Genomic DNA, 57,277 nt, shown 5'->3' on the forward strand with positions numbered 1-57,277 from the left:
ATGGACACCCAGGACGCGCCGGACGCGACGTTGACCATGGCGTTGAGCAGCGGCCAGTCGGCGATCGCGTCGGAGCCGTCGAGCATCGCCTCGGTCTCGCGGTACGGCGAGGCGACCGAGCCGCAGTCGAGGTGGTCGCGGCCGATGACGATGGGGGCCTTGAGGGTGCCGTCGGCGACCATCTCGTTGAACCGCTCGCCCGCGCGGTCCCGTTCGCCGTAGCCGAGCCAGCAGATGCGGGCCGGCAGGCCCTGGAAGTGGACGCGCTCGCCGGCCAGCCTGATCCAGCGGGCGAGCGACTCGTTCTCCGGGAACAGGTCGAGGATCGCCCGGTCGGTCGCCGCGATGTCGGCGGGGTCGCCGGACAGCGCCGCCCAGCGGAACGGCCCCCTGCCCTCGCAGAACAGCGGGCGGATGTACGCGGGCACGAAGCCGGGGAAGGCGAACGCCCGGTCGTAGCCGGCCAGTCGCGCCTCGCCGCGGATCGAGTTGCCGTAGTCGAAGACCTCGGCGCCGGCGTCCTGGAAGCCGACCATCGCCTCGACGTGGCGGGCCATCGACTCCCGGGCCCGCTGGGTGAACTCCGCGGGCTTCTCCGCCGCGTAGGCGGCCATGTCGGCGAAGTCGACGCCGGTCGGCAGATACGCCAGCGGGTCGTGGGCGGAGGTCTGGTCGGTGACGATGTCGATGGGCGCGCCCATCGACAGCAGCTGCGGGACGAGGTCGGCGGCGTTGCCGAGCACGCCGATGGACAGCGGGCGGCGGGCGTCCCTGGCCTCGGTGGCGAGGTGCAGCGCGTGGTCGAGGGAGTCGGCCTTCACGTCGAGGTAGCGGTGCTCGATGCGCCGGTCGATGGCGCGCGGGTCGCAGTCGACGCAGAGCACGACGCCGCCGTTCATGGTGACCGCGAGCGGCTGCGCGCCGCCCATGCCGCCGAGTCCCGCGGTGAGCGTGACGGTGCCGGCCAGGGTGCCGCCGAAGTGCTTCTCGGCGACGGCGGCGAAGGTCTCGTAGGTGCCCTGGAGGATGCCCTGGGTGCCGATGTAGATCCACGAGCCCGCGGTCATCTGCCCGTACATGGTCAGGCCGAGGGCCTCCAGGCGGCGGAACTCCTCCCAGGTGGCCCAGTCGCCCACCAGGTTGGAGTTCGCGATCAGCACGCGCGGCGCCCACTCGTGGGTCTGCATCACGCCGACCGGGCGGCCGGACTGGACGAGCATCGTCTCGTCCTGCTTGAGGCCGCGCAGGGTGCGCACCATCGCGTCGAAGGAGTTCCAGTCCCGGGCGGCCTTGCCGGTGCCGCCGTAGACGACGAGCTTGTCGGGGTGCTCGGCCACCTCGGGGTCGAGGTTGTTCTGCAGCATCCGCAGCGCGGCCTCCTGCTGCCAGCCCTGAGCGCTCAGTTCCGTCCCGCGCGGTGCGCGTACCGGCCTCGGTCCCGTCATCGGTCCGGCCTCCTCGTGGCGTCAACCCGGATGGTGCTATCCATTCACATCCTGGCTAGCTGAATAGCTCTAGTCAACAAGGCGGCCTCCCACCGCCCGCGCGCCCGCCCCGCCACGGCCCCGCGGCTGCCGCCGCCCCGGCCATGCCGCCGCGCGATCATTGCCGCCGCACCGCCCCGGGGACCGGTGCGCCGGGCGCCGGCGTTCCACCGGCCGGACCTGGGTGGCGAGCCCGGGAGGCGAGGTGATGGGATGGCTGCCATGACGGATGAGCTGGGGATACGACGGGGTCACGCGCTGCGCGCGGCCGTGGAACGAGGCCTGGTGGACGAGCACGCACCCGTCGTGGGGCTGCTCGACATCACCGGCATCCAGCAGACGGCCACCGCGCTGCACGCCGCCTTCGCGACCCCCGGCGTCGAGGTCACCCACACCTTCGCGGTCAAGGCCGCCTCCCTCGTGCCGGTGCTCGCCCTGCTCGGCGAGTGCGGACTCGGCGCCGAGGTCGCCAGCCCCGGCGAACTCGCGCTGGCCCGCGCAGCCGGCATCCCCGCCGAGCGCACCGTGCTCGACTCCCCCGCCAAGACCACCGCCGAACTGCGCGAAGCGCTCACCCTGGGCATCGCCGTCAACGCCGACAACCCGCAGGAACTCGCCAGGATCGACGCGCTGATCGCCGGCGCGCCCTCCACCTCCCCGGTCGGCCTGCGCGTCAACCCGCAGATCGGCGCCGGCAGCATCGGCGCGATGAGCACCGCCACCGCCACCTCCAAGTTCGGCGTGGCGCTGCGCGACCCGGGCGCCGAGGAGTGGGTGCTGCGCGCCTACGCTCAGCGGCCGTGGCTCAACCGCCTGCACACCCACACAGGCTCGCAGGGCGTGCCGCTGCAACTGATGGCGGCCGGCGTACGGGCCGCCTACGACCTCGCCGAGCGGATCAACGCGGCTGCCGGCCGCCGGCAGATCACCGTGCTCGACATCGGCGGCGGCCTCCCCGTCGACTTCGCGTCCGACGACGTCCACCCCACCTTCGCCGACTACGCCGACCTGCTGCGGGCCGAGATCCCCGGCCTCTTCGACGGCCGCTACGGCCTGGTCACCGAGTTCGGCCGCTCACTGCTCGCCAAGAACGGCGCCGTCCTCGCCCGCGTCGAGTACGCCAAGTCGGCCGGCGGCCGGCCCATCGCCGTCACCCACGCCGGCGCGCAGGTCGCCACCCGCACCGTCTTCGTCCCCGAGGCCTGGCCGATCCGGGTGCTGGCGCTCGACGCCAAGGGACGCGAGAAGGACGGCGAACCCGTCGCCCAGGACGTCGCAGGACCCTGCTGCTTCGCCGGCGACCTGGTCGCCCGCGACCGCGCCCTGCCGCTCCTCGCCGCCGGCGACCACGTCGCCCTCCTCGACACCGGCGCCTACTACTTCTCCAACCACTTCGCGTACAACTCGCTGCCCCGCCCAGCCGTCCACGGCTACACCGCGCACCCCGACGGCTCCGTCGACTTCGCCCCGGTGCGGGCCGCCCAGACCGAGGCCGAGATCGTCGCCGAGAGCGGCGGCGGCCTGCCGCCGCTGCGCCGCGGCTGAAGCGGGCCGCTCCGCCGCCGCCGCGCCACGCTCAGCGGCGGCGGCGCGGGCCCCCGCCCGGCGCCGCGTCGCCCGCGGCGATCCCGGTCAGCAGGTACGCGGCCGGATCGCCGTCCGGCCGCACCCACAGCAGCGACTCACGCGAGCGCTCCAGCCGCGCCACCCGCCGCGAACTCGCCCACAGGCCCGCGCCGACCCCCGCCACCAGCATCCCGCCGGCACACGGCAGCGCCGCGGAGGAACCCAGGGCCGGCACGAAGAGCGCCAGCAGCCACCACCGGCGCCGCCGCAGCCACAGCCGCGCGGTCGCCTTCCGGTCCTGCAGCACCACCGACTTCGCCGCCCGCGCCGCCGTCCCCGCCCGCTTCCCGTACCGGCCGCCGCGCACCAGGAAGGCCACCGCCGCGGCCACGACGAACAACGCCGCGCCCGCCATCACACCGATCCTGCGGCCGGTCGGACTGAACGTCACCGCCGTCCCCGGCGCCGCCGCCACCACCCCCAGCCAGAACAGCCAGCACGCCGCCGCGCGCACCGTCACTGCCACCCGCGCCACTGTGTAGGCCCCGCGCACCACGTCGCGCTCCCTCCTCGTCGTCGTCCAAGTGCTCGGGAGGGTACTTCGTGATTCTCAGATTTTCGTTAATGCGCCGGGGACGCAGGGGGGACGCACCGGGGAGGGGGCCCGCCCCCTCCCCCGCCGCCTCTCTCAGTCCACGAAGACGCCGCGCGTCGCCGCGTGGGCGTCGAACTCCTCCAGCCGGGCCTGGGCGTCCGGCAGGTCGTCGCACATCGACTCCAGCAGCACCCGGCCCAGCAGCATGGGCGCGCAGGCCGTGTCGAAGGCCAGTCCGGTGCCGACCGCGGCGGGGAGCAGCAGGTCGCTGTGCGCGGCGACCGGGGCGAACGCGCTGTCCGCCACGGTCACCACCGTGAGCCCCGCCTCCTGTGCGTGCCGGAGGGCGTCGACGACCTCGCGCGGGTGGCGGGGCAGCGCGAAGCACAGCAGCGCGCTCGCTCCGGCGCGGACCGCGGCGTCGATGCGGTCGGCGAGCACGGTGCCGCCCTCGTCGAGCAGGCGCACATCGGGGTGCACCTTGGCGGCGAAGTAGGCGAAGCCGCGGGCCTGGGCGCCGGCCGCGCGCAGGCCGAGCACGGGCAGCGGCCGGGATGCGGCGAGCAGCGCGCCGGCCCGGGTGACCGGTTCGGGGTCGGCGAGCAGCGCCGCGAGGTGCCGCAGGTTGTCGATCTCGGCGTGTACGGCCTGCTGGTACTCGTTGTAGGTGGCGGCGTCCGCGGGCGCGGCCGCCGGCGCCACCTCTCTGAGGTGCCGGCGCAGGGCCGGGTAGCCGTCGAAGCCCAGGGCGACGGCGAACCGGGTGACCGACGGCTGGCTGACGCCGGCGAGTTCCGCGACCTCCACGCTGGACAGGAACGGCGCCTCCGCGGCCTTGCGGACGAGGCAGTGCGCGATCCTGCGCTGGGTGGGGGTGAGCCGGTGCGCCTCGAAGAGCTTCAGCAGCCGCGCCGAGGGGTCGCCGCCCCCGGCGGGGTGGCTGTCCGCGCCGCTGTCCGTACCGCTGCTCATCGCCTGTCCGTCCCCTGCTTTCCCCTGCCGCGGGCGTGTGCCGTCGGCCCCGCCCACCGGCCGTTATTCACCGTGACAAGACTCTGCATGAAGATATGCAGGCAGGCAAGGGCACGGCCGCCGACCCGGCCTTGCGCCCAGCGCTCGACCCGGCCTCCCGCCCGGCGTCAGCCCAGCAGGGCGCTCGCGCCCGCGCAGCTCCAGTACGCCTCGCCGGCCTCGGCGTGCACCCCGTAGACCGCCGTCGCCTCGAAGAGCAGGGGCAGGGCGCCCGCCACGCATATGCAGACCGCGAGCGTCCCCTGCCAGGACTCGGTACCGCGCCGTCCCTCGCGTCGCGCCGCACGCAGGAGCAGGGCGCACAGGGCGCTCGCCGCCGCCCCGCACAGCAGCGACGCCCACGCCAGCGCGAACAGCGTCCACGGCACCGGCAGATGGTGGCACAGCGCCGACGCCCGCTTGCCGTGGCGGTCGTCCAGCAGTGCGGTGGCGACCACCAGCACCGCACCGAGCAGCGCGAGCCCCGGCGCGAGCAGCACGCGCCGCCGCCATGCGGCCGTCGGCGGCAGCGGCCGTTCCGGTTCGGCGGCCGCGCTCGCCGATCCGCCGGAAGCCCCTGGCGTCCCGCTCTCCGCGAGACCTGTCACGTCCCCCATCACCGCCCCCGTACCCGCACGGTCCGGCGCGCTCCCGACGAGCGCCCGCGAGCCGTACGTCCCGTTTCGTCCCCGTTGATCACTGACTGCTCCGCCAGCGTAGCCGAAGGGCCGGACAGGTGATCGACACCTGTCCGGCCCCTGTGGACAACTCCGGCCAGCCGGTCAAACGGCCATCCGTGCGGTCCCGTTCACGCCCCGTCCGCGGTCGCGACGGCCGCCTCCACGACGGTCCGCGTCCGCCTCGCGGCTGCCGCTACCGCTGCCGCGTCTCGTCCAGTTCGCGGCCGCGCGGGCCGCCCTCGGCCGCCGGCTGCGGCTGCGCCGCGCGGTCCGCGTGTCCGGGCCACCAGGCGGCGTGCCCGATCAGCGCGGTGAGGCTCGGCGTGAAGAACATCGCCATCACGAACGCGGCGACCAGGATGCCGAAGGCGACGGCGAAGCCCATCTCGGTGAGGAAGTCGTTGCCGGAGAGCATCAGCGTCCCGAAGGTCGCGGCCAGGATGAAGCCGGCCGCGCCGATCGTCGGACCCGCGTGCTTGAGGGCCTCGGCGGCGGCCTCGCGCGGCTGCCGGCCCTCTCTGGCCTCTTCCCTGAGCCGGGCGATCATCAGGATGTTGTAGTCCGTGCCGATCGCCACCACGAACAGGTACATGATGATCGGCAGCAGGAAGATCAGCCCGTCGCCGCGACCGAAGATCCACACCGTGGCGCCGAGCGTCGCGCCGAAGCCGAGGCCCACGGACGCGATGAGGTACCAGGGCGCCACCACGCTGCGCAGCAGCAGTCCGAGGATCACCATGATCAGGATCGCGGCGACCGGGAAGACCGTGCGGTAGTCGTGGTTCACGGCCGCGTTGATGTCCTTGAAGATCGACGACGAGCCGCCGACCAGGGCCTCCGTGCCGGGCGGCGCGTTGTCGTGGGCGACGGTGCGGATGTCGCCGACCGCGGCGATGGCCTGGTCGGTGGCCGCCTCGTACTTGAGGGTGACGGTGAAGTTCGCGGTGGTGCCGGCCTTGTTGACGTCGGTGGCCTGGTCGAAGGCGACGCTGTCCACGCCGTCCGCGCCGCGCAGCTTCTGCGCGTAGCCGCCGAAGTCGACGCCGAGCGGCTTGCCGTCGGTGCTGGTGAGGTAGACGTTGGTCGGCTCCGCGGCGCCGGCCGAGTACGCCTTGGTCAGGGTGTCCTGGACGACCATCGACTCCTTGGACTTCGGGATGGAGCCCGACGCCAGGTCGTAGGACGCCTTGTAGCCGAAGGTGCCGAGCGCCAGGACCAGCATGACCGCGCCGGAGACGACCGCCACCAGGGCGGGCTTGTTGCCGACGAGGCGGCCGATGGACGCGTAGCGGGTGCCGGACGGCTCGTCGCGCCACTTCTTGCCGGGCCAGAACAGCGCCCGCGGCGGGATCAGCGAGCAGATGGCCGGGAACAGCGTCAGGCCGGCGACCAGGGTGACGGCGACCAGGATCGCCAGGGCCGGGCCGAGCTGGGTGAGGAAGCCGAGCGTGGACAGGGCCAGTGCGCAGAAGGCGATGATGACGGCGCCGGCGGCGGAGGCGATGGCCTCGCCGACCCTGGCGACGCTGTTGATCATCGCCTCCTTGGGTTCGTCGCCGGCCCGCAGCCGCTCCCGGTAGCGGAACATCAGGAACAGGAAGTAGTCGGTGCCGACGCCGAGCACCACCACGATCAGCAGCGCCGAGATCGAGCTGTTCGCCTGGAGTCCGAAGATCTTCGTGGCGTCGGCGATCAGCGCGTTGGCGACCGTGAAGACCACGCCGACCAGCAGCACCAGCGGCATCACCGCCACCAGCGGAGAGCGGAAGATGATCGACAGGGTGGCGATGATGATCAGCAGCGAACCGATCAGCGCGACCGCGTCCGAGGTCTTGCCCGCGTCCTGCTGGTCGAGGTTCTGCGCCGCCTGGCCGCCGACCTGCACCTTCAGACGGGTGCCGGCGGCGAGCGCGGTGGAGTCGGTGCGCAGCGCCTTGGCGGCGTCGGCCTGCTTGGGCTGACCCGCCGACTTCTTGTCCATCTGCACCAGGGCGGTGTCGTACTTGCCGTCCTTGGACGGCTTGCCCGCGACGATCGACTGGACCTGGTCGATCTTCTTGGCGCCCAGCTCCTTGGTGATCTTCGCGACGTCCGTCTTGTCCGCCGCGGTCATGGGGGCGCCGTCGGTGCGCTCGAAGAGGACGATCGCGGCGGGCGTGAAGGCCTGGGGAAAGGCCTTCTCCTGCACGTTCATCGCCTTGATCGACTCGTAGCTGCTCGGCAGGAAGCTGCTCTCGTCACTGTTGGACGGCAGGCTCGGCGCGGTGGCGATGATCGCGACGGCGGCGATCACCCACGCGACGATCGTCCATACGGGATGGCGGACGACGGTGCGTCCGATGCGGTGGAACATGCGGTGCTGCCTCCATGGCAGGACGTATCACCGCCACCCTTTGGAGCGGTTCCCGGGTATCGGCGACCCGGACGGCCACAGGGGACGTCCGGTGGGGGGTGGACTTGCGAACCCAGAGCTTACTTGCCGCCCGGCAAGCGGAAGCCCCCGGGTCCGCCAGGACCCCCTACGCCTATCCCGTCACGCCGGGGGGAGCAACCGTTTTTGTGGCTTGCCCATGGCGTTGCGCGGCAGTTCGGCCAGGAATCGGACGCGGCGCGGACGCTTGTGCACCGACAGCAGCGAGGCGACGAAATCCGTCAGCTCCTCGCCGGTGACCCCGTCGGCCACCACATAGGCGACGATCTCCTGTCCGAGGTCGGCGTGCGCTGCCCCGACCACCGCCGCCTCGCGTACCGCCGGATGGGCGAGCAGCGCGTTCTCCACCTCGCCCGCCCCGATCCGGTAGCCGCCGGACTTGATCAGGTCGGTGGAGGCCCGGCCCACGATCCGGTGGGTGCCGTCCGCGTCGACCGAGGCGATGTCGCCGGTGCGGAACCAGCCGTCCGCGGTGTAGGAGGCCGCCGTGGCGTCCGGCCGGCCCAGGTACCCCTCGAACAGCGTCGGGCTGCGCAGCTGCAGCTCGCCGATGCCGTCCGCGGACTGCTCGATGCGGGTCGTGACGCCCGGCAGCGGCGTGCCGACGGCCCCCGGCAGCCGCGGGCCGTCCGCGCGGGCGCTCAGCGTGATCAGGGTCTCGGTCATGCCGTAGCGCTCGACCGGCTGCTGCCCGGTCAGCTCCTGCATGCCGTGGAAGACCGGCGCGGGCAGCGGCGCGCTGCCCGACACCAGCAGCCGCGCCCCGGACAGCGCCCGCGCCGCGGCCTCGTCGCGTACCACCCGGTGCCACACGGTCGGCACCCCGAAGTAGAGGCTGCCGCCGGCGGCGGCGTAGGCGCCGGGCGTCGGGCGGCCGGTGTGCACCAGGCGGCTGCCGTGGCGCAGCGCGCCGAGCACGCCCAGCACGAGTCCGTGCACGTGGAACAGCGGCAGGCCGTGCACCAGGGTGTCCTGCGCGGTCCACTGCCAGGCGTCGGCGAGCGCGTCGAGGTCCGCGGCGACGGCGGCCCGGCTGAGCACCACGCCCTTGGGCGGCCCGGTGGTGCCGGAGGTGTAGAGGACCAGCGCGGCGTCCCCGGCGGGCGCGCCGGGGAAGTCGGCGCGCTCCGCGAAGTCCACCGGCAGCGCCTCCGCGCCCGAGTCGCGCAGGATGTGCTCGCGCTCCGCGGGGCCGGAGTCGGGCGCCAGCGGTACGGCGGGCACGCCCGCGAGCAGGCCGCCGACGACCGCCGCGACGGTCTCCAGGCTCGCCGTGGCCTCCACCACGAACGCCTTGGTGCCGGCCGCCCGCCGCGCCACCGCTCCGGCCGCGCCGAGCAGCTCCTCGTACGAGCAGGAACGGCCGTCGACGGTCACCGCGTCCGGCCGGTCCGCGCCGTCGCCGGCCGCGCCGCCGTGCAGGGCGGTGAGCACGGGCGCGTCGGGCATGGCGATCCTCCTGGGGGACGGCAGGCCCCCGGGGAAGTCGGGGGCTATCCCCAGTGTCGCCCACGCCCCGCTCCTCCTACGGTGAGCCCATGGACGCCCGCGACCCGGAACTCAACAAGGATCTCTCCGCCACCCTGCAGGCCCGCAAGGACCTCGGAGCGGAGTACGAGTCGGAACTGGTCGACTCGTTCATGGAAAAGGTGAACGAGCGCGTCGACAGCCGCGTCGAGCAGCGGGTGCGCCGCGAACTCGCCCAGCAGCAGACGTCGTTCGCCCGCGCCGACCGCCGCCCCATCGGCCCGCCGTCGCCGAGCCCGCGCTTCGCCCGCTACGGGTTCGCCGGCGTCACCCTGGTGCTCGCGATCCCGCTGTCGGCCATCGCCGCGGTCAACGCCGGCACCGGCGGACTCTTCATCACCTGGGCGGGCATCGTCGGCGTCAACGTGGCCCAGAGCCTCACCGGCTTCCTCGCCCCCAAGGAGAAGCCCGACCGGGACGACTGGTCCTGACCCGGGCCGCGGCCCGGCGCCGCACGGCCCTGAAGGGCAACGGACGCCAGCCGGGCGCGCCGGTGAGGGCGCCGAAGGGCCTCCGGTGCCGAAAGGGCCGGAGGCGGGAGAACGCGAAGGACGCGCGAGAGACACAGAAGGTGTTTGCGCGGGAACCGCCGCACCCCCGAGCAGACTCGGAGGGCGGGACGACGGCGGTTCCCGCGAGGACGCGGGCCGGGTCAGGGCCGGGCCGGCGCGTCCGAGGCGACCATGGAGTCCGGGAGCCGCTCCGGAAGCCCTGGTGCCGTTTCGGTGTGCCGCTCCGGCCGGCGGTTCGAGTCCCTCCGCCCGGTGCGACATCACCAAATGTGCCGGACGCTTGTTAAGCGCGTGCTGCGCGGACGTGTCGCGGGTGTACCAGTTCCGCGAATCCTGCCGCCCGCACCATCCGCACCGCCCGAGGCGGCCGGCCGGGGCCGGTGAGCCGCCTCAGGCCCCGCCGTGACCTGCGAGGAAGGACAGCAGGTCCTGCCGGCTGACCACGCCGGTGGGCTTGCCCTCCACCAGCACGATGGCGGCGTCGGCGCGCTCCAGCACGGCCATCAGACCGCTGACCGGCTCGCCGGAGCCGACCTGCGGCAGCGGCGGCGACAGGTGCTTGTCGAGCGGGTCGTCGAGGGTGGCGCGCTTGCTGAACAGCGCGTCCAGCAGGTCGCGCTCGACGACGGAGCCGGTGACCTCCGCGGCCATCACGTCGGGGTGGCCCGCGCCGGGCTTGACCACGGGCATCTGCGAGACGCCGTACTCGCGCAGCACCTCGATGGCCTGGCCGACCGTCTCGTCGGGGTGCATGTGCACCAGGTTCGGGATGGCGCCCTGCTTGTCGGCGAGGACGTCGGCCACGCGGGCCTCGGCGCCGCCCTCGTCGAGGAAGCCGTGCGAGCTCATCCACTCGTCGCTGAAGATCTTCGACAGGTAGCCGCGGCCGCTGTCCGGCAGCAGCACGACGACCACGTCGTCGGGTCCGAGCGGCTCGGCGACCTTCAGCGCGGCGGCGACGGCCATCCCGCAGGAGCCGCCGACGAGCAGGCCCTCCTCGCGGGCCAGCCTGCGGGTCATCTGGAAGGAGTCCTTGTCGGAGACGGCGACGATCTCGTCGGCCACGTCCCGGTCGTACGCGGTGGGCCAGAAGTCCTCGCCGACGCCCTCGACGAGGTAGGGGCGGCCGGAGCCGCCGCTGTAGACGGAGCCCTCGGGGTCGGCGCCGATCACCTGGACGCGGCCCTCGCTGGCCTCCTTGAGGTAGCGGCCGGTGCCGGAGATGGTGCCGCCGGTGCCGACGCCCGCCACGAAGTGGGTGATCCGGCCCTCGGTCTGCTGCCACAGCTCCGGCCCGGTGGACTCGTAGTGGGACAGCGGGTTGTTCGGGTTGCTGTACTGGTCGGGCTTCCAGGCGTTGGGGGTCTCGCGGACCAGCCGGTCGGACACGTTGTAGTACGAGTCGGGGTGCTCGGGGTCGACGGCGGTCGGGCAGACGACGACGTCGGCGCCGTAGGCGCGCAGCACGTTGATCTTGTCCATGGACACCTTGTCCGGGCAGACGAAGATGCAGTGGTACCCCTTGCGCTGGGCGACAAGGGCCAGGCCGACGCCGGTGTTGCCCGAGGTGGGCTCGACGATGGTGCCGCCGGGCTTGAGTTCGCCGCTGCGTTCCGCGGCCTCGATCATGCGCAGCGCGATCCGGTCCTTCACCGAACCGCCCGGGTTGAAGTACTCGACCTTGGCCAGGACGGTCGCCTGGATTCCCTCGGTCACGCTGTGGAGCCGCACCAGCGGGGTGTTGCCGACGAGGCTGATCATCGAGTCGTGAAACTGCACCGTGTGTCTCCGGGTTCTCCGAGATGGTGCGACCAGCCTATTGGTGCCTTCGGCGGGCCGCACGAAACGTCGGCGGCGCGGTGGCCGTTGACGTTGCTGGAAGCGTCTCGCGGGGCAACACCTTGGTGTACGTACCAGCGGGTGCGGCTCACGGGGCGAAGCAAGTGCAGTGGAGGTGGCCGGCTCGATGTCGAGGGTGAGAGTGGCACGGCGGATCGCGACCGCGGCGGCGTTCGGCGGCGGCGGTATCAGCCTGCTGGGCGGCGCCGCGGTCGGACTGCTGCTGACCGAGGTGCGGATGGCCAAGCGGGTGGTGGGCGGCTCCGAGGGCACGCCGCCGCGGGCGGACGGCCGGTACGGCTCCGCGTTCGCGCACCGCACGGACGAGCCCGCGCTGCGGCTGGGCTTCCTGGGCGACTCCACGGCCGCGGGCCAGGGCGTGCACCGGGCGCGGGAGACGCCGGGGGCGCTGCTGGCGTCGGGGCTCGCGGCGGTGGCCGAGCGCCCGGTGAAGCTGGTGAACGTGGCGCAGCCCGGCGCGCAGTCGGACGACCTGGCCCGGCAGGTCGCGCTGCTGCTGGACTCCTCGGTGCCGGCGCCGGACGTCGTGGTGGTGATGATCGGGGCCAACGACGTGACGCACCGGATGCCGCTGGCGGCCTCGGTGCGGCTGCTGTCGGACGCGGTGCGGCGGCTGCGGGACGCCGGTGTGGAGGTCGTGGTGGGCACCTGCCCCGACCTCGGCTCGGTGGAGCCGGTGTACCAGCCGCTGCGCTGGCTGGCCCGGCGGGCGAGCCGGCAGCTGGCGGCCGCGCAGACCATCGCCGTGGTGGGGCTGGGCGCCCGCACGGTGTCGCTGGGCGACCTGCTCGGCCCGGAGTTCGAGGCGCGGCCGCGGGAGCTGTTCGGCCCGGACAACTTCCACCCGTCGGCGGAGGGGTACGCGACGGCCGCGATGGCGGTGCTGCCCACGCTGTGCGCCGCGCTGGGGCTGTGGCCCGAGGCGGACGAGCGGCCGGACGCGCGGCGCGGCGAGGGCTTCCTGCCGGTCGACCAGGCGGCCGTGGCGGCGGCGTCCGAGGGCGGCACGGAGGTGGCGGCCGCGCATGCGGGCGGCGGCCCCCGCGGGCGCTGGGCGCTGCTGAAGCGGCGCCGGCGGCGTCCGCTGGAGGAGGAGCCGGAGCCTGAGCAGACCCAGGTCGGCGGCTCGACCGCGCTCAGCTGAGGGAGCGTCGCCGCTGGTGAGCGGCCCGCGAGGGGTGGACGAGGCGTCCGTATCGCGGGCCGCGGAAAAAGTTTGTGAAGCTCTTCACATGAAGTTCCCGGCGGCGGACCCGACTTTCCCAGGCGCGGCACGCCAATTGCCCTTCATTCCCTGGCGGGTCGGTGGCCCCGGCGCCCCGCACAGGCGGTCGAACGGAGCCCGCGGCGGCCGATCGACGCTGCTCAGGGCCGTGTATAAGAACAGGAGGCGCACGGAGCGCCGCACCGGCCCCCCGGCCCCGGCTCGTGGGGTCGCGCAGTGTAGCAGACGGTGTCCAGTACCTTGTGAAGGGGCTCACGAGGGACCCCCCTGACCGTGCTCCATAATCGAGGCATGAGCACCACGGAGCGTCCACGGATCCTCGTAGTAGGCGGCGGTTACGTCGGCCTGTACGCGGCGCGCCGCATCATGAAGAAGATGCGGTACGGCGAGGCGACCGTCACGGTCGTCGACCCGCGCTCGTACATGACGTACCAGCCCTTCCTCCCCGAAACCGCAGCTGGCAGCATCTCCCCGCGGCATGTCGTCGTCCCGCTGCGACGCGTGCTCCCCGGGGCGGAGGTGCTCACCGGGCGGGTCACCACCATCGACCAGGACCGCAAGGTCGCCTCGGTCGAGCCGCTCGTCGGCGAGTCCTACGAGCTGCCCTTCGACTACCTGGTGATCGCGCTCGGCGCGGTCTCCCGCACCTTCCCGATCCCCGGCCTGGCCGAGAACGGCATCGGGATGAAGGGCGTCGAGGAGGCCATCGGCCTGCGCAACCACGTCCTGGAGCAGCTCGACAAGGCCGACTCCACGACCGACGAGGAGATCCGCCGCAAGGCGCTCACCTTCGTCTTCGTCGGCGGCGGCTTCGCCGGTGCGGAGACCATAGGCGAGGTCGAGGACATGGCCCGCGACGCCGCGACGTACTACCCGAACGTCAAGCGCGAGGACATGCGCTTCATCCTCGTGGACGCCGCGGACAAGATCCTCCCCGAGGTCGGCCCGCAGCTCGGCAAGTGGGGCCTGGAGCACCTGCAGGAGCGGGGCATCGAGGTCTACCTCAGCACGTCGATGGCGTCGTGCGTCGACAAGCACGTGGTGCTCGCCAACGGGCTCGAGGTCGACGCCTCCACCATCGTGTGGACGGCCGGCGTGAAGCCCAACCCGGCGCTGGCCCGCTTCGGCCTGCCGCTGGGCCCGCGCGGCCACGTGGACACCGCGGCGACCCTGCAGGTGCAGGGCACCGACTACATCTGGGCCGCCGGCGACAACGCCCAGATCCCCGACCTCGCCGCGGGCGAGGGCGCCTGGTGCCCGCCGAACGCCCAGCACGCGCTGCGCCAGGCCAAGGTCCTCGGCGACAACGTGGTGTCCGGCATGCGGGGCTTCCCGCAGGCGCAGTACAAGCACGCCAACAAGGGTGCGGTCGCCGGCCTGGGCCTGCACAAGGGCGTCGCGATGATCGTCGTCGGCAAGACCAGGATCAAGCTCAAGGGCCGGATCGCCTGGTACATGCACCGCGGCTACCACGGCATGGCGGTGCCGACCTGGAACCGCAAGATCCGGGTCTTCGCGGACTGGACGCTGGGGATGTTCCTCAAGCGCGAGGTCGTCTCGCTCGGCGCGATCGAGAACCCCCGCGAGGAGTTCTACGAGGCCGCCCGCCCGGCTCCGGTGCCGCAGCAGGCCGCACTGCCCGCGCAGCCCGCCGAGCAGCGGACCGCCAAGCCCGCCGAGAAGGCCGCCGCGTCCTGACGCCTGCCCGACCGGCCCCGCAGGGCCTGTGCAACACGCCGAGAGGGCGCCCGCCATCCGTGGTGCGGGCGCCCTCTCGGCGTTCCCGCACCCGCGCGCCGGCCGCTGCCGGGAGCCGCGGCGGACCGGCCCGGCCGGCCGTCCGGCAACTACGTGTACGTCCAACGTAAATGTACGTGTCAGCGGCGATTTCCGGTCGTACGCTCAGCACCATGGCTGACGCGGCTCATCGCATCCTCGAACTCGCCGAACACGCCCTCTCGTCGCCGTTCCCGCTGCGCGTGCGCGCCTGGGACGGCAGCGAGGCCGGGCCGCCCGGCGCCCCCGTACTCGTCCTGCGCCGGCGCCGCGCACTGCGCCGGCTGCTCTGGCGGCCCGGCGAACTGGGCCTGGCCCGCGCCTGGGTGGCCGGCGACCTCGACGTGGACGGCGACCTCTACGCGGCGCTCGACCTACTCTCCGGGCTGTTCTGGGACCGCGACGAGCCCGACGCGCCGGCCTCCGCGGCGCGCACCCTGCGCAGGGCCGCCGGGGTGCTGCGCGATCCGGACAGCTACCGGCTGGTGCGCCGCGCGCTGTCCCTCGCGGGCGCCGGGCTGCCGCCCGCGCCACCGCCGGAGGAGCTGCGCCGCCGCACCGGCATCGCGCACACCAAGCGCCGCGACAAGGCGGCGATCGCCCACCACTACGATGTGGGCAACGACTTCTACGCCCTGGTGCTCGGCCCGTCCATGGTCTACTCGTGCGCGCTGTGGCCCGCCGAGGACACCACCCTGGAGCAGGCCCAGTGGGCGAAGCTCGACCTGGTCTGCCGCAAGCTGGGGCTGCGCGAGGGCATGCGGCTGCTGGACGTCGGCTGCGGCTGGGGCTCGATGGTGCTGCACGCCGCCACGCACTACGGGGTGCGCGCCACCGGCGTCACGCTGTCCACCGCGCAGGCCGCCTTCGCCCGCAAGCGGGTCGCGGAGGCCGGGCTGACCGACCGGATCGAGATCCGGGTGCAGGACTACCGGGACGTCAGGGACGGCCCCTACGACGCGATCTCGTCGATCGGCATGGCCGAGCACGTCGGCGGCGAACGCTATCTGGAGTACGCGCGCGACCTGTACGCCCTGCTCCAGCCCGGCGGCCGGCTGCTCAACCACCAGATCGGGCGGCGGCCGCTGCGCGACGAGGATGCCTACCACGTCGACGAGTTCATCGACCGCTACGTCTTTCCCGACGGGGAGCTGGCGCCGATCGGCGTGACCGTCGCCCGGCTGGAGGAGGCCGGGTTCGAGGTGCGGGACGTCGAGGCGCTGCGCGAGCACTACGCGCGCACGCTGCGGGCGTGGGTGGGCAACCTGGAGGGCGCCTGGAAGGAGGCGGCGGCCGCGACCTCGCCGGGCCGGGCCCGGGTGTGGCGGCTCTACATGGCCGCGTCCGCGGTGTCGTTCGAGCGGAACCGGATCGGCGTCAACCAGGTGCTCGCGGTCCGCACGGCGCCCGACGGGAGGTCAGGGTTGCCCCCGACCAGGACCGGCTGGCTGTCCTGACGGGCCGCCCGGCGCGCGGCGCGCGGTTGCGGAGAGCGATTTCACGTCACTTGTGCGTGAGGGTCGCCGCCGAGGCGAACGGCTCCTGTGGTGCGGCAGGAGGCCCGGAGCACGGCTGATGCTCCGTCAGTAACCCCTAAAATAAGACAACATGGCAACAGAGGCGTCCTGTTCACGACGCCCGACACGGATACGCTTTTCTCTGCGCCCCGCCGGCCCGGATGGTGGAACGCAGACACGGCGAGCTTAAACCTCGCTGCCCCTCGGTGGGCGTGCCGGTTCAAGTCCGGCTCCGGGCACTCCCAGGGCCCTTTTTCAGGGCTCTGCGGACGCCCGGAGGCGGCCCGCGGACGCCACGGTTGCGGCCGCCTCCCGCTCACTCAGCCCGGTGTGCACCGCCGCGGTCACCAGGGCCGGCGCGAGCGCCTCGCCGAACCCCGCGTCGTAGGCGCGGCAGGCCGCCCAGAACAGCCGCCCGTTGCGCTCTCCTTCGCGTGAATCCAGCACGAACCTGACCAGGCCGGCGGCCCGTTTCTCGGCCGGGTGCCGGGGCGCCTCCTGCTCGGGCGGGCGCGGTGGCGCGGGCGGCGGGGCGGCCAGCCGCAGCAGCGCCTCGGGCACCGGCGCGAGCGGGTGCCCGGTGGAGCCGGGGGCCAGCAGATAGCGTCCGGCGACCGTGCGCGAGCCGGGGCCCACCACGTAGCCGCCGGCGCCGCGTATGTCGATGCCGGGGGCGAGCCGGCCGGCCGAGTTGGGCACCGGGCCCGGCGCGGTGAACCACAGGTGGCGGCCGCCGCTGGGGGTGAGCACGGTAACCGTTTGCGGGACGGCGAAACCGTGCGTTTCAGCCAGTGCGTGCAGTGCGCCCACCCCGTCCGCGCCGTGCTTGACGTCGAGGTCGACCCCGACCAGGTGCGCGGGCGGCACCCCGCACGCGATGCCGTAGCCGGTCGCCCACGGCGCCAGCGCGAACAGCGCACGGATCAGGGCCGGGTCGGTGGTGGCGTCATGGACGCCGTGGCCGGGGCGTCCGCAGGCGCCGCGGCAGGCGGTGGCGCCGGTCTCGCCCCGGTGCGGCGAGCGGACGGCGGGCAGCTTGGTCCGGGACAGCGGGATGACGGGCAGTCCGCGCGCGGCGGTGAGCAGAGCCGCGTGCAGCGCACGGGTGTGGTCGGGGCGTGGCATGGCCTGCTCCCTGATGCCGATGTTCGAACGTGCGTTCGTCTCCACTCCTCAGTGATACCGCGACGCACCGACAGCGTCCAGCGTGATACCCGTCAACCACCCGCACGGGGGAAGATCATCCTTCGGGCGTACCGCAGCGTTTTTGCCAACCCATTACCCTTGAGGGACTTGTCGCAGTCTGCGGCCATGGAGGAGTGACATGAGGAGCAGCAACCCGGTCTTCAGCAGGCGGGGTTTCACCCAGGACGCCGGGTACGCCGGCTTCGGTTCGGGCGGCACGGGCGGCACGCCCCAGGGCGCGGCGCCGGGAGCGGCCGGATACGGGCAGGCCGGCGGGAATCCGTACGCCCAGGCCCCCCGCAACCCCTACGACCGGCAGCCCCTCACTCCGCAGCAGATGGAGGAGATGTACGCCGGGCCGGCCGCCGGGCCCGCGCAGACCGGCCGGATGACGATGGACGACGTCGTCATGCGCACCGCGATGACGCTGGGCACGGTCGTGGTCGGCGTGGCGATCGGCTGGTTCGGCCTGAAGGACCAGATCGGCGTCGCCTACGGCGCGGCGCTGGTCGCCTTCGTGCTCGCGATGATCCAGGCGTTCAAGCGCACCCCGGTGCCCGCGCTGATCCTCGGCTACGCGATCTTCGAGGGCCTGTTCCTCGGCGTGCTCAGCCGCTTCTACAACGAGGCGTGGCAGGGCGCGCCGGTGCAGGCGGTGCTGGGCACGGTGGCGGTCTTCGCCGGCATGCTCTTCGCCTACAAGGCGCGGATCATCCGCGTCACCGCCCGCTACCAGCGGATCGGCATGGCCGTCGCCATCGGCTTCGTCCTCGCCCTGGCCGTCAACCTGCTCTTCGCCGCCTTCGGCGCCGGCAACGGCCTGGGCCTGGCCACCGGCGGCCTGGGCATCGTCTTCTGCCTGCTCGGCGTCTGCCTCGGCGCGTTCTTCCTGTCGCTGGACTTCCGGCAGATCGAGGACGGCATCCGGGGCGGCGCGCCCCAGCGCGAGTCGTGGCTGGCCGCGTTCGGCCTGACGCTCTCCCTGGTGTGGATCTACCTGGAGCTGCTGCGGCTGATCGCGATCCTGCGCGACTGACCCGCCCGGCCGCGTCAGACACGGCGGGCCGCCCCGGAAGCAGTGCTTCCCGGGGCGGCCCGCCGGCGTCTTGTGGAGGGTGGGGCGGTCAGGCCAGGTTGCGCGCGGCCCGCCGCAGGTCGAACTCGTGGGCGATGGCCTTCGCGTGGCCGTAGGAGAGGGCGTGCTCGCTGCGGAGCCAGCTGACCTTGTCGTCGAAGCGGAGGAACGACGGGCCGTCGGCGAGGGCTCGGAGCCAGTCGCTGACCTCGCGGCCCGTGGACTGCGGGATGTGGTCGAGCAGATTCCGGTGGGTTTCCTCGGAGAAGTGCGTTTGGGACATCGGCGCCTCCGGTATGTGGTCCGGTCACCCCACCGTGCCCGAGAGGTCGCCCCTTGGCAACCATCCGGACGTGCGGATATGGGTACGACGAGGTGCGCGCGGAGTGTGCGGCCGCGCGGGGCGGCGACGCCCCGGCCGGATAGGGTCGCCGTCATGTCGGAACGCGACGCGCGGGACAGCGGCGGGGAACCAGCCCACGAACCGGTACCCGATCACGCACTGAACGAGGCGGTGGAGCGGCTGGCCGGACGGCTCAGGGCGCTGCCGCAGCGGCGGCTGCAGACCGGCGCCGCCGCCGTGGGGCTCGCCGTCGCCCGCCTGCTGGCCCGCCGGGCGCAGGAGTTGGAGTTCCCCGGCCGCGAGCCCTACGAGCTGCCGGACGACGGGATCTTCGCGGTCGGCGACCAACTGGCGGTGGCCGGCCACGATCTGGCGCGGGCGGTCGCGGCCGATCCGCCGCGCGGGCGGCGGGCGGCGGCCGAGGCGCTGGAGCGGCTCGCGGTCGCGGCGAAGGCGATCGGCTGACCGGTCAGGCGCCGGCGCCGGTCCGTGCGTCGACCCGTGCGCGGGCGGTGCGCCGGTCCTGGCGTGCGCCGGCTCGCGCAGGCGCCGACCGGGCCTACAGCGAGGCGACCACGCGGTCCGCGAGGACGTACACGCTCTCCTCGCCGCAGGAGAAGGTCAGCGCGTAGGCGCCGGCTATCGCGGAGCCGCCCTGCAGGAACGGGACCTCGCCGCGGTCGAGCGCGTCGCAGAGCTTGAGCGCGGTCGCCCGGTGGCCGGGCGTCATGCACAGCGTGGTGCCGTCGGCGAAGACGTAGACGTCCAGGGTGCCGAGCGGTCCCGGCCGCACGTCGGACAGCGGGATGCGCGCGTCGGCGAGGTCGGCGAGCCGGTCCGCGGTCTGGTCGCGGGAGGCGACGACCGGGGCCGGGGTGAAGTCGGGGCCGGAGGGGTGCGGGATCGCGCCCGGGGCGGGACGGGTCGCCTCAGCCGTCTCCGGGCCCTGGGCGCCCGCTTCCGCGCCCGACGCGCCCGCGGGCTCCGCTCCGGCCACTCCGGCCTCCACGCCGCCTTCGAAGGCCGCGTCGAGGCTCTCCCGGCCCGCGTCGAAGGCGGCCTGGAGGCTGGAGTCCGCCTGGCGCGGCAGGTAGGGCAGCACTGGCGGCACCTCGTAGTCGGGCAGCGCGTCCCGGCCGTCGGCGACGCCGGGCAGACCGGTCAGGCCGCCGCGGAAGAAGCCGTCACCCGCGCTCTCGCGGGCCTCCTGCTCGGCCCAGAAGGCGCGTGCCTCGGCCAGCTCCCGCTCCCGCTCGTCGGCGAGCGCGTCGGCCACCGCGGTCCGCACGTCGCGCGCGGACATCAGGGCGTCGCGCTGCCCCGGCAGGGCGAGCGCCGCCAGGTCGCGGCGCAGCGCGGCCAGCTCGCGCCGCATGCCGTGGGCGCAGAGCAGGGCGGCGGAACCCGCGGCCACGGCGAGTCCCGCGGCCACCAGCAGAACGGTGAAGTTGGCGCTCACTGACGTACTCCCGACTGGTGCGACCCGAGCAATGCCCATCCGGGCGGTGGACGAAACTTTCCCCACTCATCACTCTGCCGGTAAACCCTTGGCCTTTGCAGTGCGGAACGTCATGGCCTGTCCCGTTCTGTCCCCTTGACACCCTCCGCGACACCTCGCATGACCTGCGCAAACGCGTCGCCCCCGGGAGAAAATCACATCCCGGGGGCGATTTCGTTGCGACTTATGTCACACAGAGTGCACATTGCAGCCAGGCGGTCGCAAAGCGTCAGGAAAGGCGCTCGATGACCATCGCCATGCCCTGACCGCCGCCCACACACATGGTTTCGAGGCCGAACTGCTTGTCGTGGAACTGGAGGCTGTTGATGAGCGTGCCGGTGATCCGCGCGCCGGTCATCCCGAAGGGGTGGCCGACCGCGATCGCGCCGCCGTTGACGTTCAGCCGGTCCAGGTCGATGCCCAGGTCGCGGTAGGAGGGGATGACCTGCGCGGCGAAGGCCTCGTTGATCTCGACCAGGTCGATGTCGCCGATGGCCATCCCGGCCCGCCGCAGCGCCTGCTGGGACGCCTCGACCGGGCCGTAGCCCATGATCTCCGGGGAGAGCCCTGAGACGCCGGTGGAGACCACCCGGGCCAGCGGCGTGATGCCCAGCTCCCGGGCCCTGGTGTCCGACATGACGACCAGGGCGGCCGCGCCGTCGTTGAGCGGGCAGCAGTTGCCCGCGGTGACCGTGCCGTCGGGGCGGAAGACGGGCTTGAGGCCGGAGACGCCCTCCAGGGTCACGCCGGCGCGCGGGCCGTCGTCCTTGGAGACGACCGTCCCGTCGGGCAGCGTGACCGGGGTGATCTCCCGCTCCCAGAAACCGTTCTTCAGCGCCTCCTCGGCCAGGTTCTGCGAGCGCACCCCGAACTCGTCCTGGTCCTGGCGGGTCACGCCCTTGAGGGCGGCGAGGTTCTCCGCGGTCTGGCCCATCGCGATGTAGGCGTCCGGCACCGCACCGTCCTCGCGCGGGTCGTGCCAGGCGCCGCCGCCGCCCTGCGCGCGCCGCTCGGTACGGGCCGTCGCCTCGCCGAAGAGCGGGTTCATGGTGTCGGGCAGGCTGTCGGAGTTGCCCTTCACGAAGCGGGACACCGCCTCCACGCCGGCCGAGATGAAGACGTCGCCCTCGCCGGCCCTGATCGCGTGCATCGCCATCCTGGTGGTCTGCAGCGACGAGGAGCAGTAGCGGGTGACGGTACAGCCCGGCAGGTGGTCCATGCCCATCTGCACCGCCACGATCCGGCCCAGGTTGAAGCCCTGTTCGCCGCCGGGCAGGCCGCAGCCGAGCATCAGGTCGTCGATCTCGCGCGGGTCGAGCTGCGGCACCTTCGCCAGCGCGGTCTGGATGACGGTGGCGACGAGGTCGTCCGGGCGCAGGTCCTTCAGCGAGCCCTTGAAGGCGCGGCCGATGGGCGAACGGGCGGCAGAGACGATGACGGCTTCGGGCATCGCGGGCACTCCTCGGCGGGCTGCGGGGCGGTACGCACGGTGCGTACCGCCCTTGCGTACGTGCGGACTCTCAGGGAAGTTACCCGTACGTATCGCAGCGAGTCACCAGGCGGGCGCTGTGACGAGGGCTACTTTCTGAGCGCTTGCTTACCCGCGAGGATACGCCCGGTCACACCAGGCTCCAGCCGATGCCGTCCAGAATGTCGTGTTCCGACACGACCACCTCGGCCGCGCCGGTGCGCTCCATGATCCGCAGCAGCACCAGGGCACCCGCGCCGATCACGTCCACCCGGCCCTCGTGCATCACCGGGATCGCGGCACGCTCGGCGTGGGTGGCGTGCAGCAGCCGTCCGGTGATCTCGCGCACCTGCTCGCGGGTGATCCGCGCGTGGTGGATGGCCGCGGAGTCGTAGGCGGGCAGGCCGAGCGCGATGCCGGCGATCGTGGTGACCGAGCCGGCCAGCCCGACCAGGGTGCGGGCCTGCTCCAGCGGCACCTCGCGGGCCGCCTCGTCCAGCGCCCGGTCGATGTCCGCGGTGATCGCGGCGACCGCCTCCGCGGTGGGCGGATCGGTGATCACCCCGTCGTGCACCAGGTGGCGCTCGGTCATCCGCACGCAGCCGACGTCCACCGAGCGGGCCGCGGTGACCTCCCGCCCGCCGAGCACGAACTCGGTGGAGCCGCCGCCGATGTCGACCACCAGGTACGGGGTGGCCAGGCCGTGTCCACCGGTCAGCTCGCGGGTCGCGCCGGTGAAGGAGAACTGCGCCTCCTGCTCGCCGCTCACCACCTCGGGCCGCACGCCCAGGATGTCCACCACGCCGCGGACGAAGTCCTCGCGGTTGTCGGCGTCCCGGGAGGCCGAGGTGGCCACGAACCTGACCCTGCCGGCCGGCACCCCGTGCCCGGCGATGACCTCCGCGTACTCCCGGCAGGCCGCGAAGGTGCGCTCCAGCGCCTCGGGCGCGAGCCGGCCGGTGCGGTCCACGCCCTGGCCGAGCCGGACGATCCGCATCCTGCGGTCCAGGTCCTTCAGCTCGCCGGTCGCCGGGTCCAGGTCGGCCACCAGCAGGCGGATGGAGTTGGTGCCGCAGTCGATCGCGGCCACGCGCGTCGTCACTCGGACTCCTCAGCGGATTCGGCGCCGGGGACCTGCGGGCGCGGCACGCAGGGGCCCTTGGCCCACCAGTCGGGCAGCAGGGCGAGCGTCTCGTCGCCCAGCGGGTTGACGCCGGGGCCGGCGGCCAGCGCGTGCCCGGCCAGCACGTGCAGGCACTTCACCCGGTCGGGCATGCCGCCCGCGCTCGGGAAGCCCTCCAGCACCTCGATGGCGTCGCGGCGGGCGAGGTAGTCCTCATGCGCCGCGCGGTAGCCGGCGGCCAGCTCCTCGTCCACCGCCAACCGGGCGGTCATCTGCTTCATCACGCCGTCCGCCTCCAGGGTGCCGATGGCGGAGGCCGCGCGCGGGCAGGTCAGGTAGTACAGCGTCGGGAACGGCGTGCCGTCCTCCAGCCGCGGCTGGGTCTCGACCACGTCGGGGTTGCCGCACGGGCAGCGGTGCGCGACCGCGCGCAGACCGCGCGGCGGCCGCCCGAGCTGCTCGCGCACGGCGGCGGCGTCGTCCGCCGCGAACGCCTCGCGGCCGGGCGGCGCGGGGTCCGCTCCCGCGGCGGGGGCCGCGGGGGCGGCCGGGTCGTGCTGCTCGGCGGGGACGGGCCGCTCGGCGGGGTCCGGGTGCTGCGGAGAGCTGTTCATGAGCCGTTCTGCCTGGGGGCTTCGGGGGTGGCGGTGTCGGGGCGCCGCGGGGTCGGGGTGAGGCGCGGTCGGGTGGGCGCGTCGCGCCGGGCGGACGCGGTGCCGTCGGCGGGCGTGGGGCTTTCGGGGCGTCAGCGGCGCGGGGCCGCGGCCGCGTCGGCCCGGTCGAGGCCGTCCCACAGATTGTCGTACCACGGGCGGTGCGCGGCGGCCTCGCTCGTGGCGCCCCGGCCCTGCGCGGGTCGCGCGGTGGCCGAGGGAACGCCGGCGAGCTGGTAGCCGGTCTCACCGGGCATCACGTAGTGCAGGTGCTCGCGGGCCTGGGTGCGCACGTAGTCGGGGTCCCGCCAGCGCGCCTTCTCCTCGCGCAGCTGCTGGACCCGCTGCGCCGCCTTCTGCGCCTCGCGCCGCTGGTCGGCGATGTCCGAGCGCTGCGAGACGTACTGCCGCATCGGATAGGCGAGGGCCACCACCAGCGCGCACAGCACGAGGGCCAGCAGCGCGGCGCGGCCGGTCAGCTTGTTGCGCCGGACCGGGCGGCGGGCCGCGGCACGGTAGACCCGGGCCTGCGCCTCCTGGCCGATCGCCTTGAGCCGGGCCGTGGTGGAGAAGCGGTCCGCCGCCACGCCGTGCCTCCCCTCGCCTTCGTGCGCGCCGTGGTGCGCCGCGGCGTGCACGCCGTCGCCCGCACGCGGCCACGCCCCTGCGCCAGTACGTCCCCGCACACGGTACGGGACCGCGTGCGGGGACGTAGGGAGGCGGGGGCCGTCAGCCCTTGAAGCGGGGGAACGCCGAGCGGCCGGCGTAGACCGCGGCGTCGTCCAGGATCTCCTCGATGCGCAGCAGCTGGTTGTACTTGGCGACGCGCTCGGAGCGGGCCGGGGCGCCGGTCTTGATCTGGCCGCAGTTGGTGGCGACGGCGAGGTCGGCGATGGTGACGTCCTCGGTCTCGCCGGAGCGGTGCGACATCATGCACTTGTAGCCGTTGCGCTGGGCCAGCTCGACCGCGTCCAGCGTCTCGGTGAGCGAGCCGATCTGGTTGACCTTGACCAGCAGCGCGTTGGCGGTGTCGTTGTCGATGCCCTTCTGCAGGCGCTCGGGGTTGGTGACGAACAGGTCGTCGCCGACGATCTGCACCTTGGCGCCGAGCCGCTCGGTGAGGACCTTCCAGCCGGACCAGTCGTCCTCGAAGAGCGGGTCCTCGATGGAGACCAGCGGGTAGGACGCGACCAGGTCCTCGTAGTACTCGGTCATCTCGGCGGCCGACTTCTCGCCGCCCTCGAACTGGTACTTGCCGTCCTTGTAGAACTCGGAGGCGGCGACGTCCAGGGCGAGCGCGATGTCCTGGCCGGGCGCGTAGCCGGCCTGCTTGATGGCCTCGACGATCAGGTCGAGGGCGGCTCGGTTGGACTCCAGGTTCGGGGCGAAGCCGCCCTCGTCGCCGAGGCCGGTGGACAGCCCGCGGGACTTCAGCACGCCCTTGAGGGTGTGGTAGACCTCCGCGCCCCAGCGCAGCGCCTCGGAGAAGGACTCCGCGCCGATGGGGGCGATCATGAACTCCTGGATGTCGACGTTGGAGTCCGCGTGCGAGCCGCCGTTGAGGATGTTCATCATCGGCACCGGCAGCACGTGCGCGTTCGGGCCGCCGAGGTAGCGGAAGAGCGGCAGGTCGGACGCCTCGGAGGCGGCGTGCGCGACGGCGAGCGAGACGCCGAGGATGGCGTTGGCGCCGAGCGAGGACTTGTCCGGCGTCGCGTCCAGGTCGAACATCGCCTGGTCGATCAGCCGCTGCTCGGTGGCGTCGTAGCCGACCAGCTCCGGGCCGATCTGCTCGATCACGGCGAGGACGGCCTTCTCGACGCCCTTGCCCTGGTAGCGGTTCTTGTCACCGTCGCGGAGCTCGAGGGCCTCGAACGCGCCGGTGGAGGCGCCGGACGGGACCGCGGCACGGCCCGTGCTGCCGTCGTCGAGGCCGACCTCGACCTCGACGGTGGGGTTGCCTCGCGAGTCGAGGATTTCCCGGGCTACGACGACGTCGATGGACGGCACGTTGTCTCCTTCGGTGAAGCAGTGATGTCTCTCGTCTTTTTCGGGACGAGCCTAACCGGCGCGGGGCCCGGGTCCGGCCGTCGGCCCGGCCCGTGAGACGGAATACCCCGGCCGGGCACGTCGGGGGGAGAGCGTGCCCGGCCGGGGTGTCATGGGCGGTGAGGACTCCGCCGATCCCGCGTCCGCGTCCGGCCCGGAGGCCGGCCGGTGTGACGGCTGAGGTCAGCCGAGGTGCAGGTGCTGACCCGGGTAGATCAGGTCGGCCTGCTTCACCGTGTCGTGGTTCAGGGCGTACAGCTTCTTCCAGCCACCGGCCACGTGGTGGGCCTTGGCGATGCGGGAGAGCGTGTCGCCGGAGACGACCGTGTACGAGCCGCTGCCCTTGCGCCAGGTGTGGGCGGCCGCCGCCTTGTGCGTGGCGGCCGGCGCGGAGTGGGTGGACGCCGCGGTGCTGCTCTTGGCCGGTGCGGCGGTGGAGCTGCTGCTGCTCGACGAGCTGCCGGCGGAGGACGAGCCGCCCGGGTTGATGTCGGGGGACGGGCCGCCCGCGGTCAGGCCGCCGGCCGAGGCGCAGGACCAGGCGCTCGGGCCCTGCAGGGCGAGGAGCTTCTCGGCGATCGCGATCTGCTGGTCCTTGGTGGCGAGGTCGGCGCGCTGCGCGTACTGCAGGCCGCCGGCGGCCTCCCAGCTGGACTGCGAGAACTGCAGGCCGCCGTAGTAGCCGTTGCCGGTGTTGATCGACCAGTTGCCGCCGGACTCGCACTGGGCGACCTTGTCCCAGGTCGCGACCGAGGCGGCGGAGGCGGAGGTGGAGGCCATCAGCGGGATCGTGACGGCGGTGCCGGCCACTCCCGCGAACGTGGCGAGACGGACGAACTTCTTCGAGGCACGACGGTGCTTACCCATGGTGTTGTGTGTCCTCACCGACGCCTACGAGGTCAGCTGTCGGGTTCGGACGTGAGTTGCCCGGCCGGTCCGCGTGGTGCGGCGTTCGGCTTCACCCCTAGCCGGACCGTGGGGCGTACGCGTGGCAGCGGATGCTGTCCGTTGCTGCGCGGCGTACGTCGTCCGGTCCGGCGGAAGACCTTGGGTCCCCCGCTCCTGCCTGCGGCGCTTTCGCGTCGACAGTTCCCGTCGGGCGGCGGCAGGACTCGGCGTTCCGTACCGGCGGGGCTCGCTGTGGCGAGCGGTTAGACGTTAAGCACACCCCGGGGGCGAGTTCAAACATTCCGATATCGGACATCAACTGCGGTGGCTCGCCCGAGAGGTGTGCAGAACCGCAGGTCGGAGGGGCGGAGCTGAGCGCTCTGCGAGCGGGCGGTCACGGCGGCCCGGGAGACCCTTGTCACATCTCCGGACGCCCCGGAAAATCGATACGTCCCTTTTGTTCTCCGGCCGCCACGCCCCCTTGCCTCAGACGAGGTTGAGGATCTGTCCGGGTTTGATGAGGTTCGGGTCGTCGCCGATCAGCCGGTGGTTGGCGTCGTAGAGCGCGCGCCATCCGCCGTCGACGTGATGGGCGCCCGCGATGCCGGCGAGCGAGTCGCCCGATCCGACGGTGTACGTGGAGGAATCCGACGCGGAGTCCGAACTGCCCGAATTGCCGCCGCCGACGCTCCCGTTGGCGTCCGTGGTCGAGAACACCTCGGTGCGGCTCGCCCGGTCCGCCGCCGCGAGCTGCTCGTCGGTCGGGTTGTACGGCTTGCCGTGCCGGCCCGTGACGGGCGCCGAGGGAGCGCCGGTGCCGGCCGGCGGAGGCGTCCCGTCGGCCCGGCCGGGAGGCGCGGCGGCGGTGGAGCCGGGTATGGACGTGGAGGGTGCGCCGGGCGCCGTGGAGGGCGTGCCCCCGGTGGGCGCGCCGGGGTCGGTGGCGGAGCCGCCGGCCGGCGTCGTGGGGTCGCCCGGGTCACCGGGGGCGGTGGTGGGCGCGGTGGGCGAGCCGGAGCCGGACGGGGAGCCGGTGCCGGAGCCGGTCACCGGGCTCGTCGTCGGGCCGGCCGAACCGGAGCCGTCGGCGGGGGCCGTGGGGCTCACCGTCGGGGCGCCGCCGGTCACGGGCACGACCGGGGTGACCGCGCCGCCCGGGTCGACCTGCGGCGGTGCGGTGTCCTTCAGCAGGCCGGTGCCGTCCTCGCAGCCGGGCCAGGCGTCGGGGCCGAGGTCGGCCAGGATCCTCTCGGCCACGGCGATCTGCTGGGAGATGGACGCGAGGTCGGGCCGCGGCGCGTACTGGTCGCCGCCGTACTGGTCCCAGGTCGTCTGGGTCACGGCGAGGCCGCCGAAGAAGCCGTTGCCGGTGTTCGCGCTCCACAGGCCGCCGGTCTCGCAGATGGCGACCTTGTTCCAGGTACCGGTGTCCGCGGCCTGCGCGGCTGTCGCGCCGAGCAGCGGCAACGCCATCCCGGCTCCTGCCGCGGCCGCGGTCGCCACGGTCACCACGGCGGCCGGGGCCGGCCTGGGTCGTCGGTGCCGGCCGTTACCGGACGAGAGCATGCGGTCGCCTTTCGTTCTGGCCTTACGCGCCCTGCGCCGGTTCCGCCGCCCGTACGTGCCGAGCGGAGCGGCGGTCCGTGCGCCTGAGGGGCAGGCGCGTCCCGCGAGCCGTGCGTGCCTCGCGTTGACCGCAGAACGTAGCGGTCTTGGCCAACGGATCACAAGTCGGTGTAGCGATCATCACGTCAGGATCACGGTCATGACGCAGCGTCACTCTCCCTGCGGGGCGCGGGGCGTGAACGCCACCGGCAGCGTACGCAGTCCACGCATGATCAATCCGCCACGCCAGCGAAGTTCCTCCGGATCGACGGCCATCCGCAGGTCCGGAAGGCGCGTCAGCAGCGTCGCGAGCGCGATCCTCGCCTCCAGCCGGGCCAGCGGCGCGCCCAGGCAGTAGTGGATGCCGTGCCCGTACCCCAGATGCGGATTGTCACGGCGCGCGAGGTCGACGGTGTCGGGCGCGTCGAAGCGCGCCGGGTCGCGGTCGGCGGCCGCGAGCACCACGAGGACCGGATCGCCGGCGCCGATCCGCTGGCCGCCCACCACCGTCTCCTCGGTCGCGTAGCGCCAGGTGGCCAGCTCCACCGGGCCGTCGTAGCGCAGCAGTTCCTCGACCCCGGTCTCCAGCAGGGCGGTGTCGCCGCGGGCCAGCGCATCCTGGAGGGCGGCGCGCTGGGCGGGGTGGCGCAGCAGGGTGTGCACGCCGTTGCCGATCAGGTTGACGGTGGTCTCGAAGCCCGCGAAGAGCAGGATGAAGGCCATCGCGGCGGCCTCGTTCTCCGTCAGGTGCTCGCCGTGGTCGCTCGCCCGGATCAGGCCGGAGATCAGGTCGTCCCCGAGGTCGCCGCGCTTGCGGTGGATCAGCTCGACCAGATATGCGCGCATCCGCTTCACCGAGCGCGCGACGCCGCCTCGCGGGCCGCCGCCGTGACGGATCATCATCCCGGCCCAGTCCCGGAAGTCGTCCTGGTCCTCGGCCGGCACGCCCAGCAGGTCGCAGATCGCGTAGATGGGCAGCGGGAAGGCGAAGTCGTGGATCAGGTCGGCTTCGCCCGCGGCGGCGAAACCGTCCACGAACCGGTCCGTCAGCTCCTGCACGCGCGGCGCGAACGCCGCCACCCGGCGCGGCGTGAACGCCGTCGACACCAGCCGGCGCAGCCGGGTGTGGTCCGGCGGGTCGATGTTGAGCAGATGCGTCATCAGGTCGGCGCCGCGCTCCCCCGGGATGCCGGTCCTGCCCTTCGCCCGCGACTCCCCCGCGTGGTGCGCCGGATTCTTGCTGAGCCGGGCGTCCGCGAGGGTCTCGCGGGCGTCGGCGTACCGCGTCACCAGCCACGCGCCGACGCCGCTGGGCAGTTCGGTCCAGCGCACCGGGGCGTGCTCGCGCAGCCAGGCGTAGGCGGGGTAGGGGTCGGTGGCGAACTCCCACCCGAACAGCTCGGGCACGGCAGCGGCCGCGGGAGCGGCCGCGGCCGCCGACGGGCTCGCGTGCGGGTCGGCCGGGCGGTCGGCGGGGGCCGCGGGGCAGCCCGCGGGCGCCGGGTCGCTCGGCGTCCCGGGGTCGGGGTGGGCGGGGTCGGTCATGCCCCTGACGGTATAGGGCCTGCTGCGAGGCCCGCTCAGGTGCGCGGGCCCGCGTCCGGACCGGTGGCGTGGCCCGCGGACTGGCCCGCGTCCGGGCCGGTGCCGGTGGCGTGCCGGCCGGTCCGACCGTCGGGGGCGTCCGTCCCGGCCGCGAGGCGGGCCGCCTTGGCGTCGGCCTCCGCCTTGCGTATCGCGGTGCGGTAGCGGCGGGCGGCGTGGCGCAGCGCCGCCTCCGGGTCGACGCCCGCGGCTTGGGCGGCGCCGGCCTCGGCCAGCAGGTGGTCGCCGAGCGCCGTCTCGTCGTCGTAGCGGGGCGCGGCCGGGGCGGCCGGCAGCGGCAGTCCGGCACCGCGGGCCCGGTCGGTGAGCTTGGCGGCCAGCGCGAGCGCCGGGGAGGCCAGCGGCACGCCGTCGGTCACCGAGTCACGGGCCTTCTCCACGCCCTTCAGACGCACCCAGTTCTCCCGGACCTGCTCCGGGGTGTCCGCGGTCTCGTCGCCGTAGATGTGCGGATGGCGGTGCACCAGCTTGTCGACCAGTCCGGCGGCCACGTCGTCGATGGAGAACGGCTCCTCCGGGTCCTCCTCGGCGATCGCCGCGTGGAAGACCACTTGGAGCAGCACGTCGCCGAGCTCCTCCCGGATCGCCGTCCTGTCGCCCTCCTCGATCGCCTCGACGAGTTCGTACATCTCCTCGATGCCGTACTTCGCGAGGTCCTCGTGGCTGCGCAGGCTGCTCCACGGGCACTGCGCGCGGATGGTGGCCATCACCTGGACGAGGTCGAGCAGCCGGGCGCCGGGCAGGTCGTAGGAGCCGGGCAGCAGCTCCAGGTCGGGCATCCGGACGCGTCCCGACCCGCCGAGCCGGGAGAGCTCCGCGGTGACCGCGGGGGCGACGCCGCCGGACGGCGGAAGGTAGACGACGCTGCGGCCGCCGGCCGTCGCGTCCACCAGTTCGGCGCCGGTGGGGTCGGCGATCTCCACCCGGACCCCGGCCTCGCGCAGGAACGGCAGCTGCGGGTGCCCGGGGTCGGTGCACACCACCTGGTCGGCCTCGCGCAGCGCCCGCCAGGCCGGCCAGGACAACTGGCCGGGGGCGACCCGGTGGCTGGTGGCGAGCAGCACCAGCCGGCCCGTGGCCGGACCCCTCTCGGCGTCCGCCGCGCCGTCCGGCCGGCTGTGCGTCTGGTCGTTGCTGCGGTCAATCTCGTTCACACCACGAACGTACCCCGGACCCGGGATGAGCGGTCCACCGAACAGCCGGCCTGTGGATAACTCACGCGCCGGGCGGGACCGCCGCGGCGCTCGGCGTCTTGTTCACCACCCACGGGTCGGTCGCGGTGCCGATGACCGCCTTCTTCGCGTCCCAGGCGCCGTAGCGCGGGTTCACGCTCACGCCGAGGGAGTCGGCGGTCTTCACGATGGTCTTGAGCACCGCCGCGTTGCCCCCGTCGCTGCCCGGCTGGAAACCCAGGCGCTGGATCAGCTTGCCGACGGTCACGTTCGTGCGGAAGAAGCCGTCGACGGCCGAGGGGCCGACCCCGTACTGGGAGAGCAGCGTCGTGTCGAGCTGCTGCTCGTTGCCGGCGAACTGCTGGAGCGCGGCGCCGCGCTCCTGCTGCACCTCGGCGTCGGTGACGGTCACCCCGGCGTCGGAGGCGGCCTTGGAGATGACCTCGTTCTGCACCAGCATGCTCAGGGTCTGCGTGGACAGGCTGCCGCTGGCGTCCACCAGCTGGTCGCCCTGCGCGGACTTCGCCTCGGCCGAGCGCACCTCGTCGACCTTGGCCTGGAGCGAGGAGACCGTGATGCGGTGGTCGCCGACCACGGCGGCCGCACCGGGATGCGCCGGTCCCGAGCCGCACGCGGTGAGCGCGGGGGATGCCATGAGCAGCCCCAGGGCGGCGATCGAGACGGCGGTGCGGCGGCGGACCATGGTGCCTCCCGGCAGGAGAACGAACCTCGCGTTGCTGAAGTGGTGATCGCTCCCGAGGATATTGATCCGGGCCCGCGGATATCCAGTACTCGGCACAACGCGATCCTTTCGTGCGAACGCTGTGTGCCGGCTGTGCGTCCGCCCGGCCGCTGCCGGCGGCCGGGTCGGCGGGTGGCGGCGGGCGGCGTCAGCTCGTGACGGCGACCGGCGCGTCCCAGGCGTCTCGGTCGACGGTGAGCGTCACGCCGCCGTAGGTCTCCTTCGCCCCGACCTGGTACTGGTGGCCGCGCCGGTGCCCGGTCCACAGCCCGGAGGAGAAGGGGAAGCCGCTGGTGGTGCTGTCGGCGCCGTCGTAGCGGGCGTACCACAGGGCGTCCGGCAGGTCCGGGGTGACGCCCTCGGCGTGCGCGACGGCGGCCGCGCTGGAGGAGGTGAACCCGTAGAACCCCGCCCAGTAGCCGCGGGCGTGCAGCGCCTTGTCCCATGCCTGGATGTACGTCAGCACGGCGCTGACGCACGCCGCGTCGCCGGTGTCGTACGACTCCATGTCCAGGTAGACCGCGCTGGAGGCGCGCATGCCGAGCGCCTCGGCATCGGCGACCGCGTCGGCGCCGTCGGACGCGCCGAGGGAGGCCGCGGTGGACGCGGAGAGGCGTTCGGGGTTGCCGCTGTCCTGGCAGGGCGGCTGCGCGCCCACGTAGATCGGGACGAGCTTCCAGCCGCCGGCGCTGACAGAGCGCACCCAGGAGGCGGTCAACTGCGGCTGCGCGCACCCCCGGTTGCGGCCGCCTATGTAGACCGCGGCGGCGCCGTAGGGGCCGGCGCTCCGCCAGGCGCTCATCCTGGTGCTGCTGGGCGCGGTGCAGGTGTCGAAGGCCAGGCCGGTGAAGACGTCCGCGGTGGCGGGGTGCGGCGGCCCCGCGACGGTCGCGGGGCCGGCGGGTCCGGCCGGCTTGCCGGTGGCCTTGGCGGAGCCGCCGGGCGTGGCGTGACCCGTGCCGCTCGGGCTCGCGGTGGGCGTCCTGCCGCTCACCGAGGGGGTGGCCTTCGCGGAGGAGGCCGGCGCGCCCGGAGATGCGGACGAGCCCGGCGCCCCCTGGGAGGCGCCAGGCGCGGCCGTGCCGCCGGCGCTCGCCGCGACGGCGGCCGTGCCACCCGCGTGCGAGCCGCCGCCGGAGGAGGACGCCGACGCGGCGAGCGCCGCGCCCCCGGCTATCACGGCGACAGCTGCCGCGACGCCCGCATAGCGGTACCACTTCGGCCGGGATCTGGGCAGACGGCGGTGCGACACGGTGGTCCTCATGGCGGCTCGGCACGGACGACGGAGTGGTTCCTGGGGCGTGTGGAGCCCGCCCGTGCCCGTGCGCTTCCTACCTGATCGCGCCCGGAGCGGGGCAAGTATGCCGCGCCGCTCCGGAGCTGACAATTCCGCCCCGGCGCCCCCGGATACGGCTACCCGCGCCCCGGCGGCCGACGGCTCAGGCGGCGCACTGCGCGAGCATCGCCTGCTTGTCCGCGGCGGTGACCGGCAGCGCGTACTTCAGCGACACCTGGGCGACGCGGACGGCGTAGGAGCACCGGACGCGGGAGCTGGGCGGCAGCCAGCTCGCCGGTCCCGAGTCGCTCTTGGCGCCGTTCGACGGGCCGTCGACCGGGATCAGGTTGAGCGGGTCGTTGGCGATCTGCTCGCGCTTGTCCTTCGACCAGTGTGCGGCGCCCATCTGCCAGTCGTACGACAGGGGCATCACATGGTCGATCTGCACGGTGGTGGCGTGCGTCTTGGTCCAGTCGATGGTGTGGCCGGTGTAGGGGTCGTGCAGCGTCATGGACGTGATGACGCACTTGGATCCGGAGCGGTAGCGGACGTCGTCGCCGTCCCGCTTGAGCAGGTCGTTGCGGGTGTCGCAGCCGTTGTGCGCGAAGGGCACGCCGGGCGCGGAGTCCGTCCACGCGTATCCGAACTGGTCCCTGCTGTAGCCGGTCTTGGGCCCGCGGCCCTTCACCGAGACCTTTCCTATCAGCACCCGCGCCTTCGCCTTGTCCGCGGACGAGGTGATCGCGGCCAGGCCCGCCTTGGTGCCGTCCGGGTTGTCCAGCGGGCTCACCGCGCGGCCGTCGGAGGCGGCCGGGCCCGAGCCCGCCGAAGGATTGCCGGCCCCGGAGTCCGGCGCCGCCGTCTTCAGGTCCTTGCAGCCCGCCACGCCGACGGCCGCGGCGAGTGCCGCCGCGCACGCCAGCATCCGGGTGGTCCGACGGGCCGTCCGCCGGGTGCTCGCTATGTCCATCTGCGCCCCTTCGAGGTCACGGCCCGCGGGCCGGGGGGCACACCCGGCCCCATGTGTCCATGTGCCCCGAGCAGCGAACAGTACGACCTGCCCGCCGGGTTGGGCCACGCGACACCGGGTGCGCCGGGCGCGCGGGGCGGCGCCCGTGTTCCCATGGACCCATGACCGGACTACTGCGTGAGGGTTTCGGCGCGACCGGACCGGGGGCCGTCACCCCCGACGGCTGCGCGGTCGAGCTGTACGAGCGGCTGCCGGCCGGCGACCAGCCGGCGGTGATCGCCGCCGCTGTTCCCGCGGGGGCGCGCATCCTCGAACTGGGCTGTGGAGCAGGGCGGATGACGCACCCGCTGGTCGACCTCGGCTTCGACGTCACGGCCGTCGACGAGTCCGCCGAGATGCTCGCGAAGGTCCACGGCGCGCGGACCGTGCACTCCTCCATCCAGACGCTGGACCTCGGGACGCGCTTCGACGTGGTGCTCCTCGCGTCCTTCCTCGTCCACGCCCACGACCCCCGGGTGCGCCACGAGTTGCTGGCCTCCTGCCGCCGTCACGTCGCCGACGGAGGCTGCGTCCTGCTCCAGCGCGAGGGCCAGGGCTGGCACGAGAACCTGCCACGCGAGTCACCGCTCGGCTCCGACGGCGTGGCACGGGTGCTGTCCTCCGAGCCGGCCGGCCCCGGCGTGCGGTCGGTGCACGTGGAGTACGTGTACCCGGACGCCCGCTGGACCCAGACCTTCCTGTCCCGGCCGCTGACCGCCGAGGAGTTCGAGTCCGCCCTGACGGCGGCGGGCCTGGCGGCGGACGCCACGCTGACGCCGGACGGCGTCTGGGTGCGGGCCCTGCCGGTCTGAGCCGCGCCCGCGCGGGGGCACGCGCCCGGGGGCACGCCCCGCGGGGACGCCGGGGAGGCGGGGGCGCGTGGTGTCTTCGGCTCTTGGGCTATCCCTGGACCTGGACCAGCCAGGCCAGGGTGCGCCGCACCTCCGCCGGGAAGGGGTGGTGCGGGCCGTGCACCCGCTCGGCGTCGTAGAGCAGCCGGGTGAGCACCTCCCTGGCGCCCGCCCGGTCGCCGACGGACAGCAGCAACTGGCCGATCCTGCGCCGGATGCCGAGCGGCACGCCGGGGTCGGTCGCGGCGTACTGCTCGAAGTACGGGAGCAGGACGCGGTACTCGGTGAGCGCGGCCCGGGTGTCGCCGAGCTGTTCCAGACACTGCGCGGCCTCGTACCGGAACTGCAGTGCCTGGCGGTCCGCCCCGCCGTACTGCCCGGCGAACTGCTCGGACAGACGTCGCAGTTCGGGCAGCGCGCGGCGGTACTGGCCGTCCTCCATCAGCGTCGCCGCATACTGCTTGCGCAGGGTGCGCAGCACCGGTGAGCCCTCGCCGTGCCGCTCGGCGGCGGCCGGGATGATGCCGCCGAGCATGTCCACCGCCTGCGTGATCCGGCCGGCGTCCAGCAGCCGCTTGACCTCGTCGACCGCGGTCGCCAGGTCGGCGCCCGCCGCGGCGGGCGCCGGGGCCGGTCCCGGGTTCGCCGGGGGCGGCGCCGGACGGTCCGGCCAGGGCGCGTGCGGCCGCAGGAACGGCCGGGTCGGGTCCATCGGGCCGGGCGCCGGCTGCGCGGGACCGGGCGCGGGCAGCAGCGACGCCAGCTCCCGGTACACGTCCTGCGCGCCGGCCGGACGGTGCTGCGGATCCTTCGCGAGCAGCCTCAGCACCAGGGACTCCAGCGGCTCCGGCACCTCGGCCCGCAGCTGCCGCAGCGGGACCGGCGCCTCGTACAGGTGGCGGTGCAGCACGCCGAGAGCGGTGGCTCCCGCGAACGGCACCTGCCCGCTGAGCAGTTCGTGCAGCAGCACGCCCAGCGCGTACAGGTCGGTGCGCGGCCCGACGGCGCCGCCCATGGCCTGTTCCGGCGCCATGTAGGCAGGGCTGCCGATCGGCGAGCCGGTGTGCGTCAGCCGGGTGGTGTCTGTGTCCATCACGGAGGCGACGCCCAGATCGAGCACGGTGAGGGTGCCGTCCGGACGGACCATGACATTGCGCGGCTTGAGGTCGCGGTGCACGATCGGCACCGCGTGCACGGCGGACAGCACCGCGCACAGCTGGGCGGCCACGGCCACCGCCCACGGCCACGGGTAGGGGTCGTGCTCGGCCAGGTGGTCGCCGAGGTCGGCGCCCTCCACGTACTGCATCACCAGGTACAGCTCGTCGCCGTCGCTGCCCGCGTCGTGCACCGTGACCAGGCCGGGATGGTCGACCTGGGCGGTGACGCGGCACTCCCTGTCGAAGCGCTGCCGCAGCTCGGAGGCGTCCTCACCGCCCGCGACCCTGTCGGGACGCAGCAGCTTCACCGCGACCCTGCGGTCGAGCCGCCGGTCGTAGGCGGTCCACACCTGCCCCATGCCGCCCTGCCCGATGACGGTGGACAGCTCGTACCGGCCGGCGATGAGCCGACCGATCACCGGCCCTCCTCCTTGCGGAGGTAGTCGCTCAACTCGTCCAGTTCCGCGCGGACCTGGTTGAGCCGTGCGGGGGTGGCCTGCGGCGCGGGCGTGGCGGGCGTGGCGGCCGGATGCGGAGTGTGCGGTGCGTGCTGCGCCTGCGGACCGTAGCCGTACGGCGGCTGGCCGGGCGTCCCGGTCATGCCCGGCGCGGAGGGCGTCGCGGGCCCGCCGGGTATCGGTCCGCGGGCCGCGCCGTGCAGCGTGCCGGCCGCGTAGGGGTGAGGCGGCAGCGGCCGGCCGTAGGAACCGGCGGGCGCCGCCCCCTTGGCCTCGGACGAGGACCAGAGGATGTCGGCGACGAGGAAGTAGACCGGCACGGCGAGCATGCACACGAAGATGCCCGCCGCCCCGACGTTGCTCTGCGGGCTGTCCTCGTCGGACACGCCGATGAGGATGAAGCCGCCGATGCCGAGGACCGCGACGACCGGGAGCAGCGCCCAGTCCAGCGTGCGGCGGCGCATCAGCGCGAGCCGGAGCACCGAACCCCAGGCGGCCACGCCCAGGGTGACGAGCGGGAGCACGGTGAACAGCACGCGCAACCCGATGACGAGCGCCCTGCTCGGTGCGGGCGGCGGTGCTGTGCCGGGGCCGTACATCGCGTGCTCCTGGTCATCGGACGGACCGTCGATTTGACGATGGCGAGAGCGTATCGGCCGTGGACGACAGCCGTCGCCCGGTCCCGCACGACCTGTGGATAACTATTCGGGACGCACCGTGCCGTCGGTCAGCCCGTCGTGCAGTCCCCGCACCAACTGCTCGCCGAGCAGCGACGCCTGGCGCAGCGCCTCCTCGAATCCGGCGAGGGTGCGGAAGCGCTCGCCGTACCGCCGCTGGTCGGACGGGGGCAGCCGGGGCACCTGGAGCCGGCGCACGTCGAGCCGGGTCGATGTGGACGCGTAGCTGCTGGCCTGGCGGTTGTTGGCGGTACCGCGCAGGAATCCGGCGAGGAACCACGGGTCGAGCGCGGCGGTGTCGGGCCGCAGCAGGTACACGTTTCGCCCCAGGGCCGCGCCGGCGGTCGCCTCGCCGATCACCCGGGCCACCGCGCCGCCGCCGAGCACCGGCACCACGACGTCGCCCGCCCGGACCAGCACGGGCTCCTCCGCGGGTCCTTCCGGCGGGGCCTGGGGCAGCACGCCGGTCGGGCCGCCGCCCGCCACCACGTCGTGCTCGGTGAGCACGGCCGGAGCCGGCCCCGCGTCCGGGGCGGGCGCGCTGCCCGCGCCGCCGGCCCGCATGAGCAGAGCGCCGGAGCGGGCGAGTTCGCCGATGGTGGTGGTCGGCCAGTGCGCGGGCTCGCCGGCGGCCGGCGGCGCGGGAGCGAGTTCCGCGGTGCGGCGCAGCGTCGCGGCGAGCCGGTCGCGGACGGCCTCCAGAGCGGCGGCCCCGCCCGCGGCGGGCGGCGGGAGGTGCCGGGCGGGAGCCAGGTCGACGTCGTCGTCGAGGAGTTCGATCACCGGCACCGCCCTGCTGACGCCGGGCCGCGACTCGGTCGTGCCGAGCACGTCGAAGGCGTGCCAGGCGTCGAGCACTGTGGCCCTGAGGGTGTGCCAGGGCGTCTTCTCCGCGCCCTGCCCGGAGATCGCCGCCGCGTCGACGACCAGCAGTTCGGCGCCCGGCCTGTGGTCCGCGGCGGGCTTGCGCAGCACCCAGAGGTGCAGCGGGATGCCATAGGGCGGGGCAGCGCCCGCGGGCAGCGCGATGACGGCCCGCAGCGTGCCGCGGCGCAGCAGGTCGGCGCGGATCCGCCGGCCCGACCGGCGCGACGCCGCCGCGGGGGGCATCAGCATCACCACCGCGCCGCCCTCGCGGACGTGCGCCAGGGCGTGCTGGAGCCAGGCGAGTTCGGACTCCGTCCGGGCCGGGAAGCCGTACTCCCAGCGGGGGTCGTACCCCAGATCGTCGTGCCCCCAGTTGCGGTCGTTGAACGGCGGGTGGCAGAGCACCGCGTCCACGGCCGGGCCGGGGAAGGCGTCGGCGCGCAGGCTGTCGCCGGCCCGCACCCGCACCCGGACCCCGGGGTCGGTGGCCAGCGCGAGCCGCAGCGCGGTGAGCGCCGCGAGGTCCGGATCGGCCTCCTGCGCCAGCACCGCGTCCACCGCCCCCGCGGCGCGCAGCAGCGTCCCGCTGCCGCATGCCGGGTCCAGGACGCTCCCCGGCCGGTCGCCGGCCAGCGCGGCCATCAGCCCGGCCGGGTCGGCCGGGGTGAGGGTGAACTGCCGCGGATTGGCGTCGAGATAGCGGCCCAGCAGGAACTCGTACGCCTGGCCGGGTCCGGTGTCCAGGGCGAGTCGGGCGGTGGCGCGCAGCAGCGGCACCGCGTCGTCGAGGGTCTGCGGCAGCCGCACCGGGTGCCGGCGGCCGAACCGCGCGGCGAGGACGCCGTGCAGGTCGGCGGGCAGGCGGACGGCGAACTCGGCGTCGGTGGCTCCGGTGTACGCGGCCGACGCCTCGGGGCGCTCGCGGATCAGCATCATCAGCGCGCCGGCGAGCCGCAGCGCAGCGGGAGTTCCCGCCGGATAGGCCTCCGCCTGCTGCCAGACCCGTTCGTGCAGCGGTACGACGGCGAGCTTGCCCTGGTCGCGCAGCCAGCGCTCGACGGCGGTCAGTTCGAAGGTGGGGCTGGCCTCGGTGCCTCCGACGGGCCTGGGGAAGTCGCCGTGGCGTCGTCGCCAGTTGCTGACCGCCGCGCGTCCGACGCCGGCCAGCCTGGCGATCGCCGCCGCGGTCACCTCGCTCGCGTGCTCCGGCATGCCCGCCGACTCCTCTCCCCCGCCCGCCCGCTGTGTCGCCGAGCATACCCACGACCACCCGCGGGATCGCTTCACAGAGGTTTTCCACAGGTTCGAAGTTGTGGTGTTGACCCGGTTCACACGCCATGGTCTCATTGACTCATTGGTCAGCGGACCGGGCGAGGCCGGTCAGGCCGCCGATCCGCTATCACCACCTCTCGTTTCCGGAAGGCATCCCATGCGCCAGCACCTCATCCGCCACGGCACGGCCGCGGCACTGTGCGCCACCGTCGCGCTCGGCCTGACCGCGTGCCAGGGCAAGGGCGACGACGCCGGCAAGAGCGGCTCCACCGCCGGCCCCTCCGGCAGTTCGCCGAGCGCGAGCGCTTCCACGCACCCCACTCCGCCCCTCCTCACCGGCGCCGAGCTGACCAAGGCCCTCGCGCCGGAGTCGCTCTTCGCCTCGGGTTTCGCGGTGAACCCGGCGAACACCCAGGACACCGGCGGCGACTACCAGGACGCGACCGACGAGCACCCGGCCAAGCCGGACTGCACCAAGCTCCAGACCAACGCCTGGGTCGCCGTCACCGGCATGACGGGCGCCTCCTTCACCCAGCAGAACCGGATGAACGCCGCTCACACCGCGGAGGCCGACCAGGAGATCGACGTCTTCAAGGGCACAGGCGCGGCCACCGCGATGACCCGGGTCGGCGCGGTCGGCGCGGACTGCCCCTCCTTCATCGACTCCGGCACCCGCTCCCAGGTGAAGGTGACGGAGAAGAAACTGCCCGGCCTGGGTGACGACGCCTATGTGATCACGCTGACCTCCGCCGGCTGGCAGACCGGCAGCACCCTGATAGCCGCCCGCGTGGGCACCGCCGTGATCTCGGTGTTCTCCGGCGACGACAGCGGGCACAACGGCCGGGGCACCGCGGAGAAGGTCGCGCGCCACATAGCCGGCCAGCTCAAGGGCAGGGCCTGACCCCGCCGGACCAGCCTGACGGACATCGGCCCGGCCTGACCGTTCCCGCTCCGGCTCCAGTGCTGGCTCCGGCGCCGACTCCGGGTGGCGCACGGCGGACAGGGGCCACGACCCGGTTCCGCGTCCGCCGGTCAAGGACCCGTTCCTGACGGCCCATCACCTATCTTTCGGTGCAGATCATCCCGCACGACCGGAAGACGGTGCATATGGACAACGCCAGAGCTGTCCTCCCCGCGCAGGAAGGCGGGCCCGAGGACGTGCCGGGCGCGGCGCCCGAGCGGTCGGGGCGCGGCAGGTTCCGGCGCGGACGCCGGGGCGGCTCTGACGGCGGCGACGCACGCGGCGCCCTGTGGCGCGGGGGCCGATGGGACCCGTACACGCTGTCCGCGGTGCTCTTCTGCGTCTACGCGGCGGTCTCGCTCACCCGCTACCGGCGGATGGACAGCATGTCGTGGGACCTGGGCATCTTCGAGCAGGCCGTGAAGTCCTACGCCCACCTGCACGCACCCGTCGCCGACCTCAAAGGCCCCGGCTTCAACATCCTCGGCGACCACTTCAGCCCCATCACCGCACTCCTCGCACCCTTCTACCGCCTCTTCCCCACACCCGTCACCCTCCTCACAGCCCAAGCACTCCTCTTCGCCCTCTCCGTCATCCCGGTCACCCGGGTCGCGGCACGCCTCCTCGGCCGGGGCAGGGGCGCCGCGGTGGGAATGGCGTACGGGTTGTCGTGGGGAGTGCAGCGGGCGCTGGACTTCGACTTCCACGAGATCGCCTTCGCGATGCCGCTGCTCGCCTTCTCACTGGAGGCCGTGCTCCGCAGACGGTGGGCGGCCGCGATGTGGTGGGCGCTGCCGCTGGTCCTGGTGAAGGAGGACATGGGGGCGAGCGTGGCGATGATCGGGGTGGTGGTGCTGCTGCGGACACGGCGCGGACGGGGAGCCGACGACCGGGAAGGAGGGAGCGAGGACGGCGCGGCCAGGGCGTACGCGCCGGCACTGGTCGCCTTCGGCGTGGCGGCCTCGGCGTGGGAGATCAGATGGTTCATCCCGTACTTCCACGGCCCGGGGTACGACGCGCTGAACCACCTCGACGGCGACGGCGCGCTCACCGGGCACATCCCGGCCGCGACGGCGGTGCGCACGCTGCTGTGGATCCTGCTGCCGGCCGGTGGGCTGCTGGCGCTGCGCTCCCCGCTGCTGCTGGTGACGCTGCCGACGCTGGGCTGGCGGTGCCTGTCGCACTACCCGGAGAACTGGGGCACCGGCTGGCACTACAGCGCCGTGCTGATGCCGGTGGTGTTCCTGGCGCTGGTGGACGCGATCGCCGCCCTCGGCGCGGTCGAACAGGACGGTTCGTCCGGCGCGGTCGGAGGGGGCGCGCCGGGCGGGCCCCGGCCATGGCAGCGGGCCGGACGGCGGGCGCGGGGGCTCACGGCGGCCGTGGCCGCGGGGGCTCCGGCCGCGACGGCGGGGGCGGCGCTGGCCCTGTGCGCGCAGTTGCCGGTCGCCGGGCTCACCCACCGCGCGACGTACACCGCGGACGCCAGGACCCGGGCGGTGGAACGGATGCTGGACCGGATTCCGGACGGCGCCACGGTGGAGTCCGACGTGGGACCGCTGGGACCACTGGTGCGGCGGACCACGGTGTACTGGATCGGCGGCACGCAGGGCTTGGCGCCGCAGTACATCGCGCTGGCGGACGCCTCCGCGTGGCTGCCGGACGCGGCGGGCACCGCCGGCCGACTGCATCCCGGCGTCCGGTACGCGGTGCTGGCCGAGGCCGGCGGCGGAGTGGTGCTGCGCCGCGAGTGAGGTGGGGCGGCCGGATTCGACCGCCTCGCGGACGTTCGGCTCGTCCCACGGGTCCCGCCGGCACAGCCTCGTCCCGTATCTTTTCCGGCAGACCCCGACCCCGTTTCCATGGGAGGACCACGATGGACAGGGCCGAGGCCGTCATACCGGCACAAGGCGGCTCCCCCGCGGGGAGCGCCGCGGCCCACGCGTCGGCGCCCGGCAGCGCGGATTCGCAGGAGTCAGCCCCGCCGCCCGGGTCGCGGCTGCGCCCGCCCGGGACACGGCTGGACCCGTACCTGCTGGCGACCGCGTTCTTCGTGGCGTACGTGCTGCTCTCGGTGACGCGGTACCGGCGGATGCTGACGATGTCGTGGGACCTGGGCATCTTCGAGCAGGCAGTGAAGTCCTACGCCCACCTGCACGCACCCGTGGCCAACCTCAAAGGCCCCGGCTTCAACATCCTCGGCGACCACTTCAGCCCCGTCACCGCACTCCTCGCACCCTTCTACCGCCTCTTCCCCACACCCGTCACCCTCCTCACAGCCCAAGCACTCCTCTTCGCCCTCTCCGTCATCCCGGTCACCCGGGTCGCGGCACGCCTCCTCGGCCGGGGACGCGGACTGGCGATCGGCGTCGGGTACGGGTTGTCGTGGGGAGTGCAGAAGGCGGTCGAGTTCGACTTCCACGAGATCGCCTTCGCGATGCCGCTGCTCGCCTTCTCACTGGAGGCCGTGCTCCGCAAACGGTGGGCGGCCGCGATGTGGTGGGCGCTGCCGCTGGTGTTCGTCAAGGAGGACATGGGCGTCACCGCGGCCGCGATCGGGGTGATCGTGTGGTGGCGCACCCGCCAGGAGCCCGACCCGGCGACGGACGGCTCGGCCGCGGCTGACGGCCCGGACGCCGACGGCGAGGACTCCGCCGGCGAGGAACGCCAGGTCCACGCAGGCAGCGACGACAGCGCCGACACCGAAAGCAGCGAGGACCGCGAGAGCGTCAGGCGGCGGATGTCGGACGGGCTGCGCTACGGGCCGTGGGCGATCGGCCTGGCCGGCTTCGGCGTGGCCGCCTCCGCACTGGCCTTCGGCGTGATCATCCCGGCGTTCAACAGCGCCGGCGGCTACGACTACTGGAACAAGCTCAACGGCAACGGCGCACCGATGCCCGGCCATATCCCGATGGCCACCGCGGTGCACACACTGCTGTGGATCCTGCTGCCGACGAGCGGGCTGCTGGCGCTGCGCTCCCCGCTGATCCTCGCCGCGCTGCCCACCATCGGCTGGCGGTTCGTCTCGCACGACGACCACTACTGGGGCACCGACTGGCACTACAGCGCCGTGCTGATGCCGATCGTGGTGATGGCGCTGGTCGACGCGGCGGACCGGTCACGCCACAGCCGCATGCCGTGGCTGCGCTCCTACGCCTCGGGGGCGCCCGCGGCGGTCGCCGGGGCGGCCCTCGCCCTCACGCTCACCCTGCCGCTCGCCTCGCTGAGCCACGGCGACACGTACAAGGTGGACGCCCGCACCAAGGCGATCGAGCACCTGCTCGACGAGATCCCGGACGGCGCCACCGTCGAGGCGAACGTCGGGCCGATCAGCCGGCTGGTGAGCCGGACGACGGTGTACTGGGTCGGTGACACCCCCGGCGTGGTCCCCGACTACATCGCCATCGACAACTCCGACGGCTGGGCGGGCGACCCGGCCACGTACGCCACGCAGCTGCATCCCGGTGTGACCTACACCCCGGTCGGCAACGCCGAGGGCTACGTGGTGCTGCACCGCGGCTGAGCCCGCCCCCACCCCGCCCCACCCCGCCCACGCCAGGGGACGAGAGCCGGGACCACGAGCGCCCCGCCCCCAGGACAGGGGGGCGGGGCGCTCGCGTGTGTCACAGGCCTGCCTACACCGCTGAAGCGGATCAGCAGGAGAGGTTGGAGCCGGTCGGCACGCCGAGGATCGCGGCGTAGCTCTGGTACTTGCTGACGCGGTCCTGGACCTCGGCGGGGTTGCCGCCGTTGCACTCGATGCTGCCGTTGATGCTGCGGATGGTCTCACCGAAGCCGGCGCCGTTGACCATGGCGTTGTGGCCGGTCATGGTGCCGGGGCCGGTCTGGGTGTCCCAGTACCACAGGCCGGTCTTCCAGGCGACGGCCGGATCGGTCTCGACCAGGCCGGGGTTGTCCAGCAGGTCGATGCCGAGGGAGTCGCCGGCCGCCTTGTAGTTGAAGTTCCAGCTCAGCTGGATCGGGCCGCGCCCGTAGTACGAGTAGGTGCCGGCCGGGCAGCCGTAGGGCTCGGACGCGCAGTAGTTGCCGGACTTGTCGATCTCGGTGATGTAGACCAGACCGCCGGTCTCGTGGCTGACGTTGGCGAGGAAGGCGGCGGCCTCCTGCTTCTTCACCGTGTCGCTGCCGGTGGTGGCGAAGGCCGGGTAGGCGCTGAGCGCGGCGGTCAGGCCGCTGTAGGTGTAGAAGGAGTTCCGGCTCGGGAACATCTGGTTGAACTGCGCCTCGGAGACGACGAATCCGCCGGTGCCGCCACCGCCGCCCGTGGTTCCGCCGGTCGTGCCGCCGGAGCCGCTGCAGGTGTAGGGGCTCCAGAACCAGGTGCTGATCGTCGGGTCGTAGCCCGGGTTGTCGTGCGTGGCGATGTAGTAACCGCCGTTGGTGTACTTCACGATGTCGCCGGTGACGTAGTTGTGGCCGGCCGCCCAGGCGGGGTAGCTACAGGTCGAGCCGCCGCCGGTGGTGCCGCCGCTGCCGCCCGACGAGCCGCCGCAGGCGCCCTCGTCGGCCCAGACGTCGGCGGCGCCGGGCGTCTCGCCCTGGGTCCACCACTTCGCCTGCCAGTTGTGGCTGTTGTACGAGGCGGCCATGCCGCCGGTGTAGACCGAGGCGGAGTTCCACGGCGACGCGCAGGTCGCGGCGGCCGCGGGGGACGCCATCGGTATCAGGATCGCGAGGCCCACGACGGCCGCGAGTGCGGTCAGGAACGCGATGATCCGGTGTTTCGACACGTGACCACTCCTTATGGGGGTTCGAGTGGGGTCGCGCCCACCCTCCCACGAATTGGTCTGGACCTGTCAATAGTCCAGACCAATTCCCCCTCCCGCGCCGCCTCTCACTCCCGCACCGCGCCCGCATCCCCTACCGCACCGGCGTCCCGTACCGTGTCCGCGTCCCGCACCGCGTCCGACGCACCGCGACCGGCTCCCGTGCCGTGCACAACCATTCGGGTCGGCCCCGAGTCTCGGTTCACGGGGGCCACGCCCCCCGTTCACCGACCGCACACCGGAGGGGTTCCCGTGCCGTACCGCAGAACCGCCGCCCTCGCGGCCGCCGTCGGCGCCCTCGCGCCTGCCGTCCTGCTGACGGTCGCCGGGCCCGCCCGTGCGGACGGCCCGACCGATCCGACCACGCTGCCCGCCTGCACCGACGTGGCCACCGCCTACGGGGACTACGTCCAGGACTCCCTGCGCACGACGGTCACCGGGGTGCCCCGCTCGGTCGCGGCCGGGGACGGCTGGCACGAGTTCAGCGCGTCCGTCGCCAACATCGGCGGCACCAGCCTGCCGCTGGTCGCCGTGCACGGGCTGGCCTGGCGGGAGACCGACGGCGGCACCGAACTCGGCCCGTACGCACGGATGGAGGTCGAGACCGGGGGCGGCGGATGGCAGCCGCTGAGCGAGGGCAGTTCGGGCTACGCGGCGCCGACCGTGAACCTCGCCGCGCACAGCGGCGCGTCCTACCACTTCCGGTTCCGGATCACCTCTGACGCGCCCGCGGACGTCACCTTCGGCGAGGTCGCCGTCGAGGGTCTCTTCGCCGACACCTACCGCGCGCCGGACTCGACCTACGTCGCCGACTGCTCGGGCGACTCGATCGGCGACGAGGGCTTCCGCATCACTCCCGCGGGCAGCACGGCCACGCCCACCGCGAGCGTGACGCCCACGCCCACCGCCACCGCCACCGCCGCTGCCACCGCCACCACCGGCGCCACGCCGAGCGCCACCGGCGCGGTTCCCGCCGCCTCCGGCGGGGCGCCCTCGACCGGCCCCCAGCTCGCCGCCACCGGCGCCCCGGACGCACTCCCGCTGCTGGCGGGGCTCGGCGTGGCCGCCCTGGCCGCGGGCGCCGGCACGGTCGCCGCCGGCCGCCGCCGCACCCGCTGAGCGGGCCGGCCAGCGGGCCGGCATCGCCGCGGGGATCCGGACGTCAGGACGTCAGCGTTCCTGAGCGCTGACGACAGGACTCAGTTGTCCAGCACCGTCGTCAGGAACTCCGCGGTCCACGTCAGCAGGTCGCGGCCGACCAGCGGCTTGCCGCCGATGCGGGCGGTGGCCGGACGCGGCACCATCACCTGCCTGGCGGTGTGCTTGATCACCGAGCGCGGGTAGATCCGCTGCAGCCGCAGCTCCTGCGACTCGCGCAACTCCACCGGGCCGAAACGGACGTTCGCCCCCTGGAGGGTGATGTCGCCGACGCCGACCTTGCGCGCGAGCATCCGCAGCCCGGCCACCAGCAGCAGGTTCTCCACCGGCTCCGGCAGCTTGCCGTAGCGGTCGGTCAGCTCCTCGCGGACCGCGGCGATGTCCTCCTCGGAGTTCGCGGCGGCGATCGCGCGGTACGCCTGGAGCCGCAGCCGCTCGCCCGGCGCGTAGTCGTGCGGGACGTGCGCGTCGACCGGCAGCTCGATCTTCACCTCAAGCAGCGTCTCCTCGGGCTCGCCGCCGGACTCCATCGCCGAGCGGTAGTCGGCGACGGCCTCGCCGACCATCCGCACGTACAGGTCGAAGCCGACGCCCGCGATGTGCCCGGACTGCTCGCCGCCGAGCAGGTTGCCCGCGCCGCGGATCTCCAAGTCCTTCATCGCCACGTACATGCCCGCGCCCATCTCGGTGTGCTGGGCGATCGTGGCGAGCCGCTCGTGCGCGGTCTCGGTGAGCGGCTTCTCCGGCGGGTAGAGGAAGTAGGCGTAGCCGCGCTCGCGGGAGCGGCCCACCCGGCCGCGCAGCTGGTGCAGCTGGGAGAGCCCGAAGGTGTCGCCGCGCTCGACGATGAGGGTGTTCGCGTTGGCGATGTCGATGCCCGACTCGACGATCGTGGTGGACACCAGGACGTCGAACTTCTTCTCCCAGAAGTCCACCACGACCTTCTCCAGCTGGGACTCGCCCATCTGGCCGTGTGCGGTGGCGATCCGCGCCTCGGGCACGATCTCGCGCAGCCGGGCGGCGGCCCGGTCGATGGACTCCACGCGGTTGTGGATGTAGAAGACCTGGCCCTCGCGGAGCAGTTCGCGGCGGATGGCCGCACCGATCTGCCGGTCCTCGTACGGTCCGACGAACGTCAGGACCGGGTGGCGCTCCTCGGGCGGGGTGGTGATCGTCGACATCTCGCGGATGCCGGTGACCGCCATCTCCAGCGTCCGCGGGATCGGCGTCGCGGACATGGTCAGCACGTCGACGTTGGCCCGCAGCTTCTTCAGCTGCTCCTTGTGCTCGACGCCGAACCGCTGCTCCTCGTCGACGATGACCAGACCGAGGTCCTTGAACTTCGTCTCCGACGAGAAGAGCCGGTGGGTGCCGATGACCACGTCGACCGAGCCGTCCCGCAGCCCCTCGATGACCGCCTTGGCCTCGCTGTCGCTCTGGAACCTGGACAGCGCGCGGACGTTGACCGGGAACTGGGCGTACCGCTCGGAGAAGGTGCCGAAGTGCTGCTGGACCAGCAGGGTGGTGGGCACCAGCACCGCGGCCTGCTTGCCGTCCTGCACCGCCTTGAAGGCCGCGCGGACCGCGATCTCGGTCTTGCCGTAGCCGACGTCGCCACAGACCAGCCGGTCCATCGGAACCGACTTCTGCATGTCGTCCTTGACCTCGGCGATGGTGGTGAGCTGGTCGGGCGTCTCCGCGTACGGGAAGGCGTCCTCCAGCTCGCGCTGCCAGGGGGTGTCCGGGCCGAAGGCGTGGCCGGGCGCGGCCATCCGCGCGGAGTACAGCCGGATCAGGTCGCCGGCGATCTCCTTCACCGCCTTCTTCGCCCGCGCCTTGGTCTTCGTCCAGTCCGCGCCGCCCAGCCGGTGCAGCGAGGGCGCCTCGCCGCCGACGTACTTGGTGACCTGCTCCAGCTGGTCGGTCGGCACGAACAGGCGGTCGCCGGGCTGGCCGCGCTTGGCCGGTGCGTACTCCACCACCAGGTACTCCCGGGTGGCGCCCTGTACGGTGCGCTGCACCATCTCCACGTAGCGGCCGACGCCGTGCTGCTCGTGCACGATGTAGTCGCCGCCGACGAGCGTCAGCGGGTCGATGGTCTTGCGGCGCCGGGACGGCATCCGCCCCATGTCCTTGGTCGAGGACCGCTGCCCCGACAGGTCCGTCTCGGTCAGCACGGCGAGCTTCAGCGCCGGGTCGACGAAGCCGTGCTCCAGCGAGCCGGTCGCGACGTGCACGACCGAGGGGACGAGGGCGCCCAGCTCCACGTCGAGGCGGGCGGCGATGCCCTCGCCGCCGAGCACCTCCACCATGCGGCTGGCCGGGCCGTGGCCCTCGGTGACGAACACCGTCCGCCAGCCCTCCGCCAGCCAGCCCTTGGTGTCGGCGAGCGCGCGGGCGGTGTCGCCGCGGTACACCTCGGGCGCGCGCATGCCGAGCCGCAGCGTCTCCCCCGCGTCCAGCTCGGGGCCGATCATCCGGCCCTCGTACGTCTCGTCGGCCGCGAAGGGGCTCACCGACCACCACTGCATGCCCAGCTCGCGGGCCCGGTCCCGTACGTCCGCGATGGACCACAGCGACGCCGCGCCCAGGTCGATCGGCGCCTCGCCGCCGCCCGCGGAGGCCGCCCAGGACGCCTCCAGGAACTCACGGGAGGTCGCCACCAGGTCCGCGGCCCTGGTGCGGACCCGCTCCGGGTCGCACACCACGGCCATCGCGCCGCCCGGCAGCACGTCGAGCAGCAGTTCCATGTCGTCGACCAGGACCGGCGCGAGGGACTCCATGCCCTCCACCGCGATGCCCTCGGCGATCTTGTCGAGCAGCTCGGCCAGCTCGGGGTGGCGTTCGGCGAGCGCCGCGGCGCGCTCCCTGACCTGGTCGGTCAGCAGCAGCTCGCGGCAGGGCGGCGCCCACAGGCCGTGCTCCGCGACCTCGAGGGAGCGCTGGTCGGCCACCTTGAAGTAACGGATCTCCTCGACATCGTCACCCCAGAACTCCACCCGCAGCGGGTGCTCCTCGGTCGGCGGGAAGACGTCCAGGATGCCGCCGCGGACCGCGAACTCGCCGCGCTTCTCCACCAGCTCCACCCGGGTGTACGCGGCTGCCGCAAGGCCGTCGACGACCGCTCCGAGGTCGGCGTTCTGCCCGGACCGCAGCGCCACCGGCTCCAGGTCGCCGAGGCCCTTGACCTGCGGTTGCAGCACCGAGCGGATGGGCGCCACGACGACCTGCACGGGACCGGCGGCCGGGTCGTCGGCGCGCGGGTGCGCGAGCCGGCGCAGCACCGCGAGGCGGCGGCCGACGGTGTCGCTGCGCGGGGAGAGCCGCTCGTGCGGCAGCGTCTCCCACGACGGGTACTCCGCGACGGCGTCGGGCGGCAGCAGGGAGCGCAGCGCCGAGGCGAGGTCCTCGGCCTCCCGGCCGGTCGCGGTGACCGCGAGCACGGTGCGGCGGGCGCGGGCGGCCAGCGCGGCGATCGCCGTCGGGCGGGCGGCGGGCGGGCCGACCAGGTCCACCACCGGGCGCGCGCCGGACGTCGCGGCCTGCACCGCTTCGGCGAGGGCGGCGTCCTCGACGACGACGTCGACCAGACCGTTCAGACTCATGCTTTCCGTCCCGGAGGGTAGGCGGGGGGGCTCCGCGCGGCTTCGGGGCAACGCGAACCGCCCGGCACGTGTCACGGACCGGGGGTACTTCCAGCGTACGACCTGGCCGCGTCCGGCGCGGGCCGCATCGGTCCCCCGGGGCCGCGGGTGCGGGCAGCCGGCGGCCCCGGAGCGCGGGGGCTGCGCTTCCGGGGCCGCCGGGTCGTCGGGGCGACGCGATCGCCGCGTCGCGGTCAGTCGGTCACGTTCGGTCTGTCGTGGCCAGTCCGTCGCGATCGGTCTGTCGTGCTCGGTCCGTCGCGATCGGTCTGTCGTGCTCGGCCCGTCGCGGTCAGTCCGTCGCGATGGCGTTCAGTACGTTCATCCGCCCGGCCCGGAAGGCCGGCAGCAGTGCGGCCAGCAGGCCGACCACCGCGGAACCGATGAAGACGGTGATGATCGTCGGCCAGGGGATGGAGAGGATGCCCAGGCCCTGCGAGGCCAGCACCCGCTGCCCGGTGGCGCCCCAGCCGAGGCCGAGACCGAGGCCGACCAGCGCGCCGAACAGGGCGATGACCACCGACTCCAGCCGGATCATCCGGCGCAGCTGCCGCCGCGAGGTGCCGATCGCCCGCATCAGGCCGATCTCGCGGGTCCGCTCGACCACCGACAGCGCCAGGGTGTTCACCACGCCCAGGATGGCGACGATGATCGCGAGGGCGAGCAGCGCGTAGATCATGTAGAGCAGCTGGTCGACCTGCTTGTGCAGCTCGGCCTTGTAGTCGGCCTGGTCGCGGACGTCGATCTGCGGGTAGTTCGCGACGGCCGCCTTCAGCGAGGCGTACGCCTCCTTCTCCTTGCCGTCCTGGGCCTTCGCGAAGAGCATGATGTCGGCCGGCATCCGGTCCGGCGGCAGCATCGCCCGCGCGGTGGCCAGCGAGGTGAACAGGGTGCCGTGCTCGATGGCCGTGTCGTCGCTGGTGATCGCGCGGATCTTCAGGTCGGTGGAGCCGCCGCCGACCGGTGCGATCTTCAGCTCGTCGCCCACCTTGAGGTGGTGGCTGGTGGCGAACCCCTCGGGCACCGACATCGCGTTCTTGCCGTAGGCGTCGGTGAGCCTGCCCGCGGTGACGTCCAGCCGCAGGTCCTGTGCGTAGGTCGGGTCGGCCGCCGTGACCTGGGTCTTGACGGTCGTGCCGGACGGCGTGGTGAGCGTGACGTTGACCAGCGTGTAGTCGGTGAAGCGGGAGATGTCCTTCGCCGACTTCAGCGCGGCGAGCGCGGCGGGGGTGATCGGCATGTCGCCGTTGCCGCCGCTCTGCACGATGAAGTCGGCGCCGACGGACTTGTCGAGCTGGTCGTCGGCCGAGGCGACCATGGACGAGCCGACCACGGACAGGCCCGCGACCAGCGCCAGGCCGATCATCAGCGCGGAGGCGGTGGCGCCGGTGCGGCGCGGGTTGCGCAGCGCGTTGCGCTCGGCGAGCCGGCCCATCGGACCGAAGAACCGCAGCAGCACCGCACTGACCCCGCGCACCACCACTCCGGCGAGCAGCGGTCCGACCACCACGAAGCCGACCAGCGACAGCAGCACGCCGAGGCCCAGCAGGCTGCCGCCGGTGCTTGCCTTGTCGGCCTGTCCCGCTCCGATCAGCGCGAGCGCGCCGACCGCGCAGATGAGCACACCGATGGCGGCGCGGATACGTCCGGCGCGGGCGTCGGCGGGCGTGCCGGCGTCGCGCAGCGCGGCCATCGGGGAGATCTTGCCGGCCCGGCGCGCCGGGATGTACGCGGCGAGGACGGTCACGACGACGCCCAGGACCAGGCCGACCACCGGGGTGGTCGCCTTGATGGTCAGCTCCGAGGTGTCGAGCTTCATGCCGGCCTTGCCCATCAGCTGCATCAGGCCGATGGCCAGGCCTATGCCGCCGCCGATGCCGAGCACCGATCCGGTGATCCCGAGCATCACCGCCTCGATCAGCACCGACCGGTTGACCTGCCGCCGGCTGGAGCCGAGGGCGCGCATCAGGCCGATCTCGCGGGTGCGCTGGGCGACCAGCATCGAGAAGGTGTTGACGATGAGGAAGATGCCGACCAGGACCGAGATGCCGGCGAAGCCGAGCATCGCGTACTTCATGAAGTTCAGGAAGCCGCCGAGGCTGTCCTTGTCCTTCTTCTTCGTCTCCGCGGCGGTGTCGATGGTGTAGCTGCCGCCGATGGCCGCCTTGACGTTGGCCTTGAGCTGGTCGTCGGTGACGCCCTTGGCGGCGGTCACGCCGAAGCCGGTGTACGCGTGGGTGTCGCCGAGCAGCCTGGCCTGCGCGGTGGCGGTGTCGATGTAGACGACGGCGGCGCCCGGGTTGGTGGTGCGGAAGGTGACGATGCCGGTGAGGGTGACGTCGAAGTCGCCCGGCTCGGCGATGACGCGCAGCGAGTCACCGAGCTTCAGGTCGTGCTTGCTCGCGGTGTCGGCGTCCAGCACCGCGTCCTGGGGGCCCTTGGGCAGGTGGCCCGAGGTCAGCTCGACCGCCTTGTTCTCGGTCGGGTCCCAGTTGCTGACGATGGTGGGGGCGCCGGAGTCCGGGCTGATCTTCTCGTTGTGCGCGTCGGCGACGGTGACGTCCTCGCTGGTGACGTCGGGCGCCGAGGAGGCGACGCCGGCGACGTGGACGAGCTTGTCCTGGAGGGACGCGGGGACGGTCTGCGGGATGCCGGTGGACTGGCGGTCGTCGACCTTCTTGGCGTAGACGGTGACGTCGGAAGCGGTGGAGCCGAAGAGCTTGTCGAAGGTGGCCGTCATGGTGTCGGTGAACACCAGCGTGCCGCAGACGAAGGCCACCGAGAGCAGGACGGCGATCGCGGAGAGCGCCATTCTCCCCTTGTGCGCGAAGAAGTTGCGCACCGATGTCTTGAAGACGGTCACGACGTCCTCCCGCGGCCGTCGAAGGACTTCATCCGCTCCAGCACGGACTCGGCGGTGGGGTTCTGCATCTCGTCGACGATGCGGCCGTCGGCCAGGTAGAGCACGCGGTCGGCGTAGGACGCGGCGACCGGGTCGTGGGTGACCATCACGATGGTCTGGCCCAGCTCGTCGACCGAGCGGCGCAGGAAGCCGAGGACCTCCGCGCCGGCCCGGGAGTCGAGGTTTCCGGTCGGCTCGTCGCCGAAGATGATCTCGGGGCGTGCGGCGAGCGCGCGGGCGACGGCCACGCGCTGCTGCTGCCCGCCGGACAGCTGCGTCGGCCGGTGCTTGAGCCGGCCGCCTATGCCGACGGTCTCCACCACCCGCTCGAACCAGTCGCGGTCGACCTTGCGGCCCGCGATGTCCATCGGCAGCGTGATGTTCTCCGCCGCGTTCAGTGTCGGCAGCAGGTTGAACGACTGGAAGATGAAGCCGATCTTGTCGCGGCGCAGTTGGGTGAGGCGCTTGTCCTTCAGACCGGTGATCTCGGTGTCGCCGACCCAGATGCGGCCCTCGGTGACCGTGTCGAGCCCGGCCAGGCAGTGCATCAGGGTCGACTTGCCGGAGCCCGAGGGGCCCATGATGGCGGTGAAGCGGCTGCTCGCGATGTCGACGTCGACGCAGTCCAGCGCGAGCACCTTCGTCTCGCCCGAGCCGTACGCCTTGGTGACCGTCCGGGCCGCGGCGGCAACTGCCGAACGTTCTCCGCTGCCCCCAGCCGTGGGAATCGTCATGGCCGTTGTCACTGTTTCTCCCGTTGATATGTCCGTTGCCGCGTCCACGGCTTGGGTGGCGTACCGGTCTGCGTCGGTGCTGCGTCGTCGGTGCTGCTGCTTCGGTGCTGCGTCCCGTCGTGCGTCCCAGCCTGGTGGAGAGGGCGGTCGCGCACGATGGGGAAGGTCTCCGTCTCGGGGTGGGGGTACCCCCACCCCCTTGCCGCCGGGGCCGGGAATGGGGCTCCCACCCCGCCCTATGACCGTATGGAATCGGCGGAGGCCGTTCGTCATCCGCCGGTACGAACCTCGGGGAGCCGAAAGTAGGTCACTCCCCCTAGGGGTATACGACCTCGGTCGCATACCGGCGTCAGGGTCGACAGCCCACGGGCTGACCCGCGGCTGCCCGGCCGGGCCTGCGGGACGGGGTGCGGGCCGGCCTGCGGGACGGGCGCGTACGGCCCGGTGCGCCGCCGGGAGCAGCGGCGGCCGGCCGCGGGGGGCCGGCTCAGCGCATGGTCAGGCGGACCGGGGCGACTCCGCCGACCAGGGCGGTGAGCGCGGTGTCGATCTCGGGGCCGACGTACCAGTCCCCGGTGTGGTCGACGGCGTAGACCCGGCCCTCCGCGTCGATGGCCAGCAGCGCGCCGCTGCCGTGCTCCTCGCCGAGCGGCGCGGTCTCGGTCTCCAGGGCGCGGCCGAGGTCGCCGAGTGTGCGGGCCAGGTGGCGGCCGCGCATCGGGTCGACGACGACCGAGGAGGGCGCGATCTGCCGGGCAGGACCGGTCGCGGCGGGCACCGCGAGGCCGCCGAACTCCGCCCACGCCTCGACCGCCGCGGGGAACACCGCGTGCCGGTGGCCGCCGGGCGAGACATGGCCGCGCAGCGCGTCCGCCCACTCCTCCGCCTGCTTGATGTCCCAGCGGCCGGGCTGCCAGCCGGCGGCGCGCAGCGCGGCGTCCACGCCGGCCGGGAACCGCGTGCTGCCCATCGGCGCGCCGATCATCGGATCGGACATCGGGTCGGCCATCGGACCGGTCATCGGATCGCGCATCGGGTCGGCCATCGGGTCGTTCGTCACCCGGCGGCGCCCGGGTCGAAGGGCAGCACGCCGAGGTGGGCGAGCAGCGGCGCGCAGGAGCGGCACGGCGGCATGTAGGCGCCGTGGGAGGGGTCGCCGTCCTCGCGTATCCGGCGGGCGGTCAGTTTGCCGCCGCGCAGCGCCTTGCGGGCCTCGCCCGTGGTGAGGGGTCTGCGGGAGGCCCGCTTGCTCCGGCCCGCCTCGGCCGCGGTGAGGTGACGGGAGATCAGGACCGCCTCCGCGCACCGGCCGGTGAACCGCTCGCGCTGTCCCGCGGGCAGCGCGTCGAGGAAGTCCCGCACGATCGGGTGCAGCGCGGGCGGCTGTTCGCCGCGCGCGGCGGTGCAGGTGAGCACCTCGTCGCGGATGGACAGCGCGGCGGCGACCGCGGGCAGGATCCCGTCCCTGCGGTGCCGAAGCGTCGGCGGCCCGTCGGGATCTCGTGCGGTGCTCCAGCTCAGCCTGGGATCGGCGGCCCCCGCCGCCTGTACGTGTGTTGTCATGTTTTGCGTGCATCCTCCATCCGCCCGCCGCAAGCGGGCGTTCCCCCGTATGTCGATCAGAGTGCCAAACACGCCGTCGGATGTGGAAGCGATACGCCGAGCCGTCCCCATCCTGTGTGGGCCATGTCACCGTGGGGTGACGGTCCGTCGGCAGCGCGGGCACAGCACGTACACGGCGCACAGCCCGGGCACAGCCTCCGCGGACGCCATGGACGGTGCGCGCGGCGGACGCGATGATCGGGGTCTCGGCCCCGCACCCGCGGATCCCCCCACCGCCGAACCGAGGGAACGTGACCCCATGCGCAGATCCCTTCACCACCCCCTGAAGACCGCGGCCGCCTGCGCGCTGCCCGTGCTGCTGCTCACCGCGGCGTGCTCGGGCGGCTCGGGCGACGCCGACGGCAAGGGCGGCGCGTCGCCGTCGGCCGCGGCCACGCTCGCCGGCCACGCCCCGCTCACCGTCCAGCAGTTGAGCCGGGCCCTGGTCACCGACGCCGACCTGCCGGGCTGGGTGGTCCAGCAGTCCTCTCAGGACGACGGCGTGCAGACCACCGCGCCCGAGGCGTTCGACCCCGACGCCCTGGGCGCCCAGGGCGACAGCGGCGGACCGTCGGTGATGCACGCCGACAAGCCGCAGTGCCAGCCGCTCGCCGACGTCGCCAGCACCCGGCCGGCCATCCACCGGATGGCCACGGTCGGGGCGGCCTTCGCCCAGCAGACGGCGGGGGGCGCGACCCCCGACACCGTCAACCAGATGCTGGTCGCCAGCCATGCGCCGGGCGACGCCCAGAAGGTGATGGACGGCGTGCTGTCCGCGCTGCGCACCTGCACCTCCTTCACCGGCGCGGACGGCACCGGGCAGCACACCCCTTTCACGATCGGCAGGGGGCCGGCGGTCGCGGTCGGCGACGCCTCGGTCGCCTATCTGATGACCGACACCTCCGACAAGAAGACCGGCGCCGCCCTGGTGACGGTGGTCCGCACCGGCGACACCATCACCTCGTACCTGTCGACCAGGCCCAAGGGCGGCGCGGGCCCGGTGCCGCTGGCGGTCGCCCGGGAGCAGGCGGCGAAACTGAAGGCAGCGCTGGCCGCGCGGAAGTGACCAGGCCGCTCGCGACCCTCCTGTGAGCAGCCCCACACCCGGCAGGACCTGCCCGGTGCCGTAAAGTCGCGCGGCAGCGGGCGGTCCGCCCGCCGGCAGCCGCGCCGGCACGAGGCGCGCGCCCCCGGAAGCCGGGGCGGGACACGACACATGGGAACGTTGCGATGCGGATACCTGCAGGCAGTCGCCTACTCGCCGGTAGCGGCCGCGGGGCGGCGGTATCCGCCGCCCTGCTGCCCGTGCTCGCGCTCACCGCGGCCTGCGGCGGCGGCGACGGCGGCGCCGAGAAGGCGCCGCAGGACGTCCGCGCGTCGGGCGCCGTGCGCACGGCGAAGCTCACCCAGGCGCTGCTCACCTCCAAGGACGTCCCGCACGTCCAGGTGCTGCCGGCCGGCACCAAGACCCAGCTGCTCGGCGGCCAGCAGAAGGCGGCGCCCGCGCAGTGCCAGCCGGTCGCCGACCAGTGGAGCAGCCAGCCGAAGCACCCGCGGCAGGTGTACGTGGGCGGGATGGTCACCGACACCGCGGACAAGGACAAGAACGCCAAGACGATCAGCCTCACGGTCGTCGCCACCTACCGGACCGGCGAGGCCCGGCAGGTGCTGGACGACCTGGCCGCAGCGGTGAAGACCTGCACGTCGTACAGGACGACCAGGAACGGCGTCACCACCACCTTCGTGGTGCACGCCGCCGCGCCGACCGGCAGCCTCGGCGACCAGCAGGTCACGTACACCATCGCCGACGCCGCCAAGGGCCCGGCGGGCACCGTGCTGGTCACCGTGGTCAGGGTGGGCGACACCACCGCCGCGTACGAGTCGGTGCGGGCCGACCACACGACCGCCACGCTGCGGGCCGCGATCCCGGTCGAGCAGGCGGCGAAGCTGCGCGAGGCCGCGAAGACGGATTGACCGTCGTACGGACTGACCGTCGTACGGGGAGGCCGCCGGCTCCGGGACGCCGCTCGGTCCGGGACGCCGGGGACGCCGGGGACGCCCACGGGAGTTGTCCACAGGCCCTGGGGGCTTGTCCACAGGGTACGCAGACCAGCCCGTTCACCCGCCGAGCGCTACCCCCTAGGCTGTGCCCAACAGCCAGACGCAGCAGGGGGCAACCGCCATGACGACAGGCCCGCAAGGGGTGGGAGCACCTCCCGGACCCGCGGCCGCGGGACAGTCCGCGCCACCCAACGCGGCCTACGCCGGACAGGTCGTGCACTTTCCCGACCCGGTCAGGGCGGCGCGCCATCCGCAGGGCGTCTGGGTGGAC

Annotated in this window: 46 protein-coding genes and 1 tRNA gene (2 of these 47 running past the window's edge); 16 read left to right on the forward strand and 31 right to left on the reverse strand. The window is 73.5% G+C overall.

Translation table 11 applies throughout. The features are described 5' to 3' along the window. Positions 1–1,445 carry the 5' portion of a urocanate hydratase gene (gene hutU, locus V2S66_RS20135; RefSeq protein WP_330797277.1) on the reverse strand. 220 nt of this gene lie to the left of the window's left edge, so the window shows 1,445 of its 1,665 coding nt (coding positions 1–1,445); it begins with the start codon at positions 1,443–1,445; the stop codon falls past the left edge of the window. Positions 1,446–1,706: 261 nt separating this feature from the next. Between hutU and V2S66_RS20140 the strand changes: the two genes are divergently transcribed. Beyond that, positions 1,707–3,029, forward strand: a complete 1,323-nt coding sequence (locus tag V2S66_RS20140; protein WP_330797333.1) for a type III PLP-dependent enzyme domain-containing protein — start codon at positions 1,707–1,709, stop codon at positions 3,027–3,029. Between the two features lie 31 nt (positions 3,030–3,060). On the opposite strand, the gene V2S66_RS20145 is transcribed toward V2S66_RS20140, so the two are convergent. The 5 genes from V2S66_RS20145 to V2S66_RS20165 form a co-directional block, all read right to left on the reverse strand. After that, positions 3,061–3,576: a hypothetical protein gene (locus V2S66_RS20145; RefSeq protein ID WP_330797278.1), complete on the reverse strand. Its 516-nt coding sequence runs from the start codon at positions 3,574–3,576 to the stop codon at positions 3,061–3,063. A gap of 162 nt (positions 3,577–3,738) precedes the next feature. Further along, positions 3,739–4,617: a MurR/RpiR family transcriptional regulator gene (locus V2S66_RS20150; protein ID WP_330797279.1), complete on the reverse strand. Its 879-nt coding sequence runs from the start codon at positions 4,615–4,617 to the stop codon at positions 3,739–3,741. 167 nt (positions 4,618–4,784) lie between these two features. Further along, entirely contained in the window at positions 4,785–5,273 is a 489-nt protein-coding gene (locus tag V2S66_RS20155; protein WP_330797280.1) for a hypothetical protein, read from the reverse strand. Positions 5,274–5,529: 256 nt separating this feature from the next. After that, entirely contained in the window at positions 5,530–7,689 is a 2,160-nt protein-coding gene (locus V2S66_RS20160; protein ID WP_330797281.1) for an MMPL family transporter, read from the reverse strand. Positions 7,690–7,869: 180 nt separating this feature from the next. Beyond that, a complete protein-coding gene (locus tag V2S66_RS20165) occupies positions 7,870–9,216 on the reverse strand; it encodes an AMP-binding protein (RefSeq protein WP_330797282.1) in 1,347 nt (448 codons plus the stop codon). Positions 9,217–9,305: 89 nt separating this feature from the next. Between V2S66_RS20165 and V2S66_RS20170 the strand changes: the two genes are divergently transcribed. Further along, positions 9,306–9,725 carry a hypothetical protein gene (locus tag V2S66_RS20170; RefSeq protein ID WP_330797283.1) on the forward strand — a complete coding sequence of 140 codons (420 nt, stop codon included), beginning with the start codon at positions 9,306–9,308 and terminating at the stop codon, positions 9,723–9,725. Positions 9,726–10,196: 471 nt separating this feature from the next. Here V2S66_RS20170 and V2S66_RS20175 read toward each other — a convergent pair whose 3' ends face one another. Next, a complete protein-coding gene (locus tag V2S66_RS20175; RefSeq protein WP_330797284.1) occupies positions 10,197–11,585 on the reverse strand; it encodes a cystathionine beta-synthase in 1,389 nt (462 codons plus the stop codon). A gap of 187 nt (positions 11,586–11,772) precedes the next feature. On the opposite strand from V2S66_RS20175, the gene V2S66_RS20180 reads away from it, so the two are divergent. From V2S66_RS20180 to V2S66_RS20195, 4 genes are all read left to right on the forward strand, one after another. Continuing rightward, positions 11,773–12,810, forward strand: coding sequence for an SGNH/GDSL hydrolase family protein (locus V2S66_RS20180; protein ID WP_330797285.1), 1,038 nt, complete (start codon positions 11,773–11,775; stop codon positions 12,808–12,810). A 372-nt stretch (positions 12,811–13,182) separates the two neighbouring features. After that, positions 13,183–14,589 carry an NAD(P)/FAD-dependent oxidoreductase gene (locus tag V2S66_RS20185; protein ID WP_330797286.1) on the forward strand — a complete coding sequence of 469 codons (1,407 nt, stop codon included), beginning with the start codon at positions 13,183–13,185 and terminating at the stop codon, positions 14,587–14,589. A gap of 212 nt (positions 14,590–14,801) precedes the next feature. Next, entirely contained in the window at positions 14,802–16,124 is a 1,323-nt protein-coding gene (locus tag V2S66_RS20190; protein WP_330797287.1) for a cyclopropane-fatty-acyl-phospholipid synthase family protein, read from the forward strand. A gap of 215 nt (positions 16,125–16,339) precedes the next feature. Continuing rightward, positions 16,340–16,423, forward strand: a tRNA-Leu gene (locus V2S66_RS20195). 16 nt (positions 16,424–16,439) lie between these two features. On the opposite strand, the gene V2S66_RS20200 is transcribed toward V2S66_RS20195, so the two are convergent. Next, positions 16,440–17,309 (reverse strand): bifunctional DNA primase/polymerase, encoded by an 870-nt coding sequence (locus tag V2S66_RS20200; protein ID WP_330797334.1) that lies wholly within the window; start codon positions 17,307–17,309, stop codon positions 16,440–16,442. A gap of 199 nt (positions 17,310–17,508) precedes the next feature. Here V2S66_RS20200 and V2S66_RS20205 point away from each other — a divergent pair, with 199 nt between their 5' ends. Next, positions 17,509–18,405: a Bax inhibitor-1/YccA family protein gene (locus tag V2S66_RS20205; protein ID WP_330797288.1), complete on the forward strand. Its 897-nt coding sequence runs from the start codon at positions 17,509–17,511 to the stop codon at positions 18,403–18,405. Between the two features lie 88 nt (positions 18,406–18,493). Here the strand turns inward: V2S66_RS20205 and V2S66_RS20210 are convergent, their stop codons facing one another. After that, positions 18,494–18,727, reverse strand: a complete 234-nt coding sequence (locus V2S66_RS20210; RefSeq protein ID WP_330797289.1) for a DUF4287 domain-containing protein — start codon at positions 18,725–18,727, stop codon at positions 18,494–18,496. A gap of 153 nt (positions 18,728–18,880) precedes the next feature. Between V2S66_RS20210 and V2S66_RS20215 the strand changes: the two genes are divergently transcribed. Further along, positions 18,881–19,252 (forward strand): hypothetical protein, encoded by a 372-nt coding sequence (locus tag V2S66_RS20215; protein ID WP_330797290.1) that lies wholly within the window; start codon positions 18,881–18,883, stop codon positions 19,250–19,252. Between the two features lie 94 nt (positions 19,253–19,346). Here the strand turns inward: V2S66_RS20215 and V2S66_RS20220 are convergent, their stop codons facing one another. From V2S66_RS20220 to V2S66_RS20280, 13 genes are all read right to left on the reverse strand, one after another. Continuing rightward, positions 19,347–20,246, reverse strand: coding sequence for a hypothetical protein (locus V2S66_RS20220; RefSeq protein ID WP_413966437.1), 900 nt, complete (start codon positions 20,244–20,246; stop codon positions 19,347–19,349). 268 nt (positions 20,247–20,514) lie between these two features. Then, on the reverse strand, positions 20,515–21,735 hold the full coding sequence (locus V2S66_RS20225) for an acetyl-CoA C-acetyltransferase (protein ID WP_330797291.1): 1,221 nt from the start codon (positions 21,733–21,735) through the stop codon (positions 20,515–20,517). A gap of 169 nt (positions 21,736–21,904) precedes the next feature. Next, positions 21,905–22,855: a Ppx/GppA phosphatase family protein gene (locus V2S66_RS20230; RefSeq protein ID WP_330797292.1), complete on the reverse strand. Its 951-nt coding sequence runs from the start codon at positions 22,853–22,855 to the stop codon at positions 21,905–21,907. Beyond that, complete coding sequence (locus V2S66_RS20235; RefSeq protein ID WP_330797293.1) at positions 22,852–23,490, reverse strand: DUF501 domain-containing protein; 639 nt, start codon at positions 23,488–23,490, stop codon at positions 22,852–22,854. Before V2S66_RS20235 ends, V2S66_RS20230 begins: the two co-directional genes overlap by 4 nt. Before the next feature lie 131 nt (positions 23,491–23,621). After that, positions 23,622–24,116: an FtsB family cell division protein gene (locus tag V2S66_RS20240; protein WP_330797294.1), complete on the reverse strand. Its 495-nt coding sequence runs from the start codon at positions 24,114–24,116 to the stop codon at positions 23,622–23,624. A 142-nt stretch (positions 24,117–24,258) separates the two neighbouring features. Beyond that, positions 24,259–25,539, reverse strand: a complete 1,281-nt coding sequence (gene eno / locus V2S66_RS20245) for a phosphopyruvate hydratase (RefSeq protein ID WP_330797295.1) — start codon at positions 25,537–25,539, stop codon at positions 24,259–24,261. Positions 25,540–25,761: 222 nt separating this feature from the next. Next, the gene (locus tag V2S66_RS20250) at positions 25,762–26,445 is read right to left on the reverse strand and encodes a transglycosylase family protein (protein WP_330797296.1); all 684 of its coding nucleotides are present in this window, start codon (positions 26,443–26,445) and stop codon (positions 25,762–25,764) included. A gap of 507 nt (positions 26,446–26,952) precedes the next feature. Next, complete coding sequence (locus V2S66_RS20255) at positions 26,953–27,939, reverse strand: transglycosylase family protein (protein WP_330797297.1); 987 nt, start codon at positions 27,937–27,939, stop codon at positions 26,953–26,955. 303 nt (positions 27,940–28,242) lie between these two features. Next, on the reverse strand, positions 28,243–29,616 hold the full coding sequence (locus tag V2S66_RS20260) for a cytochrome P450 family protein (RefSeq protein ID WP_330797298.1): 1,374 nt from the start codon (positions 29,614–29,616) through the stop codon (positions 28,243–28,245). Between the two features lie 35 nt (positions 29,617–29,651). Then, on the reverse strand, positions 29,652–30,743 hold the full coding sequence (locus V2S66_RS20265; RefSeq protein WP_330797336.1) for a nucleoside triphosphate pyrophosphohydrolase: 1,092 nt from the start codon (positions 30,741–30,743) through the stop codon (positions 29,652–29,654). A 148-nt stretch (positions 30,744–30,891) separates the two neighbouring features. After that, positions 30,892–31,551 carry a SurA N-terminal domain-containing protein gene (locus tag V2S66_RS20270; RefSeq protein ID WP_330797299.1) on the reverse strand — a complete coding sequence of 220 codons (660 nt, stop codon included), beginning with the start codon at positions 31,549–31,551 and terminating at the stop codon, positions 30,892–30,894. Between the two features lie 187 nt (positions 31,552–31,738). After that, positions 31,739–32,842: a glycoside hydrolase domain-containing protein gene (locus V2S66_RS34570; protein WP_413966438.1), complete on the reverse strand. Its 1,104-nt coding sequence runs from the start codon at positions 32,840–32,842 to the stop codon at positions 31,739–31,741. A 187-nt stretch (positions 32,843–33,029) separates the two neighbouring features. Beyond that, on the reverse strand, positions 33,030–33,836 hold the full coding sequence (locus V2S66_RS20280; RefSeq protein ID WP_330797300.1) for an HNH endonuclease family protein: 807 nt from the start codon (positions 33,834–33,836) through the stop codon (positions 33,030–33,032). Between the two features lie 161 nt (positions 33,837–33,997). On the opposite strand from V2S66_RS20280, the gene V2S66_RS20285 reads away from it, so the two are divergent. Then, complete coding sequence (locus V2S66_RS20285; protein ID WP_330797301.1) at positions 33,998–34,687, forward strand: class I SAM-dependent methyltransferase; 690 nt, start codon at positions 33,998–34,000, stop codon at positions 34,685–34,687. An 88-nt stretch (positions 34,688–34,775) separates the two neighbouring features. Here V2S66_RS20285 and V2S66_RS20290 read toward each other — a convergent pair whose 3' ends face one another. The 3 genes from V2S66_RS20290 to V2S66_RS20300 form a co-directional block, all read right to left on the reverse strand. Continuing rightward, positions 34,776–36,302, reverse strand: coding sequence for a serine/threonine-protein kinase (locus V2S66_RS20290; RefSeq protein ID WP_330797302.1), 1,527 nt, complete (start codon positions 36,300–36,302; stop codon positions 34,776–34,778). Continuing rightward, entirely contained in the window at positions 36,299–36,940 is a 642-nt protein-coding gene (locus V2S66_RS20295) for a hypothetical protein (RefSeq protein WP_330797303.1), read from the reverse strand. The genes V2S66_RS20290 and V2S66_RS20295 overlap by 4 nt, the downstream gene beginning before the upstream one ends. 102 nt (positions 36,941–37,042) lie before the next feature. After that, positions 37,043–39,097, reverse strand: a complete 2,055-nt coding sequence (locus tag V2S66_RS20300) for an N-6 DNA methylase (protein WP_330797304.1) — start codon at positions 39,095–39,097, stop codon at positions 37,043–37,045. A 217-nt stretch (positions 39,098–39,314) separates the two neighbouring features. Here V2S66_RS20300 and V2S66_RS20305 point away from each other — a divergent pair, with 217 nt between their 5' ends. The 3 genes from V2S66_RS20305 to V2S66_RS20315 all read left to right on the forward strand — a co-directional run bounded on the left by V2S66_RS20305 (position 39,315) and on the right by V2S66_RS20315 (position 43,641). Further along, on the forward strand, positions 39,315–40,058 hold the full coding sequence (locus V2S66_RS20305) for a hypothetical protein (RefSeq protein ID WP_330797305.1): 744 nt from the start codon (positions 39,315–39,317) through the stop codon (positions 40,056–40,058). A gap of 206 nt (positions 40,059–40,264) precedes the next feature. After that, complete coding sequence (locus tag V2S66_RS20310) at positions 40,265–41,872, forward strand: DUF2079 domain-containing protein (RefSeq protein WP_330797306.1); 1,608 nt, start codon at positions 40,265–40,267, stop codon at positions 41,870–41,872. Positions 41,873–41,994: 122 nt separating this feature from the next. Continuing rightward, complete coding sequence (locus tag V2S66_RS20315) at positions 41,995–43,641, forward strand: DUF2079 domain-containing protein (protein WP_330797307.1); 1,647 nt, start codon at positions 41,995–41,997, stop codon at positions 43,639–43,641. A gap of 130 nt (positions 43,642–43,771) precedes the next feature. Here the strand turns inward: V2S66_RS20315 and V2S66_RS20320 are convergent, their stop codons facing one another. Next, positions 43,772–44,869: a glycoside hydrolase family 19 protein gene (locus V2S66_RS20320; protein ID WP_330797308.1), complete on the reverse strand. Its 1,098-nt coding sequence runs from the start codon at positions 44,867–44,869 to the stop codon at positions 43,772–43,774. Between the two features lie 288 nt (positions 44,870–45,157). Between V2S66_RS20320 and V2S66_RS20325 the strand changes: the two genes are divergently transcribed. Continuing rightward, positions 45,158–46,024, forward strand: coding sequence for a hypothetical protein (locus V2S66_RS20325; RefSeq protein ID WP_330797309.1), 867 nt, complete (start codon positions 45,158–45,160; stop codon positions 46,022–46,024). 80 nt (positions 46,025–46,104) lie between these two features. On the opposite strand, the gene mfd is transcribed toward V2S66_RS20325, so the two are convergent. The 5 genes from mfd to V2S66_RS20350 all read right to left on the reverse strand — a co-directional run bounded on the left by mfd (position 46,105) and on the right by V2S66_RS20350 (position 54,906). After that, positions 46,105–49,668: a transcription-repair coupling factor gene (gene mfd, locus V2S66_RS20330; protein WP_330797310.1), complete on the reverse strand. Its 3,564-nt coding sequence runs from the start codon at positions 49,666–49,668 to the stop codon at positions 46,105–46,107. A 331-nt stretch (positions 49,669–49,999) separates the two neighbouring features. Then, positions 50,000–52,570, reverse strand: a complete 2,571-nt coding sequence (locus V2S66_RS20335; RefSeq protein WP_330797311.1) for an ABC transporter permease — start codon at positions 52,568–52,570, stop codon at positions 50,000–50,002. After that, entirely contained in the window at positions 52,567–53,343 is a 777-nt protein-coding gene (locus V2S66_RS20340; RefSeq protein ID WP_330797312.1) for an ABC transporter ATP-binding protein, read from the reverse strand. Before V2S66_RS20340 ends, V2S66_RS20335 begins: the two co-directional genes overlap by 4 nt. A 487-nt stretch (positions 53,344–53,830) precedes the next feature. Beyond that, the gene (locus V2S66_RS20345; RefSeq protein WP_413966439.1) at positions 53,831–54,352 is read right to left on the reverse strand and encodes an SUKH-3 domain-containing protein; all 522 of its coding nucleotides are present in this window, start codon (positions 54,350–54,352) and stop codon (positions 53,831–53,833) included. Between the two features lie 47 nt (positions 54,353–54,399). Next, on the reverse strand, positions 54,400–54,906 hold the full coding sequence (locus tag V2S66_RS20350) for a YwqJ-related putative deaminase (RefSeq protein WP_330797313.1): 507 nt from the start codon (positions 54,904–54,906) through the stop codon (positions 54,400–54,402). A gap of 298 nt (positions 54,907–55,204) precedes the next feature. Between V2S66_RS20350 and V2S66_RS20355 the strand changes: the two genes are divergently transcribed. The 3 genes from V2S66_RS20355 to V2S66_RS20365 form a co-directional block, all read left to right on the forward strand. After that, entirely contained in the window at positions 55,205–56,011 is an 807-nt protein-coding gene (locus V2S66_RS20355; protein ID WP_330797314.1) for a hypothetical protein, read from the forward strand. A 164-nt stretch (positions 56,012–56,175) separates the two neighbouring features. Next, positions 56,176–56,919, forward strand: a complete 744-nt coding sequence (locus tag V2S66_RS20360) for a hypothetical protein (RefSeq protein WP_330797315.1) — start codon at positions 56,176–56,178, stop codon at positions 56,917–56,919. A 208-nt stretch (positions 56,920–57,127) separates the two neighbouring features. Further along, on the forward strand, positions 57,128–57,277 hold the start of the coding sequence (locus tag V2S66_RS20365) for an SMI1/KNR4 family protein (protein ID WP_330797316.1). The gene runs 861 nt beyond the window's last position; 150 of the gene's 1,011 nt are visible here — the first part of the coding sequence; it begins with the start codon at positions 57,128–57,130; its stop codon lies off the right edge, out of view.

Origin of the sequence: Actinacidiphila polyblastidii, assembly GCF_036353415.1 — a bacterium.
Classification (GTDB): Bacteria; Actinomycetota; Actinomycetes; order Streptomycetales; family Streptomycetaceae; genus Actinacidiphila; species Actinacidiphila polyblastidii.

What these genes read in the sequence shown, in the direction of transcription:
- V2S66_RS20140 (WP_330797333.1), top strand. Translation starts at nt 1,707, where the DNA reads ATGACGGATGAGCTGGGGATACGACGGGGTCACGCGCTGCGCGCGGCC.
- V2S66_RS20150 (WP_330797279.1), bottom strand. Translation starts at nt 4,617, where the DNA reads ATGAGCAGCGGTACGGACAGCGGCGCGGACAGCCACCCCGCCGGGGGC.
- V2S66_RS20155 (WP_330797280.1), bottom strand. Translation starts at nt 5,273, where the DNA reads ATGGGGGACGTGACAGGTCTCGCGGAGAGCGGGACGCCAGGGGCTTCC.
- V2S66_RS20160 (WP_330797281.1), bottom strand. Translation starts at nt 7,689, where the DNA reads ATGTTCCACCGCATCGGACGCACCGTCGTCCGCCATCCCGTATGGACG.
- V2S66_RS20165 (WP_330797282.1), bottom strand. Translation starts at nt 9,216, where the DNA reads ATGCCCGACGCGCCCGTGCTCACCGCCCTGCACGGCGGCGCGGCCGGC.
- V2S66_RS20170 (WP_330797283.1), top strand. Translation starts at nt 9,306, where the DNA reads ATGGACGCCCGCGACCCGGAACTCAACAAGGATCTCTCCGCCACCCTG.
- V2S66_RS20180 (WP_330797285.1), top strand. Translation starts at nt 11,773, where the DNA reads ATGTCGAGGGTGAGAGTGGCACGGCGGATCGCGACCGCGGCGGCGTTC.
- V2S66_RS20185 (WP_330797286.1), top strand. Translation starts at nt 13,183, where the DNA reads ATGAGCACCACGGAGCGTCCACGGATCCTCGTAGTAGGCGGCGGTTAC.
- V2S66_RS20190 (WP_330797287.1), top strand. Translation starts at nt 14,802, where the DNA reads ATGGCTGACGCGGCTCATCGCATCCTCGAACTCGCCGAACACGCCCTC.
- V2S66_RS20200 (WP_330797334.1), bottom strand. Translation starts at nt 17,309, where the DNA reads ATGCCACGCCCCGACCACACCCGTGCGCTGCACGCGGCTCTGCTCACC.
- V2S66_RS20205 (WP_330797288.1), top strand. Translation starts at nt 17,509, where the DNA reads ATGAGGAGCAGCAACCCGGTCTTCAGCAGGCGGGGTTTCACCCAGGAC.
- V2S66_RS20210 (WP_330797289.1), bottom strand. Translation starts at nt 18,727, where the DNA reads ATGTCCCAAACGCACTTCTCCGAGGAAACCCACCGGAATCTGCTCGAC.
- V2S66_RS20215 (WP_330797290.1), top strand. Translation starts at nt 18,881, where the DNA reads ATGTCGGAACGCGACGCGCGGGACAGCGGCGGGGAACCAGCCCACGAA.
- V2S66_RS20225 (WP_330797291.1), bottom strand. Translation starts at nt 21,735, where the DNA reads ATGCCCGAAGCCGTCATCGTCTCTGCCGCCCGTTCGCCCATCGGCCGC.
- V2S66_RS20235 (WP_330797293.1), bottom strand. Translation starts at nt 23,490, where the DNA reads ATGAACAGCTCTCCGCAGCACCCGGACCCCGCCGAGCGGCCCGTCCCC.
- V2S66_RS20250 (WP_330797296.1), bottom strand. Translation starts at nt 26,445, where the DNA reads ATGGGTAAGCACCGTCGTGCCTCGAAGAAGTTCGTCCGTCTCGCCACG.
- V2S66_RS20255 (WP_330797297.1), bottom strand. Translation starts at nt 27,939, where the DNA reads ATGGCGTTGCCGCTGCTCGGCGCGACAGCCGCGCAGGCCGCGGACACC.
- V2S66_RS20260 (WP_330797298.1), bottom strand. Translation starts at nt 29,616, where the DNA reads ATGACCGACCCCGCCCACCCCGACCCCGGGACGCCGAGCGACCCGGCG.
- V2S66_RS20270 (WP_330797299.1), bottom strand. Translation starts at nt 31,551, where the DNA reads ATGGTCCGCCGCCGCACCGCCGTCTCGATCGCCGCCCTGGGGCTGCTC.
- V2S66_RS20280 (WP_330797300.1), bottom strand. Translation starts at nt 33,836, where the DNA reads ATGGACATAGCGAGCACCCGGCGGACGGCCCGTCGGACCACCCGGATG.
- V2S66_RS20285 (WP_330797301.1), top strand. Translation starts at nt 33,998, where the DNA reads ATGACCGGACTACTGCGTGAGGGTTTCGGCGCGACCGGACCGGGGGCC.
- V2S66_RS20295 (WP_330797303.1), bottom strand. Translation starts at nt 36,940, where the DNA reads ATGTACGGCCCCGGCACAGCACCGCCGCCCGCACCGAGCAGGGCGCTC.
- V2S66_RS20300 (WP_330797304.1), bottom strand. Translation starts at nt 39,097, where the DNA reads ATGCCGGAGCACGCGAGCGAGGTGACCGCGGCGGCGATCGCCAGGCTG.
- V2S66_RS20305 (WP_330797305.1), top strand. Translation starts at nt 39,315, where the DNA reads ATGCGCCAGCACCTCATCCGCCACGGCACGGCCGCGGCACTGTGCGCC.
- V2S66_RS20310 (WP_330797306.1), top strand. Translation starts at nt 40,265, where the DNA reads ATGGACAACGCCAGAGCTGTCCTCCCCGCGCAGGAAGGCGGGCCCGAG.
- V2S66_RS20315 (WP_330797307.1), top strand. Translation starts at nt 41,995, where the DNA reads ATGGACAGGGCCGAGGCCGTCATACCGGCACAAGGCGGCTCCCCCGCG.
- mfd (WP_330797310.1), bottom strand. Translation starts at nt 49,668, where the DNA reads ATGAGTCTGAACGGTCTGGTCGACGTCGTCGTCGAGGACGCCGCCCTC.
- V2S66_RS20340 (WP_330797312.1), bottom strand. Translation starts at nt 53,343, where the DNA reads ATGACGATTCCCACGGCTGGGGGCAGCGGAGAACGTTCGGCAGTTGCC.
- V2S66_RS20345 (WP_413966439.1), bottom strand. Translation starts at nt 54,352, where the DNA reads ATGGCCGACCCGATGTCCGATCCGATGATCGGCGCGCCGATGGGCAGC.
- V2S66_RS20350 (WP_330797313.1), bottom strand. Translation starts at nt 54,906, where the DNA reads ATGACAACACACGTACAGGCGGCGGGGGCCGCCGATCCCAGGCTGAGC.
- V2S66_RS20355 (WP_330797314.1), top strand. Translation starts at nt 55,205, where the DNA reads ATGCGCAGATCCCTTCACCACCCCCTGAAGACCGCGGCCGCCTGCGCG.
- V2S66_RS20360 (WP_330797315.1), top strand. Translation starts at nt 56,176, where the DNA reads ATGCGGATACCTGCAGGCAGTCGCCTACTCGCCGGTAGCGGCCGCGGG.